General features: G+C 51.0%; 27 protein-coding genes. 5 read left to right on the top strand and 22 right to left on the bottom strand.

What is annotated here, in order from left to right:
- Positions 1-71: 71 nt before the first annotated feature.
- From DW819_RS13095 to DW819_RS13050, 10 genes are all read right to left on the bottom strand, one after another.
- The gene (locus tag DW819_RS13095) at positions 72-1,841 is read right to left on the bottom strand and encodes a trypsin-like peptidase domain-containing protein (protein ID WP_243025853.1); all 1,770 of its coding nucleotides are present in this window, start codon (positions 1,839-1,841) and stop codon (positions 72-74) included.
- Between the two features lie 205 nt (positions 1,842-2,046).
- Positions 2,047-4,236, bottom strand: coding sequence for an LCP family protein (locus DW819_RS13090; protein WP_118733631.1), 2,190 nt, complete (start codon positions 4,234-4,236; stop codon positions 2,047-2,049).
- 43 nt (positions 4,237-4,279) lie between these two features.
- Positions 4,280-5,701, bottom strand: a complete 1,422-nt coding sequence (locus DW819_RS13085) for an undecaprenyl-phosphate glucose phosphotransferase (protein ID WP_118733630.1) — start codon at positions 5,699-5,701, stop codon at positions 4,280-4,282.
- A gap of 152 nt (positions 5,702-5,853) precedes the next feature.
- A complete protein-coding gene (locus DW819_RS13080; protein ID WP_118733629.1) occupies positions 5,854-6,852 on the bottom strand; it encodes a glycosyltransferase family 2 protein in 999 nt (332 codons plus the stop codon).
- Positions 6,853-6,867: 15 nt separating this feature from the next.
- Positions 6,868-9,072 carry a glycosyltransferase family 2 protein gene (locus DW819_RS13075; RefSeq protein ID WP_118733628.1) on the bottom strand — a complete coding sequence of 735 codons (2,205 nt, stop codon included), beginning with the start codon at positions 9,070-9,072 and terminating at the stop codon, positions 6,868-6,870.
- Positions 9,073-9,076: 4 nt separating this feature from the next.
- Positions 9,077-10,018: a glycosyltransferase family 2 protein gene (locus DW819_RS13070; RefSeq protein ID WP_118733627.1), complete on the bottom strand. Its 942-nt coding sequence runs from the start codon at positions 10,016-10,018 to the stop codon at positions 9,077-9,079.
- A gap of 33 nt (positions 10,019-10,051) precedes the next feature.
- Complete coding sequence (locus DW819_RS13065) at positions 10,052-10,984, bottom strand: NAD(P)-dependent oxidoreductase (RefSeq protein ID WP_118733626.1); 933 nt, start codon at positions 10,982-10,984, stop codon at positions 10,052-10,054.
- Positions 10,985-11,046: 62 nt separating this feature from the next.
- Complete coding sequence (locus DW819_RS13060) at positions 11,047-12,294, bottom strand: class I SAM-dependent methyltransferase (protein ID WP_118733625.1); 1,248 nt, start codon at positions 12,292-12,294, stop codon at positions 11,047-11,049.
- The gene (locus tag DW819_RS13055; protein ID WP_118733624.1) at positions 12,242-13,180 is read right to left on the bottom strand and encodes an NAD(P)-dependent oxidoreductase; all 939 of its coding nucleotides are present in this window, start codon (positions 13,178-13,180) and stop codon (positions 12,242-12,244) included. The genes DW819_RS13060 and DW819_RS13055 overlap by 53 nt, the downstream gene beginning before the upstream one ends.
- On the bottom strand, positions 13,180-15,249 hold the full coding sequence (locus DW819_RS13050; protein ID WP_118733623.1) for a thiamine pyrophosphate-binding protein: 2,070 nt from the start codon (positions 15,247-15,249) through the stop codon (positions 13,180-13,182). Before DW819_RS13050 ends, DW819_RS13055 begins: the two co-directional genes overlap by 1 nt.
- Before the next feature lie 249 nt (positions 15,250-15,498).
- Between DW819_RS13050 and DW819_RS13045 the strand changes: the two genes are divergently transcribed.
- Positions 15,499-16,902 (top strand): cell wall-binding protein, encoded by a 1,404-nt coding sequence (locus DW819_RS13045; protein WP_118733622.1) that lies wholly within the window; start codon positions 15,499-15,501, stop codon positions 16,900-16,902.
- A gap of 212 nt (positions 16,903-17,114) precedes the next feature.
- Positions 17,115-17,438 carry a hypothetical protein gene (locus DW819_RS13040; RefSeq protein ID WP_182432651.1) on the top strand — a complete coding sequence of 108 codons (324 nt, stop codon included), beginning with the start codon at positions 17,115-17,117 and terminating at the stop codon, positions 17,436-17,438.
- A gap of 73 nt (positions 17,439-17,511) precedes the next feature.
- On the opposite strand, the gene DW819_RS13035 is transcribed toward DW819_RS13040, so the two are convergent.
- The 12 genes from DW819_RS13035 to DW819_RS12980 all read right to left on the bottom strand — a co-directional run bounded on the left by DW819_RS13035 (position 17,512) and on the right by DW819_RS12980 (position 39,940).
- Positions 17,512-18,030 carry a hypothetical protein gene (locus DW819_RS13035; RefSeq protein ID WP_118733620.1) on the bottom strand — a complete coding sequence of 173 codons (519 nt, stop codon included), beginning with the start codon at positions 18,028-18,030 and terminating at the stop codon, positions 17,512-17,514.
- Between the two features lie 107 nt (positions 18,031-18,137).
- Positions 18,138-18,488, bottom strand: coding sequence for a hypothetical protein (locus DW819_RS13030; protein WP_118733619.1), 351 nt, complete (start codon positions 18,486-18,488; stop codon positions 18,138-18,140).
- Between the two features lie 15 nt (positions 18,489-18,503).
- Positions 18,504-19,052 carry a stage V sporulation protein T gene (spoVT, locus tag DW819_RS13025; RefSeq protein WP_118733618.1) on the bottom strand — a complete coding sequence of 183 codons (549 nt, stop codon included), beginning with the start codon at positions 19,050-19,052 and terminating at the stop codon, positions 18,504-18,506.
- Positions 19,053-19,140: 88 nt separating this feature from the next.
- Positions 19,141-22,671 carry a transcription-repair coupling factor gene (gene mfd, locus DW819_RS13020; RefSeq protein ID WP_118733617.1) on the bottom strand — a complete coding sequence of 1,177 codons (3,531 nt, stop codon included), beginning with the start codon at positions 22,669-22,671 and terminating at the stop codon, positions 19,141-19,143.
- Between the two features lie 5 nt (positions 22,672-22,676).
- Entirely contained in the window at positions 22,677-23,252 is a 576-nt protein-coding gene (gene pth / locus DW819_RS13015; protein ID WP_118733616.1) for an aminoacyl-tRNA hydrolase, read from the bottom strand.
- Positions 23,253-23,256: 4 nt separating this feature from the next.
- On the bottom strand, positions 23,257-24,516 hold the full coding sequence (locus tag DW819_RS13010; protein WP_118733615.1) for an AAA family ATPase: 1,260 nt from the start codon (positions 24,514-24,516) through the stop codon (positions 23,257-23,259).
- 179 nt (positions 24,517-24,695) lie between these two features.
- Positions 24,696-30,236 (bottom strand): doubled motif LPXTG anchor domain-containing protein, encoded by a 5,541-nt coding sequence (locus DW819_RS13005; RefSeq protein ID WP_118733614.1) that lies wholly within the window; start codon positions 30,234-30,236, stop codon positions 24,696-24,698.
- Between the two features lie 43 nt (positions 30,237-30,279).
- Positions 30,280-35,400: an InlB B-repeat-containing protein gene (locus DW819_RS13000; protein WP_118733613.1), complete on the bottom strand. Its 5,121-nt coding sequence runs from the start codon at positions 35,398-35,400 to the stop codon at positions 30,280-30,282.
- 113 nt (positions 35,401-35,513) lie between these two features.
- Complete coding sequence (locus DW819_RS12995; RefSeq protein ID WP_182432650.1) at positions 35,514-36,854, bottom strand: BTAD domain-containing putative transcriptional regulator; 1,341 nt, start codon at positions 36,852-36,854, stop codon at positions 35,514-35,516.
- 287 nt (positions 36,855-37,141) lie between these two features.
- Positions 37,142-37,423, bottom strand: a complete 282-nt coding sequence (spoVG, locus tag DW819_RS12990) for a septation regulator SpoVG (protein ID WP_118733611.1) — start codon at positions 37,421-37,423, stop codon at positions 37,142-37,144.
- A gap of 124 nt (positions 37,424-37,547) precedes the next feature.
- Positions 37,548-38,669: a glucose-1-phosphate adenylyltransferase subunit GlgD gene (gene glgD, locus DW819_RS12985; protein ID WP_118733610.1), complete on the bottom strand. Its 1,122-nt coding sequence runs from the start codon at positions 38,667-38,669 to the stop codon at positions 37,548-37,550.
- Entirely contained in the window at positions 38,666-39,940 is a 1,275-nt protein-coding gene (locus DW819_RS12980; RefSeq protein ID WP_118733609.1) for a glucose-1-phosphate adenylyltransferase, read from the bottom strand. Before DW819_RS12980 ends, glgD begins: the two co-directional genes overlap by 4 nt.
- A 333-nt stretch (positions 39,941-40,273) precedes the next feature.
- On the opposite strand from DW819_RS12980, the gene asnS reads away from it, so the two are divergent.
- From asnS to DW819_RS12965, 3 genes are all read left to right on the top strand, one after another.
- The gene (asnS, locus tag DW819_RS12975; RefSeq protein WP_118733608.1) at positions 40,274-41,665 is read left to right on the top strand and encodes an asparagine--tRNA ligase; all 1,392 of its coding nucleotides are present in this window, start codon (positions 40,274-40,276) and stop codon (positions 41,663-41,665) included.
- Positions 41,666-41,784: 119 nt separating this feature from the next.
- The gene (locus tag DW819_RS12970) at positions 41,785-42,855 is read left to right on the top strand and encodes a metallophosphoesterase (protein WP_118733607.1); all 1,071 of its coding nucleotides are present in this window, start codon (positions 41,785-41,787) and stop codon (positions 42,853-42,855) included.
- 2 nt (positions 42,856-42,857) lie between these two features.
- Positions 42,858-44,756, top strand: coding sequence for an AAA family ATPase (locus DW819_RS12965; protein WP_118733606.1), 1,899 nt, complete (start codon positions 42,858-42,860; stop codon positions 44,754-44,756).
- Positions 44,757-44,989 lie beyond the last annotated feature (233 nt).

Below are 44,989 nucleotides of genomic sequence, written 5' to 3'. Positions count from 1 at the left end.
AACGATATGTGAAAATCCCGGAAAGCGGTCTCATTCACTTCCGGACCTTTATTCGTTCCATGCTATAATTGCTAGTTTGTTTCACCTGCCGGCTTGGTCCCCAGTGTGATCTGGACGGTACGTTCTACATACTGTCCGTTCTCCAGGGACTGGACGGTTAAGTTCACGGTGTCGCCGCCTTTGTAGTAGGTCAGCATATCTTTTAGATCTGCCATGGTGCGGACGGTCTGGCCGTCAAACTTGGTGATGATATCCTTTTCTCTTAAATCAGACTTGGAAGCAGCACTGTCTTCTACGATCTTGTATACATAGATACCTCTCGGCATGCCATACATGCTTGCTGCGGTCTCATCAATATTCTGACCCTGGATTCCCAGATAGCCCTGGTCTGCCTCATCGACTGCGACACGGGTCTTCTTGTTCATCAGCTCATTGATGATATCCTGTGCCTGTGAGATTGGGATCGCGTAGCCCATGCCCTCTACCTCAGTAGAAGAATATTTGGCTGCATTGATGCCGATCACCTCGCCCTTCATATTTAACAGAGCACCGCCGCTGTTGCCAGGGTTGATGGCTGCATCGGTCTGGAGCAGGGTGCGGGAAGTCTGGTCCTCAGCCTTCACCTCACGATTTAAAGCGCTGACATAACCAACGGTTACGGACTGTCCGTAGCCAAGGGCATTGCCAATGGCAATAACGCCCTGGCCTACCTTTAACGCATCGGAATCACCGAGGGTTGCAACCTTGATCTGGCTCATGGTGTCAGACGGGATGTCCTTTAACGGGATGGCAATAACAGCCAGGTCGGTCTCGGAGTCCGTGCCCTTAATTGCCGCACTCACCTGGGAATTATCAATGAAGGTAACCGTCAGTTCCTTGGAATCCTCGACCACATGATTGTTGGTCACGATCAGAAGCTCCTCATCGTTCTGGCCCACAATAATACCGGAACCGCTGCTCGGAACCTCTACGGTCTGACTCGGTCCGAACCAGGTCTGCTGCTGCATGACCATAGTGTTGTTGATGGCAACAACAGATGGCATTGCCTTTTCAACGATGGAGGAAACATCGGTCTGGATTGCGGAAGTAACCGGTGCACCGGAGGTCGTGCTGCTACCGTCATCTGACGGTTCTACCTTTACCTGTGCCTGGGTCTCAGTCTGGCCGATGGTCGTATACTGCCCTTTCAGGTACTCACCTGTGGTATTTACCGCAAACATCGTACCTCCGGCAACGGTGCCAAACAGAACGGCTGCTGCGGTAACACCGGCAATTTTTCCTGCCATGCTGCGTCCGCTGCGTTTTGCATGTTCCGGTTTCTGATGGGACTCATGAGAAAATTCCGGCCTGCGCCAAGCCCAGCCTCCGGTTGTATGATGCTGGTCCTGGTTCTGGGAATCTGCCTGCTGGCCGCCTCCCTGAGCGGAAGCCTGTGCATTCCAGGAAGCTGTGCTGCCCTGGCTGCTGTTCTGCGGAGCGGACTGCCATGCATTTGTGCCCTGACTTTCATTCTGTGCAGCAGACTGCCATGTGCTGTTGCTCTGGCTGCCTCCCTGTGATGCGGACTGCCATGTGCTGCCCTGGCTGGTCTGTGCGTTCACACCGGCTGCTTTCTGCCATGCTCCGTTATCGCCACTGCCCTGGCTGCTTTCTCCGGCTGCGCTCCGCCATGTTTCACTGCTACTCTGGCCGCTCTCCGCAGCGAAATGCTGCTCTCTTCTGACCTCCTGGGTTTCTGTGTTCCGGGATTCGTTGCTGCGGTATTCCATATGTTCATCGTTGCGGTCATTGTAACCGGCTTCCGAATTATTTCTGTTTTCTCTGTCTTCTTCGTACATCATGATGATCTCCTTTCTGTACTTCTTTTCCTTAACTCTGTAAAGAACTATAACAGAGAAATGTGTTGCAATTGTGTTCCCTTTGCAATTTAATTGTGAACATCTGCCATAAGTGAAAATAATAGAAAAAGGATCGAAAACCGGCAGCTTCTGAACTGCTGATTTTCGATCCTTGTCTTTCTTTCGCATTTCGCGCTCTATACCGCGCTTACTGTCCCGGTGCTGATACTGGTCCGGATCCGGATGAAGAGCTGCTTCCGTTTCCGCTTCCGGACGGTCCTCCGGATGAAATATTTCCGGAGCCTGCGCCGGTCGGCGTTGTGGAACTGCTTCCCGGATGAGAAGCTGCGCTAGTCGGTGCCGTACTGCTTCCCGGATGAGATGCTGCTGTCGGTACCGTACTGCCGGAACCGGATGTCATACTCTCGCCGGTGCTGCCCGGATGCGCTGCTGGCGTAGTCGGCGTTGTACTGCTTCCCGGATGAGATGCTGCGCTTGTCGGTGTCGTAGTGCCTGTATGGCCTGAGGAGGTGGTCTCCGTACTGCTTCCCGGATGGGATGCAGAGCTGCTTTCCGTGGTACTTCCCGGCCGGTCTGTCACCTTGGTATCCGCGATACCGGATTCACTGGCGGAGGTCTCGTTGTTCTTATGGTTATTGCGGCTTTCCGTTTCTACCGGATTGCCATTTGCATCCGTCTCCACTGCAGTCGTGGAAGCGTGACTGCTGGAAATCGTCTCATCCTTTACCAGGAAGCCGTCTGCATCGGTCTCGTATTTTACATACTTGCCATCCGCATCGGTTTCCAACTTAAGCTTCCTGCTGACCTTCTTGCCGTTTTTGTCGTACTCGTATACCGTCTGATAACCTTCCTCGTCTTTCGACTTTTCAGAAGACTTCTTGGAAGCTGCCGTGGTTTTCTGCGGCTGCACCACACCGTCGCCGGTTCCTACATTACCGACAAACTGGCCTTCCTTATAGATACCAGTGTCGGAAGAAATCTTTGCGCTGATCTTCTTGACGGTCTCAGATGGCGTGTAGCTTTCATCGCCGAACAAAAACTTGTGCAGCTCAATGACGTTGCTCTCCAGCGTTGCCGGAACAACCACGGCACCCTTCTTGCCCATGTTCGCGTCACCGCGGGCCTGCGGGAATCCGGTAGTCTCGCCCAGATGGAACTTGTTGATGTTCTTTGCGTTGCTTACCAGATCATCGACCCAGACACTGGTAGACACCTGCGGGAACACGGTTCCGATCAACGTATATAAGGTCTGGAAGTCAGCCTTTTTCGCTTTTTCAAAGGCCTGGGCAATGATCTTACGCTGACGCTCGGTACGCGCGTAGTCCGTATCCATCAGACGGAGACGTCCGTACGCTACAGCCTGGACACCATCCAGATGGTTCATGCCTGCGTGAGTCAGCTGGTGGGAACCGATACCGGTTGCTTTTACAGTTTCCGTAATAAAGGAGTTAATATAGTAGAACTCCGCCTTGCTCAGCTCAATGTCAACACCGCCCAGAACATCAATGGCATTGGCTACTGCCTTCCAGTTAAAGGTCATGTAATCCTGGATCTGCAGATCCAGGTTGCGGTTCAGGGCTTCGACGGCCTGCTTCGGTCCTCCTACAAAGTAAGCCTGGTTGATCTTGGTATAGGATCCCTTATCGTTGATATTTAAGTAAGAATCACGGTATACCGATACCAGCTTGATCTCGCCGGTATCCCGGTTGATGTTGCAGAGGATGATAACATCTGAGTTTGTAGATTTCTCGATTGCGTTGTCACGGGCATCCACACCGAAGATGGCAATGGTCCAGTAGCCCTTCATGTTCTCTTCCGCATCCATCGCAATGTCGTTTGTCTTGATCTCGCTGATCTTAAACTCCTCCGAGCGTTGGATCTGTGACATCATACGGGCCATGAACGCATAGCTGAAAATAGCCACCAGCGCGATACACTCTGCCACGATCATGGCAATGATACGGCGTCTGCGCTTTTTCTTTCCCTCGCTCTGTCCGAAATCAGAACGGCTGCTGCGCCGACCGTTTCCGCCGGTCGTCCTTCCGGCTGCTGCTTCCCGTACCGCACGGCTGCCTGCGGTTTCCCGCGCTGCACTGCTGCGCACATCCGGTCCCTTGCTCCGGCCGGATGTCTCCCGGGGCTCCTCCTGCTTTGGCTGCTTCGGGATCGCATGGATACGAGAATCTCCCATCACATCCAGCTCCCGCTCTGCTGCCTCCTGGCGTTTTCTCTGGCGGCTCTCCCAACGCTCCCGCTCGGACGCGTATCCGCCCTCCTGCCCGGACGAAGCACCGGCTGCCGTATCCCGCATGCGTGGGTTGCGTCTGCTTCTCCGCTCTGTACTGCGCTCTAACTCATCGTCAAAATCGTGACTCATGTTTTGTACCTCATTCTTATTCCTGCCTGCTCCGGCGACCGGGTCAATAGGCGTTCTTATTAATAAAGCCTTTGAAAAATGTCAGAAACAATATCTTAAAATCAAATCCCAAAGTCCAGTTTTCAATGTAATAAAGATCGTGCTCGATCCGCTTGGTGATGGATGTATCGCCACGGTAGCCATTCACCTGCGCCCACCCGGTCATACCCGGACGTACCTGATGCTTGATCATGTAACGCGGAATCTCTTCCTTGAAGCGTTCTACAAAATATGGACGCTCCGGCCTTGGTCCCACCAGGCTCATGCTGCCAAACAGCACGTTGAACAGCTGGGGCATCTCGTCGATGCTGGTCTTGCGGATCACCCGGCCGATGGGGGTCACCCTTGGGTCGCGCTTCGTGGTCCATTCACTCTTTTCTTTTTCCGGTGCCTGCACCTCCATGGAACGGAACTTGTACATCTTAAACGGACGGTTATGCAGTCCCACCCGCTCCTGGCAGTAGATCAGCGGCCCCGGGGAGGTCAGCTTGATCAGGATAGCCGTAAGAAGCATGATCGGCGAAAACAGGATCAGGGCCACAATGGCACCAAAAATGTCGATTGCCCGTTTCATGGCCGCATTCAGCGGATCATTCAGCGGGACACGACGGATGTTGATGACCGGAAGCCCCTGCAGATCCTCTGTATAAGGCTTTGTCGGGATCACCTTGTTGTAGTCCGGAATAAATTTGGTATGCACACCGGACTTTTCACAGACCGCTACGATCTGCTCCAGACCGCCGTACTCCTTCAGGCTTAAGGTAATGGCAATTTCATCCAGACGGTTCATGTCCAGGATCGGCTTTAAATCCTTCATGGTTCCGATCACCTTGATGCCGCGGTAGTCATAGCCCCACGGCTTGTGGTCATCCAGAATGCCCCGCACCCGGTAGCCCCACTCCGGATTGGCCAGCACGCGGTCAATATAGCCCTCCGCCGCGCGGCTGTAGCCTACCAAGATAATATGCTTCTGATTGTATCCCTTTGCGCGCATGGAGCGCAGCACGGTACGGATCAGATTTCGTTCCAGCGTCTCCGCTGTAATATTGGTCAGGAAGAAGCCGGCCATTAGTCTGGCTGAGAATTCCCTCAGGTATGGATTTTTTCTTCCTAAATAGAGGATTGTTCCAAAGAGGAACAATCCGATGATATTGGCCTTGCAGATGTTGGCAAATTCCTGTCGTCTGCCCTGCACCCGCTTTGGCGTAAACAGATGAAAGACGGTATACAAAAGCAGATAGACCGGTATGATCACCACCAGGACCCGCATGTAAAACCAGGTCGGCAGGATACCAGCCTCAGGATCTGCTCCGAACAATCCGCTCTTCAGTGTAATAAACCAGCTGAATACATAGGCGGCTGCGATCACCAGTGCATCCAGAAGCACATGCAGCCGGTTCAGTCTGGTCTGATTATCTTTTATCATATGGTCCACCTTTATCTCTGAAATACTGTTTTCAAAATTACCAAAACAGCAACGGATCTTGCCGGCTTCCCATTTCAGGATAGTCCCCCGGCAGTATAATGGAATCGTAACGATTATACACGAATTTTCTGGATCGAAATATTAAATTTCTCTTAACTTTTCGCCGGTCCGGCCATTTTTTTCCGGATCTGGCGTCTGGAAAACTCATAAATATAGAGCGCTGCTCCGTAGATCAGCTCCCATTCGATGGCAAGATAGTTGTGAAAATCCTCTTTCCGGTACGGAACCTTCCGGGTCTTTTTTACGGTTTTGATGCCCTCTAAAACTCCAGCCACGTAATCCTTCTCAAAGCCCAGCTTCTTAAAGAAGCAGTATTTCCCGGCAATCCCCGCGGCGATCGGGATGCTGTTGATCAGAAGCTGCGGTGCCGGCATGTTCTTGTAATTTAAGTACACGTTGTTGCGGGCAGCCAGCTTCACCTTAAAGGAATTGTACTTAGAGCCGCTGGTGCCGCTTCCCACATGGAACACCTTCGCAGACGGGCAGTATAAATTATAGTATCCCGCAATCTTGGCCCGGTATCCCACATCGATATCTTCCAGATACGCAAAATGCATCTCATCGAAATAACCGATTTTCTCAAAGACCTCCCGGCGGTAAATCGCTGCTCCGGCACAGGCAGAAAAGATGTGGCACGGACGGTCATAGCGTTCGATTTCCTGTCCCACGCCCCTCTGGTAAGCCCAACCCATGATGCTGTACATATCGCCGCCATCATCCATCAGCTCCTTATGGTAAAGCTGGATCATCTTCGGACTGACGGAAAAGATCTTCGGAGAAGCTTCTATGGCCTTTAACAGCTCGCCCACATACTCCGGCTCTGTCTCGGTATCGTTATTTAAGAGGATCACATAGGGTGTTTTTGCTGCCTTGATCCCCACATTCACCGCGCCGGAAAAGCCGGTATTGGTCTCCAGGAATATGGACGGAAGCCCGTGCTCCTTCAGCCATTCTACACTGCCGTCGGTGGAGCCATTGTCCACCACCAGCAGCTCAAAGTCACGGCAAAGCTGCTTATCCAGGGCAGCCATGCACGGCTCCATGAACTTTAAGCCGTTGTAATTCGGAATCACGATCGTTACTTTTTTCATGCGTCTTCCTCCAGCTTACTGCTCTTTGATCTCAGGCAGCTTGTACGGCTCGCCGATCTTCTCTTTTAAGAGATCCCGCAGGGAGAAATCGGACTTGCGCAGTGTCAGGTTCGGGTTGTAATACGGATCGCCGTTCTGTAAAATATCCGGCCAGCGCTTTGCCACCAGGGCCCACTCGCGGTTGAAGCGTGCCACCTTCTCCGGTGTATCCTCCAGTCCGCGGGACTTGGACTCGTAGTGATGCATCACCGCGTACGGCGCGTAAACCACCAGATAACCGGCCGCGCGCACCTTTAAGCAGAAATCCACATCATTGAAAGCCACGGCCAGCTCTTCGGTCAGACCGCCTACCTCTTCAAACACGGATTTTTTCACCATCAGGCAGGCTGCTGTCACGGCACTGTAATCCTGGGCGCACATAGCGCGGTGGAAATAGCTGTTCTCCGCCTCATGCAGACCGATAAAGGTATGGCCTGCCACGCCGCCAAAGCCGATCACCACACCGGCATGCTGGATGGTGTCGTCCTCGTAAAGCAGGCGCGCGCCCACAATACCGACCTCTTTTCGCTGGCAGAAGCCCAGCATTTCCTCAAACAGGCGCGGGGCAATAATCTCGGTATCGTTGTTTAACAGCATCAGGTATTCGCCCTTCGCAAAGGTCGCGCCAAAGTTGTTGATGGCGGAATAGTTGAACTCCCGCTCCCAGCGCACCACCCTCACCTGCGGAAACTCCTTCTGGATCTTCTCGTAATAGGCAAAGGTCTCCTGCTCGGTGCTGTTGTTCTCCACCACAATAAACTCCAGGTTTTTATAGGTAGCCCGCTCGATGATGGAACGGATGCACAGGTCCAGATCCACGCTGTGGTCCTTGTTCGGGATGATCACGGACACCAGCGGGTCGCCCTGGATTTTAAAGGTGGTATGGTAAATGCCGTAGTCCACACCCTTCTCCACCTTCTCTGCCGGAATGCCGCAGCGCTCATAATGGGCCATGATGGCTCTTGCACCTGCCTCAAAGGCGTACAGCTTGCTCTCCGGGTTGCTGGCCGTGGATTCCTGGTGACAGCGCCAGTGATACAGCACCTTCGGGATATGACAGATTTCCTTCGCGTTCTCGGTACAGCGGAAGATAAAGTCATAATCCTGCGCGCCGTCAAACTCATGGCGAAAGCCGCCCACCCGGTCTAACAGGGCTCGTTTTACCACAAATAAGTGACAGATATAGTTGACGCTGGTTAAGAGATCCGGGTTAAAATCCGGCTTAAAATGCGGGTCGAACAGCGCGCCTCCGTCCATATCCAGCTTATCCTCATCGGAATAGATCACATCGCAGTCCGGATGCCCGTTGATGGTCTTTGCCACCTCATAGAGCGCATGCTCCGGGATGGTGTCGTCATGGTCGGCCAGAATGATGAAATCTCCCTTCGCCATCCGGAGGGCCGCGTTGGTGTTGCCGGAAATACCAAGGTTATCTCCCAGCTCCGACACATGGAAGCGGCTGTCCTTTCTGGTGTACTCTGCCATGACGCGGCTCACAATAGCGCCCTCACCCTTCGGGCTTCCGTTGGCCACGCATACCTCCCAGTTTCTGTAGGTCTGGGCCAGAATGGAGTCCAGCATCTCCCGCAGATATTTCTCCGGTGTCCTGTAGGCCGGAATGACGATGGATAACAGCGGCTCATACGCGAATCTTGTCTCCCGCTGGGCGGCCAGCTCCTCCTCCTTCGGACGGGTCAGCTCATACCACTCGCCATAATCATAGTCGTTGTCCAGCCCCTGCAGCTTGTGACGGGATTTTAAGAGCAGAGCCTTTAAGCCGTGCTTCTTTCCAAACTCCAGTGCCACATGCACCGTCTCCATATTCATGAGATCTCTGATCTTTTCCATGCGCTTGTGCGCCACGCTGGCGCGCTTTGCGATCAGCTCCTCATTGTATTTCACCCGGGCGGTCCTGCCGTCGCAGCGGATGACCAGCCAGTAATCCGCGCCGCGCTCATATGGGAACTGAATGTCAAAGCCATAATCACGGTCATAGACCTGCTTGTAATAGATCTGGCTCACATCGTCCCGACGAGTTGCCACGCATTTGATCTCCAGCGGCTTTTTGTTCTGGTCCAGGACCTCAAATTCCGCTTTGGACTCCGGTGTTTTTCCGATGACCCATCCGTTTAGCTGAATGGAATTTTCCCGGATCCTTACCACATCAATCTTGTATTTCATGAAATTATTTCTCCTCGAAGTTCAGACGTTCTTCTTCCACAACAAGCGGACGGTGCATCACACGCTGGTTGATGGAAAGGACATACTCGCCCACCATACCGATAAAAAAGATCTGCACCGATCCCAGAAACAGCATTCCGATGAGCATCGGCGCCATGCCTGCCGGAAAACGGTCCCACCAGATCAGCTTCATGACCAGGTAAACGATGGCTACCACCATGCTTAAGAAGGCGCTGATGGCCCCCACAAAGGTTGCCAGGCGCAGACCTGCCTTCGTATAGGAGGTCACACTGAGCATGGCCGCATCGTACAGACGGTAGAAATTGTTGTGGGTCTTTCCTGCCCGGCGTTTCGGCTGCTCGTAAGGGATTTCCTTGCGCTTATAGCCAAGCTCTGCCACGATGCCCCGCAGAAACGGAGTCGGGTCATCCAGGTTCCGTAAAACCTCAATAAAGTCTCGGTCATAAAGCCCGGAGCCGGTAAAATGCTCGATCTGCTCCACGTCAGACAGCCGCTTGATGGTCTTATAATAAAAGCTTCTGAGGGCATACATGATCTTGTTTTCCTTGCTGCTGGTCTTAATGCCGATGACGATCTTGTAGCCCTCCTCCCAAGCCTTCACATATTTCGGGATCATATCCACCGGATCCTGGAAATCTGCCACCATCTCAATGACGCAGTCTCCGGTCACCTGCAGCATGCCGTAATACGGAGAATTGAACTGTCCGAAATTGCGGGCGTTGAAAATTGCCTTGATCTTCGGGTTCTCTGCGCAGAGCCTGCGCAGGATCGGGCGGGTTTCATCGGTTGAATCATTGTCGATGAACACCAACTCGTAGTCATACTGAGGCAGATCCCGTGTCAGGGTCTCCAGCACTGCCTTGCTGATGGCCTCTACATTTTCCTGTTCATTGTAGCAGGGGATCAGCACACTGATCTTTTTCATAATCATTTCCTTCCAAAGTTGTATATTGTTTTCTTATCCAAGCATCCGCCGGATCCCCTCCGCAAAGGAGATCTGCTCCTTCCAGGTTCCACCGGTCAGCCTCCTGAGGTTTTCATTGACCGGACAGATGGAGAGTGCCCCCTCCTTCGCCTGGACAAAGCTTCCGTATTCCAGATTTCCATTTCCACCGCAGAGACTGTGGATCTCCTCCACAAAATCCCGCAGCACCCGGGTATCCTCCGAAGCCACGTTCACCGCATGGCACTCGCCCCGGTGGCTGTCGCTGTAACGGTACAGCTCCACCACAGCGCGGGAGGCATCCTCAATGTCCATAAAATTCCAGCGGTGGCGGCAGGCGCTTAAGGAGACGGTCTTTCCCTCCGGCAGCTCCCGGGTCAGCGTGGAAATGATGGACCACGGATGATCTCCTTTTCCGTAAACACTGAAAAACCGCAGATGATAGTAAGTCAGCTGCAGCTCCCGGCATAACTGCTTCGCCTGTTCAAAGAAAGCCAGCTTTGCCTTTCCGTATTCATTGACCGGATGGCAGTCCATGGACTCCTCCATGGTGCCGTCGGCCGTGATCCCGTACTCCACACGGGAGCCGGCATCCATAAACACCTGACATCCCAGAAGTCCTGCCGCCTCCATGCAGCGCAGGGAGCCGTCAATGTTTAACTTCTGTACCGCGGGAGAATCGATCTCCTGGCGGTTCACGCCGCGCCACGCAAAATGTAAAAACGCGTCGGCATGGCCGATCTGCGGCACACACTCCACCGCCTGATCCATCTGTGCCGGGATCCGATGCAAATGCTCATGAACCGGAAGACAGTCTGTTTTCTGAGACTCCGGGCGCACCAGGCAGTATACCTCTGCGCCTGCCTCCAGAAAACGCTTCGCCACATGGCTTCCGATAAAACCGGTGGCTCCGGTCATCACGATCCGTTTCCCTGAAAGCTCTGTCATAGTTCCTCCATCCCTGCGTCCTCTCCGCGGCCTGGATCTGCCGCAGAGCTCCGCCTGTGCTTCTATAAGTGTTCGATCCGGTTGGTGCGGAGTGTCATAATCTCCACCTTTCCACCGAACCTTGTCTTTATGATTCCCGCAATCTCATCGGTATAACCCGGTGCCACAATGAGCACCGCATCCACCGGTTCCTCAAAATAATGATCCGGCGGCACGATCGGCACATGGGAGGCCGGCGCAAACCGCCCCTGCTTAAATGGGGCAGAATCAATGATATAGGCCAGATGCTTTCCAAGCTCCGAAGTCGATGCCAGGGTAAAGCCCTGATGGCTGGCACCCCACATGGCAAGACGTTTGCCTTCCCGGGCCAGACGCCCGGTCAGAGCGCGCACCTCGGCAGTTACAATCTCATGGCCTTCCATCAGAGGGGCGATGATGCCGGCATCTGCTCTGGCACAATCTGCCACAACTTTCCGGTCATCCGCACTTTCGGCAGATGCCTCTGGCATTGCCGTCTTGCGCACGATCATGGACAGGGTATCGCGGTTGATCATTTCCTCCTCGAGCACCGCAAAGCCGCAGTGGTTCAGCAGCGCCCGCAGCGTATCGAAGGTGTAATAGGCAATGTGGTCCCGGATCAGCTCGTAATAGCTGCCCTTCTCCAGGATATATTCCAGGCTCGGCACCGTCACAAGTCCCATGCCGTCCTCTGCCAGATTGTTCCAGATGGCCTTCAGCATGATATCCGGTCTTGGCTGATGCTCTAAAAAGTTAAAGGATAAAAATACATCAAAGGGCTTCTCCGGCACACTCCAGCCGCTCTCCGGCAGCATGGAGGCCTCCGGGGAATGACCGAAATGCTGATCCTCCCGCTCCGGAAATTCTCTCCAGACATGAAGTCCCTCCTTCTGCGCAGTCTCCACCAGATCTGCTCTGTACTCCATTCCGTAGATTTCCACCGGAAACTCCTGCAAGAATTTCAGGAACTCTCCCCGTCCGCAGCCGGCCTCAAAAAACGTTTTCCCCTCCAGATGGTAGGTCTCGATCAGGTGGCGGTACTGGGTGGTACGCAGCTCCCGCATGGTAGAAGACCCGCCGCCTGCCCGGATCACATCCCGGTAATAGGGCACCGGATCACAGTCAAACTGGACCAGACCGCAGCCGCTGCACTGGCGCAGCTGAAGGGTCACTCCCTTATCCTGCTGAACGGAAGCAGCATCCGGAATATCCTGGGCAGAAGCCGGGGCAGATGTCAGCTCAAAGAGGCTTGCTTCCGGCAGAAGCTTCCCGCAGGCTATGCAATGTTTCATAAATTCCCTCCGCAAATGTTCTGGCAGGCCGCCAGGAGGTTTCCTGCAGGATCCGGCTGATATCCGGCATCAGGTCTGCCGGTCCCTCCGCGTTCTGCGGACGCTCTCCATAGCTGTAGCTTCCACGATATCCGCACAGGGCATACATTTCTTCAATGTAGCTCCGAAGCGGCCGCGTATCGCTGCTGCCAATATTGTAGACACCGGCCGGGGCTTCCGTAAGCAGGGAAACCAGGGCCGCTGCCGCGTCATCGATATAAAGAAAATTCCAGTTCTGTGTACACTCCCCAAGCTTCATGCTGCCGCCCTCCTGCCAGGTGCGCAGGCAGGACTGCACCAGAGACCAGGGATGGTCCCCCGGACCGTACACACTGTATATCCTCGTATGAATATACTCCATATTCTTCTGTTTGCAAAGTATTTTTGCTTTTTCGCAAAAATCCACCTTTGCCTTGCCATATTCAGACACCGGATGACAGGGCGTATCCTCCGCCACTGTCCGGTGCCAGACTCCGTACTCTGCCTGAGAACCGGTAAATAAAAAGCGGTGGCAGCCAAGCGCTGCCGCTGCCTCCACCGCATCCAGGGCATAGGTAACATTGCGCTGCTGCACATCCCGCTTTGTGCGGTTGTCGCTGCCCGCGCCATCCCAGCCAATATGGACCCAGGCATCCGCCAAAAAGCCGTGAAGCGTCCGGATCTCTGCCAAATCCAGCGGGCAGATGCTAAGACTTCCCAGAGTATTTCCGGCTTCTATCGTTTCCAGATGCTTCATGTTAGACGAAGCGGGGCGGACCACCGCAAAAACCCGGTGCCCCGCCTCCATTAATTTTTCCACTGTTGCCGCGCCGATAAAGCTTGTTGCGCCTGTTACTACGACCTGCATTATTTCATCCTCGGAATGATCATCAGTTTGTCCATCTCCTCATCCGGAAGGAATGGGGAAAGATCCTCAAGCGGCGGAGATACTAACGTACCGTCCGGCAGACGCTTTGCGGAGGACTTCGGTTCAAAATTCTGGTCCATGGTAACAAAGAATTCGCAGATGACCGGCCCGTCCACAGCCAGGGTCTTTTCCACAGCCTCTGCCAGCTCCTCATTGTGATGTGCCGCAATATATGGATAGCCGTAAGCCCAGGCCAGCTTTTCCATATCCGGGAAGCTTAAGTCATGGCTGTCGGTACCGATTCCTACTAACGGCTCGCCAAAGAAGTTCTTCTGGGTCTGGCGGATGGAATGGTAGCCGCCGTTATTGATCAGGAAGATCTTGATCGGCATCCTGTGATGGATGATGGTCTGCAGCTCCTGCAGGTTCATCTGAATGCTTCCGTCACCGGTTACAAGAATAATATCATGGCGGCTGTAGCCGTCTCCCTCATGCTCCGGGTCGTGAGCTGCCATGCAGGCGCCGATCGCCGCAGGCAGGTCGTAGCCCATAGATGCGATCGCGGAATTGGATAAGAAGCGCTGTCCCTTTTTCATAATATAGCCATGTCCGCCGACCACACAGGCAGAACCATTGCCGACTACGGTGATCTGGTCCTCACTTAAGCGGCTGCTGATCGCCTCGATCACCGCGTAAACGTTCGCTTCATGATCCGGATCCGGCTTCAGCTGCTCCTTACGGATGGTAGGATATTTCTCCCGGTACATACGGCAGGTCTCACTCCAGGTCATGCCCGGCAGGCCCTCTCCGCCGTCAAATACCGGCTTTTTATCGTATTCCTCCCGAAGAACCGCTGCCATGGTTTCCATCAGATCCTTTGCGTCCGCATGGACCGGCATATCCACATGTACACTCGGCTTCTTTAATTCCTCCGGGTCTACATCATTCATGATCACATATGCCTCGCGGGCCCAGGTCTTGTAATTGTAGCCCACCTGGCGGATGCTTAAACGGCTTCCGACAGAAAATACCAGGTCACTGTTCTGGACCGCCAAATTGCCCGGCCGGTCACCCAGATTGCCCGGTCTGCCCACGTACCACGGACAGTCATCATACATACAGTCATTGGCATTCCAGCCTACTACTGCCGGGATCCCCAGTCCGTCTGCCACTTCCATAAACGCGTCAAACGCTCCTGCAATACGGATTCCGTTTCCGGCGTACAGAACCGGACGTTTTGCGTTTCGGATCTTCTCGATGATCTCTTTTGCCAGTTCTCTGGAAACCGGAGCCGGAAGTACCTGACGGTGCTCGCCCTTTCCGGCATAATCCTCCGCAATGGCGTGAGGCGGCTCTACCACACTGGTTCCCTCTGTTCCATGCACGCCTGCAAGGACCGCTTTCTTTTCTTTCTCCTCGGTTGCTCCCGCAAATACGGCTGCGCCAGAGGTATGATCCAGCCCTACGGTATGCAGGGCCCATCCGGTGCCGCCCGCCTCATAATCTGCGGCGTCAAAGCCGACCAGCTGTTCTGTGTCTACATATGCGCCCTGCACATCCAGCGGGATATCCAGCCAGGCCGGACCCGGACGTCCGGAGTAGGCCAGATAAATAGCCTTTTCCAGACAGTAGCGAATGCGCAGCGGGTCAATGACCATCTCGCTGTACTTTGTCATGCAGTCAATGGATTTCACAATATCAAATTCCTGGTCACCCATAGCGCGGATGCCCACGCCGGACCAGCGGGCCGTGGTGTCGTAACGGACCTGACCGGATAAGATCAGCATAGGAATGGAATCCAGCCAGCCGCCCACCACTCCGGTGATGGCATTGGTACCGCCGGGGCCTGTGGTCACACACAGCGCTCCGATCTTGTTGTGGATTCTGGCATATGCCTCTGCCGCAATGGCGCAGGCCTGCTCATGATGCTGATACAGGCAGTGCAGCCCTTCCTGATGCCCCAGTGCATCGTTTAAATGCATGGCACCTCCCCCCGTAACCGTAAAGACCTGATTGATGCCTGCCTCTACCAGTTTCCCGGCAATGTAGTTGGATACTTTGATCTTCATTGGGAATCTCCTCCTGTTGTGTTTTGTATGAATCCTATACGGCTCATATGCCGTTTTCTTTCTCTCCAATGCTACTAGTATACCATACATTCCCTTATCCTGCATCCCAAAATCTCGACTGGCAGAGCGTGGCTGGATTTCCAGTAACCCTCACTTTTCAAGCTGCATCAAATCCGCTATAATCACCACCGTAATGCAACTGCGGATCTTCGGCCAACGTTCCACAAGCAAAAAGGAGAAATAAAAATCATGAACAAACATTACAAATTACTGGCTGTATTATCCACCGCTGCGGCAATGTCAGCGGCAACCCCTGCACTCGCTCTTTCCATTCCGGGAAGCGTTTCCACCGTGCTGGCAGCAACCGCCGGCTGGCTGACCGAGGACGGCGAGCTCCGCTACAGAGACAGCGAGGGCTACTACCTGACCGATTCCTGGAAAAAGAAGGATGGCGAATGGTATTACTTAAACGAGGACGGCTACATTTCCCGTTCCTGCATGATCGATGAGTATTATGTAAATGAGGAAGGCCGCCGCGTGATCAACCAGTGGATCAGCGAAGCGAATGAGGACGAATGGGACTCTGAAGCTCCGGACACCTACTGGTACTACTACGGAAAAGACGGAAAAAGCGTTGTCTCCAAATGGCAGGAGATTGACGGAAAAAACTACTACTTTAATGAAGAGGGCCACATGCAGACCGGCATGCTGGAGTTAGACGGCGCCACCTACTACCTTGGTGAGGAAGGCGACGGCGCCATGAAAACCGGCTGGATCGAGCTGGAAAATGAGAACGAGGAGCTGGATCAGGATACCGTATGGCATTTCTTTGACAGCAACGGACGCATGGTCATGAACCAGATTGACCGTAAGATCAACGGTTCCTGCTACACCTTCCAGAACGGTATCCTGCAGACTGGATGGTTCCGCCTGCCGGAGACTGCCCAGGCATCTGCAGACGCGCAATCCGGTCCTGACGCTGAGACTGCAACCGGTTCCGACGCACAATCCGCTGAAATAAACAGCGCACTCCCGGCTATCGCCTCCTACCAGTTCTATGAGGAGGACGGCAAGCGCGGCAACGGCTGGTACCAGATGGAGGGAGCTCCGGAGATCAGCGAAGAGGGCGAAGCCTTCATCTTCTATATCAAGAAAGGACGCCCGTACTATGCGGCAGCCGGCGTACAGGTATTTACCGTAGACGGCAGACGCTTTGGCTTCAATGAGCGCGGAGAGCTGCAGACCGGCCTTCAGAGCGTGATCACCGAGGACGGACAGACCGCAAACTACTACTTTGGCGATGACGGTGTCATGAAGACCGGCAAGCAGACCATTTACGATGAGGATCTCGGTGAAAACCAGACCTGGTTCTTCTACACCGACGGCGGCAATAAGGGCCGTGGCTTCCACGGTGTCCGCGACAACAATGTCTATGTACAGGGACTTCGCCTGGATGCAGACCGGGACCTGCGCTATGCACCGGCACAGCTGGATGGCGTATCCTACCTGGTAGGCACCAACGGCGCCATCCAGAAAGCATCCTCCTCTTCCAAATCCGCCGCAAGACCGGAACTTGGAAACGGCTTCAAGGATGTGAAGGATTCCAACGATAAAATCTGGACCGTTGACGTAAACGGAATCATCCAGCAGTAACCCGCAAACATCATTTCATCCGTTCAAACCGGCACCGGAGCCGCTTCCCATCTGCTTTGGGCTGCGGTCCCGGTGCTTTCTTTCTATAAAAAACGCCGTTCATAACATTTTTCTTACGATTTCTCCGATTTCCTTACAATGCCTCCATGCCTCTTGTCAGCCTATACTTCGGCTGTTATAATAAATTTGCAGAGAGAGAAAGGATGATCACTATGAAGAAAAAAGCAGGACTCACCCTCATCTTAACCATCCTGTGTTTTCTGATGAGCGCATTCCCTGCCATGGCAGGTGAGTGGCACAAAACCGCAGAAGATCAATATCAATATATTAAGGACGACGGCACCAAGGCCACCGGGCTCCTGGAACTAAAGGACGGTACCTACTATCTCGACGATAAAGGCAACCGCAAAACCTCTTACTGGCTCCGCTATAAGGGCGACTGGTATTTCTTCGGTGAAGACGGACAGATGGTCACCGATTCCTGGGTTGACAATTATCATGTCAGTGAAGACGGACAGATGGATAAGATGCGTTAAGAGCAGACAAAAAACAAAACAAAAACAGCGGGTGCGCCCAGTGGCGTGCATCCGCTGTTTTTGTTTTCCCTGTTTATTTCTGAATATCAAAGGTCATGTAGGTATCTGCCGGAATATCGGTCTCGTACATCGGCTCACCCTTAGCTTCATAAGCACTCTTCTCATAAATCTTTAAGTGCGTCTCACGGTCCTGGAAAAATCCGCCGAAGGTGTCCGCACCGGACTCTCCGTAATTGTAATCCTGAACCGCTGCCTCATCGTTGATGCTCTTAAGCACAGCATCTGCATACTCTGCGGCGTCTTCCCCGCTGGTACCGTCCTTCACCACAATGGTCACATCGATCAGGGACTTGTCCTCATCGATCGTAAAGTCAATAGAATCTGCCATCGGGTAATCATTTTCATCCAGACAGATCTCATCCACCTCATCGCGGAACTGGTCCATATCCAGCTCGATGTTGTTATAAATGTTAAAATCCGGTGATTCCGCTTCACTGGCATCCGGCTGAACGATGTTGCTCTTGGTGCATCCGCATAAAAGCACCATGCAGCCTGCTGCTACAAGCAGTGCTCTTTTTCCCATTTTTATCATGATTGATTTCCTCCTGTAAAACATAAAGCAGGTATCATTATATACGAAAGCCGCCGGTTTGAACAGCAGCTTTCGAAAAATGTAATAAAAATGTGATAAAAAATTTCCTATCCAAGAACAATCAGACGTGCTACCGCCAGTGGATCATCCTCCGGGAAGGACTGCATGCACACTAGGATATCCCTGATCTGCTGTCCGTCCATACCAAGCATGGCAGCAATCTGATCGGCCGGGTGCCCGCCCGCCGAAAGCTCCCTGATCTGCTTCACCCGGTCTGCCATGCTCTCCAGCTGCTCCTTAAGTCCGTCTGCGCCAGCCAGTCCCTCCCGGTCTGCCTCTGCCGGTTCCTCCTCCAGGAAGTCTTCCAGCCGAAGCTCCTTTTTCCCGGTATCTTCTCTATAGTACTCCTCTGACAGTTCCCAGTCTTCTGCCTGGCCTGCTTTTTTCTGATTCTGCATTGTTTTTCCTCCTTACTATCCTTCCATCTGCCGCCCCAGAAATCCGGCCGCAGTGGAAACCAGCCGAAGCTCCGCTTCGCCCAGTCTGGCTTTCGGGTCCCGGCTTAAGAGCGCCACCGCCCCAATGGGATCTCCCTCGCAGATGATCGGCACGATCACCTCTGCCACCACGCCGTCCATCTCCTCACCTGCGACCGGAATAAATTCTCTTGTATCCTTCTCAGCCACCACAGCTTCCCGCTCATGGATCACCTGCTCCAGCTGCCTGCTGATCATCTTCTGCAGCATGTCCCGCTTCGGTCCGCCGGAAACAGCTATCACCTGGTCACGGTCCGTGATGCAGACCAGCATGCCGGTAGACTGCGCCATGGACTCCGCATACTGAGTGGCAAATGCCGCCAGCTCAACCATGGGAGAATATTTTTTCAGGATGATCTCTCCCTCCCGGTCTGTAAAAATTTCCAGCGGAGTACCCTCCCGCAGTCTCAGCGTTCTTCGTATCTCCTTCGGAATCACGACACGTCCAAGATCATCGATCCTTCTCACAATTCCTGTAGCTTTCATAATGCTCCTCCTGCATAATTTCCATATCGTGTGTCTTATGGATAGTATGCGGAGGGCTTCAAAATTTATGCACCGGAGCTGTCCCGAACTATTCACCGAGCTGAATGATCTGTCCCAGGATCGTCCGGGCAAGCTCCATCATGGCCTGGCAGTCCTTCTGTCTGTTTCTGCGGTCCACATACAGAAAATACGGCTGCTCTGCCATCACAAACCGGAGTTCATCTCCGTAGGAAGCAACCAGCTCCGGAATGCCGGCTGTGTTCAGCTTTGCATTCGGATACATGGTCAGGCGAATCTCCTGACGGTTGATGCGCACCTCCGTCACATAGGCTCTGTGAGCCATGGCCTTTAAAAGCGCTACCTGCAAAAGATTCGCCACTGCTTTCGGAATATCGCCAAAGCGGTCCATCAGCTCATCCTGCATATCCAGGTATTCTTCCTCATTCTCAATGCCGGAAATGCGCTTATATACATCCAGCTTCTGATACTCATTCTTAATGTAGGAAACCGGGATATAGGCATCCACATCGCACTCCACGGTGGACGCAAAATCCTCCGTCTCATCCCGGCGGCCCTGGATAGCCTGCACCGCCTGATTTAACAGCTTACAGTAAAGATCATAGCCGACCGCTTCCATATGCCCGTGCTGCTCTGCACCCAGTACGTTTCCCGCACCGCGGATCTCCAGATCCCGCATGGCAATCTTGACGCCAGAGCCCAGCTCCGTAAACTCACGGATGGCCTGCAGACGCTTCTCTGCCTCTTCCTTTAAAAGCTTGTCGCGCTTATACATCAGAAACGCATACGAGGTACGGCTGGAACGGCCCACACGGCCCCGCAGCTGATACAGCTGGGAAAGTCCCATGCGGTCCGCATCCTGAATGATCATGGTATTGGCATTGGGGATATCCAGCCCCGTCTCAATGATGGTGGTGGATACCAGCACATCAATGTCACCATTCACAAAATCCAGCAGAATCTGCTCCAGCCTGTGCTCCGGCATCTGCCCGTGGGCGTACACCACCGTAGCATCCGGTACCAGCTCCTGCACATGGTGCGCAACCTCCTCAATATCCTTCACGCGGTTGTATACATAGTAAACCTGACCGCCCCGGGCCAGCTCGCGGTTCACCGCCTCACGGACCATCTCATCGTTGTGCTCCATGACATAGGTCTGGATCGGGACACGGTCCACCGGCGGCTCCTCCAGCACGCTCATATCGCGGATGCCTACCAGACTCATATGAAGGGTCCGCGGGATCGGTGTTGCCGTCAGAGTCAGCACATCCACGTTTTCCTTCATCTGCTTGATCTTTTCCTTGTGGGCCACACCGAAGCGCTGCTCCTCATCAATGATCAGGAGCCCCAGATCTTTGAATTTCACATCCTTCGAAAGAACCCGGTGCGTACCGATGACAATATCCACCTGACCCTTCTTCAGATCTTCGATCGTCTTTTTGATCTGCCCCGGTGTGCGGAACCTTGACATCAGCTCAATCCGCACCGGAAAGTCCTTCATGCGCTGTACAAAGGTATTGTAATGCTGCTGCGCCAGAATGGTGGTCGGCACCAGGTAGACCACCTGCTTACTCTCCTGCACCGCCTTAAACGCTGCCCTCAGCGCAATCTCTGTCTTGCCGTAGCCCACGTCACCGCAGATCAGCCGGTCCATGATCCGGCGGCTTTCCATGTCCCGCTTGGTATCCTCAATCGCGGTGATCTGATCCTCCGTTTCATCGTAGGGGAACAATTCTTCAAACTCCTGCTGCCATACGGTATCTTCCCCGTACTGGTAGCCGCCCAGCTCCCGGCGCGCCGCATAGAGCCGCACCAGATCCTTCGCGATCTCTTTCACCGCAGTCTTCACCTTCGCCTTGGTCCGGTTCCACTGCTCACCGCCCAGCCTGTTCAGCTTCGGTGCCTTCGCGTCAGAGCCCGCATACTTCTGAATGCCGTCCAGACGAGTGGCCGGAAGGTAAAGACTTCCGTTGTCCGCGTACTCCACCTTCAGGTAATCCTTGATAACGCCGTCCCGCTCAATCTTCTCAATCCCACGGTAAATGCCAAGTCCGTGGTCCTCATGCACCACGTAGTCCCCCACCGACAGCTCGGAAAAGCTCTGAATCTTCCTTCCCTCATAGGAAGTCTTCTTACGCCTGCGCTTTTTCTTCTCTTTGCCGAACATATCACCTTCCGTGATGACCGCAAATTTGATCTGCGGATAGGCAAAGCCCCGGTGCAGATTACCGAAGGCAACCAGGATCTCTCCCGGCTGCACCTCCCGGCTCTCATCGTCCGTACAAAAGGCGCTCAGACCGTACTCCCGCAGATCTTCCGCCAGGCGGCTGGCACGGGTGCGGGAACCAGATAAGAGGATCACCCGGTATCCGTCCTTCTTCCAGCCTGTCAGGTCTTTGATCAGCATCTCAAAGCTGTTCTGATAAGAATTCATGTTCCTGACATCAAAGAAAAAACGCTTCTCCGTCGTCATGCCCGGAAGCTTCTGCTCCAGGCCGGTCAGATACACCGTATCCTTCCGCTGTGCCCTGGCCAGGATCTCCCGCACCGGGTACAGCAGTCCGGTCTGTCCGGGAAGCAGATAGCCCTTCTCAAGCCGGTGCTCCATACTCTCCCGAAACTCCAGCTCCACCGCCTCGCCCTGTTCCTTCAGGCGCAGCGGCTCATCCAGAAAAATCATGCTCCGCTCCGGATCAAAGTAATCCAGAAACGAAACAGTTTCTTTATTAAAATACGAAATCCAGGCATCCAGTCCAGTCTGTTTCCAGCCCTCCTCGATGCCCTCCGTCAGTTCCTTTACAATCCCGCTGATGCGGTATGCTTCCTCGGTATTCTGCTGTGCTCTCAGCTTCTCCGCAAAGGCCTTTGCCTCACCGCGGATCCGCTCAATGCCTTCCCTGGCCTGCTTCTTTGTCAGCACGATTTCGGTGGCCGGATAAATGTCAATCTCATCCAGCTGCTCAATGGAGCGCTGGCTCTCCAGGTCAAAGGTACGGATGGAATCCACCTCGGTGTCCCAAAGCTCAATACGCACCGGAAGCTCCTCTGTCAACGGATAGATGTCCAGAATACCACCCCGCACGGAGAACTGCCCCATACCGTCCACCTGCGGCATACGCTCATAGCCAAGCTCAGCCAGACGAAGCTTCCAGGCTTCCAGGTCCAGCTCCTGTCCCGTTTCCAGATGAAGCACCTGCTCCTGCATGCAGCGCAGCGGAAGCAGATGGTCCATCAGGCCGTCCATGGTGGTCACCACGACACCGTTTTGATCCTCCATCAGATGGCGCAGAACCTGCAGTCGCTCCCTGGTGAGCAGATTGCCGTGAATATCCGCACTGTAAAACAGCAGATCCTTCGCCGGATACAGCCAGACATTGTCCCGGAAGCAGCCGAAATCATCGTAAATCTCCCGTGCCCTGGCATCATCATATGTTACCACAAGCTTCCACGGCCGGTCTGCCACGGTTTCCTGCATCAGATGTACCTTCTGGGAATCCAGACAGCCGCTGACCTGCACCGGCCCTTTCTTCTTTTTCAGACACTCCAGAAGTTGTTCAAACTCCGCCAGCTCCGTAAGTGGATTTGCAAATACTCTGCTCATGATACCTACTCCGCTTTCTTTTTGGCATTATAATGATTCATGGCACGCTCCGCTCCGGTTGTCATCATCATGACCGCAGCCTCAGCCGCCTCGCCAAACGCCTCATCCATGATCTTCTGCTCCTCTGCTCCGAAACGGCTCAGCACATAATCTGCCAGATCCATCTTCGGCGGCTTCGCGCCCACGCCCACCTTGATGCGCGGAAACTCCTGGGTGCCCAGGTGCGCAATGATGTTCTTGATTCCATTATGCCCGCCGGCGCTTCCCTTTAACCGGATGCGCAGCTGTCCCGGCTCCAGACTGATATCATCGTAAATGACAATGATATCCTCCGGATCGATCTTATAATAATCTACCGCCTCGCGGATGCTCTCGCCGCTTAAGTTCATGAAGGTCTGAGGCTTTAAGAGAAGCACCTTCTCCCCCTCGATCACGCCCCTGCCGCACAGCGCCTTGTGCTTGCGGTCACTCACATCAATATTATATTTGTCCGCCAGCACATCGATCACCGAAAAGCCAACGTTATGTCTCGTTTTCTCATATTCCCGTGTGGGATTCCCAAGTCCTGCAATTAAATACATCTTTTTATCCTTCCTTTTCCTTAGACCACTCCTGTATCCGGGTGATATAAATCTCCCGCACCGCCCTATTCGGAATGGCCAGCCGGTAAACACTATTCACTGGTTTTCCGACCCATGTCAGATAACCGATTAGAAACAGCACACTCCATAAATTGTCAATGCTCTGATCAATCTCGTCATACGTTAATTCCAGACGTATTTCTTTTTCCACGGATTCCCCGGCAATCAGTCGTTCCATTTCATCACGCGTTGTCTTATCTGCCCTGTTCACAAACCGCTTCACCAGATCATTCCCGCTGGTATTGATCCCGTAGGATTGCGGCTGCGCCCCCGGTTCTCCGCGAAGCCTGTCCACATGATTGATCACATCCCATGGGCAATAAACATCTGCACCGCCAATATGATATCCATCGTACCATTCTTTTGTTTCCGCCTGATGTTCTTCCAGGTGATACGTCTCCAACAATTCTGACACTTCCTGTTCCGTAAAGCCAAATTGTTCATCAAAACGGGCATCCGTAATAGCGAGTACTTTAAAATTATTCAGTCCTGTAAAAATACTTTCCTTCGATACCCGCAGACATCCCGTCAATACCGCAAACTGCAGCGCATCATTGGTTTTTAAAGCCTGTCCGAATACTCCACGGATCAGGGAAACCATTTCCTTATAATAACCATGCTGGAATGCTTTGTCCAGTGGAACATCGTATTCATCTATCAATATTATGGTTTTCTGTCCGTAATGTCTGTATAAAAGCTGTGACAGTAGCTGCAGACTGGACACAAGAATTGTCTCATCCATAGTATAACGCCCATGGTCAAGCGAAATCAGGGCCTGATACCTGTTTTTTTCATTTTCAGAAAGCTTTTTGCTATCTGACAAAAATAAAAAGCGCTCCGCTTCCGCAGCAACCAGTTCTGTCAAGCGATACTTTGCATCTGCAAAAGTAAGACCATCCACATTCTTCAAAGAAAGAAACACCACCGGAAACCTTCCCATATAGGTATTGCAAAGTTCCTGATTCTTTGAAATGTCCAACCCGTCAAACAAAGAATGATCTGCTCCTATTTCAAAAAAGCAGCGAAGCATACTCATATTCAAAGTCTTTCCAAAACGGCGCGGCCTGGTAAACAGATTCACCTCTCCCCACTGTTCCAGAAGCTGCTCGATCAATGTGGTTTTATCCACATAATAAAATCCATCTTTCCGGATTTTCTCGAAGCTGTCTACCCCCACCGGCAATTTTAATAATGACGATTTCATGGCTCACATTCCCTTCTATGCTGCTTTCTGTAAACATGGTTTTTATGAATATAGAATAGCAAAATTCGGAATGTATTGCAATGAGAACGGCTCGACAAACTTTAGGATACCAGAAAAGCGCCGGGAGCATTTCGCTCCCGGCGCTTTCTCTGTAATTCTTATGGTTGAAAACGATTCCATTACTTATCGTCTTCGCGTTTCTTGGTCACTGCCACAAATGCTGCAAGCATCATGCTGGACAGGAAGAATACCAGTCCGTTTGTTCCGCTCTGGCCGGTCTTCGGAAGTGCTGCTAACGGCACATCCTCATCGTCGATCATAAGCAGATTGTCTGCTCCGTCTTCGTTCGGCAGGTTTGCTAACGGAACTGCATCCGGGTCAATGGTTACGGTTGTTGTTCCCGGGCCGCCGGAGGAAGATCCACCGTTGTCACGCGGGCCGGAAGAGCTTCCGCCGCCACCGCCACCGCTGTTGCCGCCACCCGTGGTTCTGGAATCAATGGCGATCGGATCGGTCTCATCTTCTCCAGTTACCTTGCCCTCCGGCTTTTTCGGGTTCTCGGTCTTTGCTGTTGCGGTTGCTTTGTTTGTAAAGCTTGTGTTGCCAAGATCTGCTGCTTTTACTGTGTAGGTTGCTTTCACATCAACCGAAGCACCTGCTGTTAATACAGCGATGGTTGCGGTTCCGTCTGCATTCACAGTATACTCACCTGTATTGGCAACAATGGTTGCACCGTTTAACTCGTCTTTTACAATTACGTCTTTCAGATCCGTATTACCAGTGTTGGTTACCTTAATGTTAAATTCCATCACATCGCCAAGCTCAAATACAGTCTTCGGTGCTGTCGGAGCCTTGACAGTCTTTTCAACTTCCAGTCCATCTTCATAGATGTGGAAGTCTGCCGGGATCCAGGTAATCTTATAGTTTGCATTTGCTGCTGCGTCAGTCTCCGTAACGGTAACTGCATCTTTGTAAGTACCTCTTGCCTCATCAGTGCCAGCACCCGGTCTGGTTACCTTGAAAGCAAGCTTATCACCCGCTACTACTTCACCGCTTGTTACGGTTGCGCCAAAAACAGTTTCCGGACGGATCCATCTCATAATTCTCGTCACAACACCAGGAGTAGAGATATAGTCTTCCGGATCAGCCTCACCAACATACTTGGATGCTTCATCTGCAGTAATGGTGATTTCTCTCGGATCTACCGTTAAGGTTCCCTCAACTGTGTCAATCTCGTAGTTCTTTTCCTTGATGCCATCATTCAGCGTGTAAGTAAAGGTGTTCTTACTATTTCCAGCATTGGTCTGGCTTCCGGTCACCTTGTAGGTTGCACCTTCGCCATCCGCAAATCCATCTCCGGATACTGCTACGGAATCGTTGGTTAATGCATTTCCGTCATAGGTCTTCTGATCGGTTGCACTGGTCAAGGTTACCTGTCTCTTTGCAATCTCCAGAGAACCATCGGTTACGTTGAAGATTACATTGCTGTAGTTTCCGTTGGTATTCGCAAAATCACTTGCCTTCAGCCCCATTGAGTAGGTTCCGGCATCAGTCTTAGACAGTGTGTCATTTCCCTTGAAGCTGAAATCGCCTTCTGTATAGGCTGGGTTGCTGATTGAAACATCATAACCGCTTACCGCCATTTCTGCTCCATCGTAGGTCTTGCTACCTGTATGACCGGTAATGGTTACAATAATTTCGCTTGCACTCGGAGATACGGTCAGCTTACCCTCTGTCTTGGTGATATTGTAGTTATCTTTGTTTGTGCCTTCATTCAGTGTGTACGTGAAAGTATTATCACTGCTTCCAGCTTCAGTCTGGCTTCCGGTTATATTGTAGCTTGCGCCTTCGCCATCTGCAAACTTATCACCGCCTACTGTTACAGTATCATTGGTTAATGCAGTTCCATCATAGGTCTTACTGTCGGTTCCACTGGTTAATGTCACATCTCGTTTCGCGATTTCTAACTTGCCATCCTTGATTGAGAAGCGAACATTGGTAAAGTTACCGTTGTTGTTGGTAAAATCACCTGCCAGCAATCCCATATCGTAAGAACCTGCATTGGTTGCAGCAACTGTCTTATGGGACGCATCTCCGCTGAAGCTGAAGTCACTTTCATGATACAGGTCATTGCTGATTTCGGTGACATCATAACCCTCCGCTTTGTGTTCCTTGCCGTCATACTTGGCAGAATTGCTATGCTCTGTGATAGTCACAACTACTTCATCAGTGATCGGTTTTATCTCTAAGCTACCTTTCTTCAGTGTGATGTTGTAGTTGTCTGCCTTTGTTCCCTCATTCAGTGTGTAGGTAAAGGTATTCGGTTCCGTACCAACATTGGTAATGGTTCCGGTTACATCGTAAGTTGCGCCGTCATTCTTTACGAATCCATCGCCACTTACCGTTACAGTGTCATTGGTCAATGCGGTTCCATCATAAACCTTTTCAGCATCTGCACTGGTCAGGGTAACATCACGTTTTGTGATCGTCAGCTTACCGTCTTCTTTCACTACAAACTCTACATTTGCAAAGTTGCCATTGCTGTTTGCGAAGTTTTCAGCTTTCAGACCCATATTGTAAGTGTCGGCATCCGTTCCCTTCGCCTCTGCATTGCCGCTGAAAGTAATATCCTTTTCCTTATACAGGCTGCCTGCCGGAATCGTTACATCATAACCAGTTACGCTGTGCTCATCTCCGTTGTACTTAACGGTGTCAGAGTGACCCTTGATAGTAACGGTAATCTTTTCAGTTACCGGAGTAACTTTCAGTTTGCCATAAACTGGTTCGATGTCGTAGTTTTTAAGCTTGGTATTTTCATTCAGATTGTAGGTGAATGTATTTTCACTCGTACCAACCTTTGTCTGGCTTCCGGTTACTTTGTAGGTTGCACCTTCGCCTTCTGCAAAGCCATCTCCGGCAGTTACGGTTACGGTCTGCGCTGTTAATGCTTCACCGTCATACACCTTGCTTGCATTTGCACTGGCCAGCGTCACTTTACGCTTTTCAATGGTCAAGTTACCATCCACAATCACGAATTTTACTTTTTCAAAGCTTGCATTTCTGTTATGGAAATCAGCTTCTTTCAATTCCATATCGTAAGTGCCAGCATCGGTTGCCTTCACCTCTGCATTGCCTGTAAACGTAAAATCTGCTTCGTGATAGAGAGGATTACTGATATTTGTTACTGTGTAACCAGCTACTGTATGCTCCGTACCATCGTACAAGAAGCTTCCGTTCTGTTCTGTGATAGTTACGACTACTTCATCTTCCGTAGCAGTTACAGTTAACTTACCTTCATGCTTACTGATCTCATAGTTATCTGCATTGGTTCCTGCGTTTAAAGTGTAATTAAAGGTATTATCACTGGTTCCGGCAGTTGTCTGTGTACCAGTTACCTCGTACGTTGCGCCCTCACCGTTTGCAAATCCATCTCCACCAACGGTTATCTCGCTGTTGGTCAGCGGCGTTCCATCATATACCTTGCTGTCAGTTGCACTGGTCAGAGTCACTGCACGTTTCTGAACTGTCAGCACAATATCATTCTGGATTACAAAGGTTACGTTTGCAAAGTTTTCGTTGGTATTCACAAAATCTGCTGCGTTTAATTTTGTTGTATAAGGACCAGCATCTTTACCGGTTGCAGAATCTTTCGCTCCATTAAACTGAACATTGGAAGTTTCATAAAGCTGGTTATCGGCAGCTATATCATAACCGCTTACGGTAAACTCGCTGCCATTATATTTCTCTAGGCCAACATGTCCTGTAATGGTTACGGTAACTGTCTCCGTTACCGCAGTAACAGTCAGATTTCCATAAACTTTGGTGATCGCATAGTTGGTGCTCTTTGTGCCCTCGTTCAGCTGATAGGTGAACGCGTTCTTACTTGTACCTTTGTTCAGCTGGCTGCCAGTAACATTGTAAGTTGCTCCATCGTTTCCTACAAATGCTCCCGCCGTTACGGTCACTTTGTTGTTGGTTAACTCAGTTCCATCGTAAACCTTTTCAGCATCTGCACTGGTCAGAGTAATCTCAACCGGTTTAATTACCAGTTCACCAGGATCTACCACATTAAAGGTTACATTGGTAAAGTTCTTGTTGATATTTTCAAACTGAGCCGCTTCAAGTTTACCTTTATATGTAGCTGCATCAGTTCCTTTGATCGTTGCATTGCCGGTAAACTTGATGGAAGAATCATTCAGCGGATAATTTGCATTATCAGCTGTTGCGGTATAACCCGTCACAGATTTTTCCGTTGCGTCGTAAGTTGCCTCAGCACGATTACCACGAATGGTTACAACTACCGGAGTCTCAATCGCACGAACGGTCAGGTCTCCAAGTGCTTCTTCAAATTCATAGTTATCTGCGTTGGTTCCCTGAGTCAGGCTGTAACGGAAATGGTTTTTACTGCTTCCGCTTTCAGTCTGAGAACCATATACATCGTAGGTTGCGCCTTCGCCATTTGCAAAACCATCACCACTTACGGTCACATTTTTTGCTGTCAGCGGAGTACCGTCATAATCCTTGCTTGCAGAATCACTGGTCAGAGTTACTTTACGTTTTTCAATGGTAAGCTTGCCATCTACAATCTTAAACGTTACTTTCGTGAAGTTCTTATTCGTATTCCAGAAATCAGCAGGGGTCAGTTCCATGTCATAGCTTCCGGCATTGGTTCCCTTAACCTCTGCGTTTCCGCTAAAAGTGAAGTCTTTTTCCGTATACAGCTTACTGCTGATAGACTGAACAGTATAACCGGTTACGGTTTTCTCCGTTCCATCGTAGGTTTTTGTACCACTGTTTTCCTTAATGGTTACTACAACTTCATCTGCAGTTGCTGTAATTGTCAGCTTGCCTTCCACTACGCTGATCTCATAGTTGTCCTTGCTGGTATTGCTCTTCAGCGTATAGGTAAAGGTATTATCCGTTTCACCAACCTCAGTCCGGCTCGCAAAATTACTGTAGTCTGCACCCTCGTTTTCTGCGAATCCATCACCCGTTACCTCAACGGTTTCTTTCTTTAATGCTGTTCCATCGTAAGCTTTGGAATCACTTCCACTTGTCAGGGTTACGCTGCGTTTCTGAATTACTAACTGTCCATCCTCTACAACGAATGTTACATTCGGGAAGTTAGAGGTATTCGTATTTGTAAAGTCAAATGGACTCAGATTCATATTGTATGTTCCGGCATTCGTGCCCTTAACCTCTGCGCTTCCACTAAAGGTGAAATCGTTGACCGTATACAGCGGATTGCTGATGTTCTCTACGGTATAACCCGTTACGGTTTTCTCTGTACCATCGTATTTTTCAGTGCCACTGTTTTCTTTGATGGTAACGGTCACAGTTTCAGTAACCGGAGTCACCTTCAGTTTGCCATAGACTGTTGTAATCTCGTAGTTACCTGCATTTACTCCGTTTGCAAATCCGTAGGTAAATGTATTGTCTACTTCACCAACATTCGTTATGGTTCCGGTTACATCGTAGCTCGGTGCTTCATTCTTTACAAAGCCATCACCGCTTACGGTCACATTATGATTGGTTAATGCTGTTCCATCATAAACCTTTTCATCATCTGCACTGGTCAGGGTAACGTTTCTCTTTGTAATCGTTAACTTACCGTCAGAAACAAGTACAAATCTTACATTCGGGAAGGTGTTATTATCCTTGTTTGTAAACTGGCTTGCATCCAGTCCCATCGGATATTCACCGGCATTGTTCTCCGTCACCTTATCATTTCCGTTGAATGTAAAGTCTGCATCAGAATACAGGCTACCTGCATCTGCACCTGCACATTCTACAACGTAAGTATAGCCCCGTTTTCACAGTACCGTCATATTTCTCGCTGGTCTTATTACCAGTGATCTTTACAACAATTTCATTGGTAACCGGAGTAACTTCCAGTTCTCCCATTTGGGTCTGTACGTCGTAGTTGTTTTTTACAGAAGGATCCAGTGTGAAATTAAATGTGTTGTTAGACTTACCAACTGCTGTCTGAGTACCAGTTACCTTATAAGTAAGCTTGCCAGCATCTGCCGCTACCAGACCATCAATCGTCAGATTGGTTGCTGTCAATGCGTTACCGTCATAAATCTTATTAGCGGATGGGCTGGTCAGTTTCAGAAGCTTCTTGTCAATTTTCAGGGTATTGTCCTGAATTACGAAGGTAACCCTACTAAAGTTCGCATTGTCATTTCTAAAATCACTCGCTGACAATGCCATATCATACGTTCCGGCATTGGTTCCAGATACTGTCTGATGCGCAGTATCACCAACAAAGGTGAAATCATTTTCATGATACAGTTCGTTGCTGATAGATACTACATCATATCCGCTCACCGTATGCGCTGTTCCATCGTATGTTACTATGTCACCGTGTTTCTTAATGGTAACGACTACTTCGTTGTCATTCGCAGTAACGGTTAATGTTCCTTCCTGAGTAGTAATGTTGTAGTTCTTTGCTTTGGTGTTATCATGAAGAGTGTATGCCGGCTCAGCAAAAGTATTGTCGCTAGATCCAACTACTGTCTGACTTCCGGTTACATGATAGTCTGCACCTTCTCCGTCTACGAACCCATCACCGGTTACCGTAACCTCTGAATTCGTCAGCGGTATTCCGTTATAAGGCTTGGAAGCTGTAGCACTTGTCAAAACTACATTACGTTTCGTGATGGTCAGTTCACCATCGGTTACACTAAACTGTACATTACTAAAGTTGTTATTCAGATTCCGGAAGGATTCTGTAGTAAGTCCCATCGGATAAGGAATTGCCCTTGCATCAGTGCCTGTCGCGGTATCGCTGCCAGGTGTTACAAGTGCCACATTCGCAGCAGTGTACTTTCCGTTTCCGCCCTCAATGTTTGTTACATTATATCCGGTCGTGGTCTGCTCACTTCCGTTATACATCTTAGACTCTTTCTTACCAACAATCGTTACCGTTACCAAGTCATCAATTGGCTTGATGATTAATTTTCCCGGAAGTGCTGCAGTAACAATATGCTGTGCATCAATCAGTCTGCCTACTGGATCAACAGCAAACTCTGCAGTATACTCGCCGGCATTTGTGCCAGAAGCACCAGCTGTCACTCCAGTAATGGTAAGACTATCATTGGTATCGGTTCTGATATAACCAGATACGCTCTTTTCTGTACCATCATAAGTGTATGTCTCACTGTCTGCCTGCAGCGTCACATTCTTATAATAATAGAAATTAATCTCATCCGTACCGGTACCGACGATATGCGTCTTGGTTGCATCGTCTGTAGCCACATGCGTATATCCGGAAATTTCCGGTGCATTTTCTGTAACCTCGGTTCCCCAGGTGCCTGTCTTTGTCTCCGAATTCTGCACCTTCTCAGATGTGCCATTCAGAAGGTAATTGACAGTGTAGGACTTCTGCTGCGGTATCCAGTTTGCCGTAAGCTTTACATTCTTTTCCGGCATTACAAAACTATCGTCTGCATGATATGTCTTGCTTCCATCTTCGGAATAAGTCCAACCTGCAAAGTCATAACCTGTCTTTGTCGGTTCTGTGGCTACAACGACTACCGTAGAACCCACATTCTTAAACCATTTGGTCTGAGCGCTTCCCCAGGTACCACCATTCAAATCATAATCCACATAATATCCAGCTACATACTTTGCATAGAAATTTACATTATGATCTGTAATGGTATACGGGAATGTAACAGCCTCACCTGATAACGCTTCATTATCATACCATCCCAGGAAGGTATACGTTACTCCATTTACGGTCTTTGTAGTCGGGTACCTGCCTGCGGTCGGGCTCGTCTGCTCATTTTTATAATAAGAACCAGCCTCTGCGTATTCATATCCGGTCTGTCCGGCATTCCAAAGCCAGTAATTCGCTGTATAAACGTCTTTTACTTTGATTTCAACCGTACAGTCTACATGCTTATCCGGATTCGTGCCATTGTTCCTGGAAATTTTATAAGGCTTAAGCTTGATAGATTCGATATCTGATTTTGCGATTGTTTTTCCATGCTTTTGTTCTATTTCTGCCTTATATGCCTCAAAAATCGTATTCCAGTCACGTGCATAGTCTCCTGTCTGCGTAATTTCCAGGCTGCTGCCGGTTGTTCCATTCGGCCATTTCACTACACGACTGGAAACGCTATCCAGCATATTTTTATTATCTTCCCAGGTACCATTGGTAACCACAATCTTACCTGTACCAATGTTGCGTCCCCATACCGACGAATCATTTGATTTGGGGTCAGCTGTCGGAGTAGTTAAATAATAAAACTGTGCATTTTCTGTTGTAGTTGCCTGGATTACTGTAATCTCTTTCGCTGCACTAAATCGATTTCCTGCATGATCTACGGCCCATACCGTGATTGTTGCAGTTCCAAGCTTTCGTCCGGTTACCATACCTGTTTCATCTACAGTCAGAACACTTTCGTCCGAAGACTCCCAGGTAAGTGTTGCGGAACCGGTGGTCGGCTGAAGATTTGCGTTTAATTGAACCTGTCCAAATAATTTTACTTCGTTTTCACCGGTCAAGGTCACACCAGTAATTGGATCTGCGGTAACGGTAATGGTCGCCGTGTCTTTTTTCCAACCCCAGTCATAATACTCATAAGTGATCGTTGCCGTTCCGACTCCAACCGCTGTTACCGTAGCAGCCTGTCCGTTTCCGGTCACCGTCAAAGCGTTCGTATTCGAAGATGACCAGCTTTGATAATACCCGCTCTTGTCACTTCTAAGCGTCTGTGTCTGACCAATCTTCATAGTATCATTATAGTTTTTCATAGAAGCTGCCATAACACCACTCGACGCTGCTACCGCATAAATCGTAAAGTGCTCTGCCTTGAATCCGACTTCCTCTACAGCCGCATCCTCTACGTTCTGCTCACTGACGGTCTCCAGCTTCAGCTCGCCTGCCTCAGCCTCTGCTGCATTCTCTGCGCTCAGCTGGGTCTTGCTGGTATCGTCTACTGCTACGATCTCGACCTTATCGGAAGCCTCGGTCATTTCCTGGATCGGAGCACCGGTGAAGGTTACGTCTACATAGCCGCTCTCGGACCAGCTGTTGCTGAGTTTCTTCCCATTATAAAGGAGATTGATATCGTATGCTAATACGCTGTGAACGGTTGTGCCCTCGGCCTCGCTGTCCATCTTCTCTTTGATGGTATCGCCCAGAGCGTCGGTCACTTCGGTTACGGAAAGCTCGGTGCCTTCCGGAAGAATGCCTTCCTCTGCGTGCAGGCTGATGGTCACGCCTTCGCTGCTCACATAGGATGCGCTGAATTCCGGATGTGCCACGCCCACGGTTTCTTCCAGGCTTGCCACGATCTCCAGATCTTCGGTAACGGCTTCTACTGCATAGACATGCTCATGCTGCTCCAGATCGGATGCGCTTGCCACATCTGCTGCGTCTGCCTCTTCCAGAGGTTCGCCGTTGGCGGTTACTTCGGTGATCTCGTAGCCTACCTGCGGGTCTACTGCAAAGTACAGGGTCTCGCCTTCGTTTACGGTGTGTGCGCCTTTGATCGTTGCTGCACCTACCGGATCTACGGAGTAATCTACGCTGTACTGGCCCTCTACTGCTGCCTCACCGGTCAGGTCCTCGGCCTTTACCACATACGCTCTTGCGTTTGCGCTGCCCCAGATGGTTACGGTATTGTATGCCTTACCATTCAGCTCGCCTGCCAGTTCAATGGAGTCATCCTCCAGGAACTGCTCGTCGCTGTCAAAACCAATATTCTCGCTGCCGTCGTTGTCTGCCGGCTCTTCTCCGTTTGTTTCATCCGGAGTGGTAACGTCTTCAGTCGGAGCCTCAGTCTCTTCGGTGAGCTCGCCGTCTGTCTCATCGGCTGCGGTGGTCTCGTCTGCCTGAGTCTCGTCTGCAATGGTTTCCTCCGTGCTGTCATCAGCAACGGTTTCTTCTGCAGTAGTCTCTACAGGAGCCTCTGTTTCTTTTTCCGGCTCCTCTGCTTCGGTCTCTTCCTCAGCGTCTGCTACCGGTGCTTCCACTGCTGCTTCTGCGCTGGTGCTTACACGGAATACCTTCTTTGCGGAGATGGATGCGCTTGCGCTTCCCTCTTCCGGAGTAAGCTCAATTTCTTCCTCAGCCTCTTCTGCTGCCGGTGCCTCTGTCTCGGTTTCCGGCTCAGTCTCTGCTTCGGTCTCTTCTGCTTCGGAGGTTTCTGTCTCAGCAGCTTCCTCTGCGCCGGTGGTCTCCTCTGCCTCGCCGTTCTCGGAAGCGTTCTCGCTCTCGGTTACGTCTGCTTCGGTTTCGTCAGAAGCGCTCTCGGATTCAGAGGTTTCGCCTTCCGGTTTTACAACCTCTGCCTGCGGCTTCTTTTCATCGTCCACCATGGTGGTGCCGCTGTAGTCTTCCGCGTTCTCCACGCCCTCTGCATCTTCGATGTTGGTAGTGTTCGGATTTACGGTAACACGTGCAGTTTCATATCCGCTTACGTTTGCGCGGAAGGTTACTGCCATGTCGCTCTCGTTGATGAACAGGAATACCACATCGTCGGTACCTGCGTTGTAGAATACCTGCAGATCTGTATGCTCTGTCGCATAACTGCTGTCGATATCTACATCGAGCTGATACACCTTTCCGGCCTTGCTTCCTATCAGCTTTTCATAGGAAGTCTTAAGGCTCTTTTGTTTTGCTTTCAGCTCCAGGGATGAAAAATCGAACACATCTCCACTTTCCAGAGCTGCGCTGATCGCATCCTCAAGTTCGCTGCTGTTAAGCAGGAACAGAGAGCTTTCTTCTTCGCCTGCCGCGAACGCCACGGTCAGGTTGGTGCCAAAGTTGGTCACAACCATGGCTACCGTCAGCATAAACGCCACGATGCGTTTATACTCGTGCCTGATGACTTTTCTCAGGCCCAGTGTTTTCGCTTCGAGTCCCTTCATACTTCTCTCTCCTTTTCCCTTTATTTTTTGCTATCTAAATGTAAGGATAACGTTTTTCAGACAACTGTTTCATTGTCATCTTCAGTATACTCTTTTAAGCGTTACAAGAACTGTTATTTTCCATATTTTTCCTTAATTTTTTCTGATCCTTCCGCAATTTCCAGCTCCTTGACATTCTTTCCCATGTTTCTTTTCAGGCTGTCTCCACTCACTGCCAGTGCCGGTCTGCATGCGTAATATACATCAATTTTCCGGCGCCGGTTCACCGCTCGGAAGTTCCTGCATACATGCTCTGCCGCAATCTTGCAGCCGTCCTGGTCTGTGCTGGTGACCAGCACCAGGAACTGATTTTTGCCGTAGCGGGTGTACAGATCTGATCTGCGCACCGAACGGATAATGGAGCGTTCCAGTCTCTGCCGTACCTCCTCCAACTGCTCGGAGGATTCCAGAGGCTCGCCGTCCCGGTCAAGCAGGGTAAAGAGCACCAGATGTGCCCTGGTATCTTCCCGTCCCAGCACCCAGACGATATACCGGTAAATATCAATGAAGGTCAGGTAATCGCACCGGGTTGCGCCGAACACATTGGGATCCGGTCTCAGGTGCTGCTGGATTTCTTCTATATTATTCATCTCGTACTGGATCATATTGCGGATTGCCCGGTAATGCTCCATCATCTCCTCCGACATGCGGATGCCGTATTCCTGCTGGGATTCCCTGGCGATCTGCTCATAATACTCCACAGCCAGCTTATATTCCTTCATGGCCGTCAGACACTCCAGCTTGACCAGCTGCCATTCCTCGTAGGGATAGCGGCTGAGTGCCTGCTCACAATACGGAAGCAGCTCTGCATAACGGTTCTGCTTTTTCAAAAGCCTGCTCAGTTCTCTCAGCACCTTAAAGTAAAGCTCCTGATACTTCCAGTTCGCAGCTGCCACCCAGTCATCCGCGATCATCAACGGAAGAAATTCGCCTTTATAGATCCTGCATGCCTCCTCCAGGAGCTCTACCTCTTTCAAAGGTTCTTTTTCTTCCAGTGCTGCCATGACCTGCTTCTGGAACACCTCTACATCAAGCTCCACATCTACATGCTCCGCTGCCCACATGTATATGCCGCCCTTGGTGGAAATATACTCGCCATCGGGAAGACCGGCTGCCACCAAGCTTTTTCTCAGCCGGAAGATCATGGCACGCAGGGAATTGGCTGCCTGCTCTATGTCGCTGTCCCCATAGAGCTGCTCCAGCAACCGGGTTCTCCGGATGCCTTCCCCGCGGCTGTAGATGAGAAGCATCAAAAGATGCAGCATCTTACTGCTGAGACTCTTTCCCAGAAGAAGCGGCTGTCCCTGATAGGTCATGCTGAATCCTCCAAGCATCTGTATGTAAATGACATTCGGATCATTCTGAAAGTTCTTTCCGGATACTTCTTCCCGTTTTGCTTCTGTTATTTCCCCCATTTTTAAAGCTCCTGTTTCCGTTATATTTTTTATTGCATTATCATGCACTTTTTCCTTTTTCATAACGCACGCCTCCCTTTCTACTCACTATAGCAAGTAAAAGTACCGGATGCAAGTACTTCGCCCCAATCGGTCAAACTTCGGCAAAATTGGTATTTTTTCGGGTGAAAAAGAATGTGACTTGGGGACGTAATTTCCTATCATACAAAAAAAGCACCCGCAGAGACGATATCCCGCGAGTGCCTTTCTGACTTTTTATATATTTGTGCGTTATTTGCAGACGTTATTTATGCCAGCTCTTCCTGCTGCTCCTCCAGTGCCGCTGTCGCGTACTTTTCAAGGATCACAGACTGGATCATATCGCGGGTTCCCGAATTGATCGGATGTGCGATATCACGGTACTCGCCATCTGCTGCCTTGCGGCTCGGCATAGCGATGAACAATCCCTTCTCACCTTCAATGACTTTGATATCATGGACAACAAATTCGTTATCTATGGTAATGGAAACGATTGCTTTCATTTTCCCTTCTTTTTCGATTTTCCTCACTCTCACATCTGTTATCTGCATGTGGAACCCCTCCCCCGTTTTGATGAAGCTGTCCGGAAAAAGCCCGAAGGCCTGTCCCGGTCAGCTCTGTCTGTTTTCATGATGTCGAAACGATGCCGCCCTGCCGGCTGTCCTGCCGGGCCCATTACAGGGTATAGCGCTCGTTTTTCTCGATAACGATCTTAATATCATCCGGCGTACCGATATAGGTCGTGTTGGCACGGATGGTATCGCGGCTCTCTACGATGCAGTTCTCGATAACAGTGTTGTCGCCAATATAAACATCGTTCAGGATGATGGAATTCTTGATCACGCAGTTGTTTCCAACATATGCTTTCTTGAAGAGAATGGAGTTTTCTACGGTTCCGTTGATGATAGATCCGCTGGAAATCAGGCTGTTCTTCACCAGTGCGCCCGGATTGTATTTTGCCGGCGGAAGGTCATCCACCTTGGAGTATACATCCGGATATTCCTTGAAGAAATAGTTGCGTACCTCCGGCTTTAAGAAGTCCATATTGGTCTTGTAGTAGGACTCTACAGAAGCGATATTGCTCCAGTAGGAATTCAGCTTGTATGCATAGATACGTTTTAAGTTTTTGTAACGCACCAGGATATCGCGGACAAAGTCTACGCGGTCTTCTGCCGCGCAGCGCTCAATGAGCTCGATCAGCTGGCGTCTGCGGATCACATAAATACCGCAGGAAATGGTGCTGGAGGTGGAAACCATAGGCTTCTCGTCGAAGTCGATGATGCGGCCGTCATCGTTTAACTTCACCTGGCCAAAGCGGGTGATATCCTCTGTCTCCGGCATATCCTTGCAGACTACGGTAATGTCTGCCTTCTTTTCAATGTGATATTCCAGAACCTTGTTGTAGTCCAGCTTGTAGATACCGTCGCCGGCAGCAATGACCACATAAGGCTCATGGCTGTTCTTTAAAAAGGTGAGATTCTGATAAAGGGCATCTGCGGTGCCGCGGTACCAGTCACTGTTCTCTGCGGTGATGGTTGGAGTGAATACATAAAGTCCGCCCTGTTTTCTTCCGAAATCCCACCACTTGGAGGAGCTTAAATGCTCGTTTAAGGAACGGGAGTTGTACTGGGTAAACACCGCCACGTTCTGGATATGGGAGTTGCTCATGTTGCTGAGCGCAAAGTCAATGCTGCGGTAGCTGCCTGCAACCGGCATTGCGGAAATCGCGCGCTTGTTGGATAATTCCCGCATTCTCTTACTGTTTCCGCCTGCTAATACAATACCAATCGCTTTCATCGTACGCCACCTGCCTTTATAATGTAGTCTCCGCTTGCCAGTGCTCCGTCGGTATAGTCCTCCGGAGTGGTGACGCCGGAAATTGCGGTATTCTTACCAATTTTTACATGATCCGGGATCACGCTGTGCTCACCAATGGTAACCAGGTCGAACTGGTAAACCTTCGGGTCGTATTTGCTCGGTGCGTACTCGCCCACACCAAGCTCGGAGCCCTCGCCCACTGTGGTATCTTCTGCCACGATCGCTTTGTTTACTTTTGCGCCTGCTTTGATATGGCAGTCGCGCATGATGATGGAATCGTGTACCTCTGCTCCCGGCTCAATGGTAACGCCCGCGCCAATGACCGAATTGGTAATGGTTCCATGCACCTCGGTACCCTCACCGATGATGCTCCGGTCGATGACTGCATCTGCTGCCACATACTGTGGCGGGATGATATCGCTCTTGGTATAAATCTTCCAGTATTCCTCGTAAAGGTTGAACTCCGGAATGATATCGATGAGCTCCATGTTTGCCTCCCAGTAGGAGCCGAGGGTTCCGACATCCTTCCAGTAGCCGTTGTACTCGTAGGCAAAGATACGTTCCTGCTTCTCATGGCAGTACGGAATGACATGCTTACCAAAGTCACAGCCAGGCTCTTCCGACATGGCAATGAGCGCTTCCTTCAGCGCCTTCCAGCTGAATATGTAGATTCCCATGGAAGCCAGGTTGCTGCGCGGATTTGCCGGCTTCTCCTCAAACTCGGTGATACGGTTATTCTCATCGGTGATCACGATACCGAAGCGGCTTGCCTCTTCGATCGGAACCGGCATACATGCGATGGTGACATCTGCGTTGTTTGCTTTGTGATATTCCAGCATAACCTCATAATCCATCTTATAGATGTGGTCGCCGGAAAGGATCAGAACGTAGTCCGGATTGTAGCTTTCCATGTACTCCAGGTTCTGATAAATGGCGTTCGCGGTACCGGTATACCAGTCACTGCCCTTGCTCCGCTCGTACGGCGGAAGAATGGTAACTCCTCCGACATTACGGTCCAAATCCCACGGAATGCCAATTCCTATGTGACTGTTCAGACGTAATGGCTGATACTGTGTTAAAACGCCAACTGTGTCAACGCCAGAATTGATACAGTTGCTGAGCGGAAAATCGATAATTCTGTATTTGCCGCCAAACGATACTGCCGGTTTTGCGACTTTTTGTGTTAATACTCCAAGGCGGCTGCCCTGTCCCCCTGCCAAAAGCATGGCAATCATTTCCTTTTTAATCACGTTATCACCTCGCTGTAGTTTTCTTGTGCCTATTATTATACCACGCATTTCAGAGAAAGTGAACAAATAATTGTATTATTTTCAATAATTTTTGTACATTTTCCGACACTTTTTGCGTATTTTTTGCATTTGTCAATATATGGTATATTGAGAATTGGGTAACACAATTTATCCGATTTTGTACTGCCGTTTCCGGATAGAGCCGAAAATACGCGTATTTCGATATTTTTCTTGAATCACCTTATAAAATGAAGTATAATCTTGTTTAAGTATGCAAATAATAATATATTCTGTTAAAAGATTGAAAAGAATGCAGATCAAAGGAGAAGTATTATGGATTTAGTTACTGTAAGAGAACTGTATAAAAACCGGGAAGCTTACCTGGATAAAGAGGTTTCTGTCGGCGGCTGGGTGCGCAGCGTGCGTGCTTCCAAGGCCTTTGGCTTTATCGTAGTCAGCGACGGAACCTATTTTGAGACCCTTCAGGTCGTTTATCATGACAACATGGCAAACTTTGCCGAGATCAGCAAATTAAACGTAGGCGCTGCCATCATCGTAAAGGGTACCCTGGTTGCTACCCCGGATGCAAAACAGCCGTTTGAGATCCAGGCTGTAGAGGTTGCTGTAGAGGGTCCGTCTGCTCCGGATTACCCGCTGCAGAAAAAGCGCCACACCCTGGAATATCTGCGTACCATCACACATCTGCGTCCGCGCACCAACACCTTCCAGGCTGTATTCCGCGTACGTTCCCTGATCGCATACGCAATCCATCAGTATTTCCAGGAGCGTGATTTCGTTTATGTTCACACTCCGCTCATCACCGGAAGTGACTGCGAGGGTGCCGGTGAGATGTTCCAGGTAACCACCATGGATTTAAACAACATCCCGAAGACTGAGGACGGTGCTGTTGATTTCACCAAAGATTTCTTTGCAAAACCGACCAACTTAACCGTAAGCGGTCAGTTAAACGGCGAAACCTACGCCATGGCATTCCGCAACATCTACACCTTCGGACCAACCTTCCGCGCTGAGAATTCCAACACGACCCGCCACGCTGCCGAATTCTGGATGATCGAGCCGGAGATGGCCTTCGCTGATCTGGACGACAACATGGAGGTTGCCGAGGGCATGTTAAAATATGTCATCCGCTACGTTTTAGAGCATGCTCCGGAGGAGATGGCTTTCTTCAACAGCTTCATCGACAAGGGACTGTTAGACCGCCTCAACAATGTTGTGAACTCCGAGTTCGGCCGCGTTACCTACACCGAGGCCGTTAAGATCCTGGAGGAGCACAACGACCAGTTCGACTACAAGGTATCCTGGGGCTGCGACCTTCAGACTGAGCATGAGCGCTTCCTGACCGAGCAGATCTTTAAAAAGCCGGTATTCGTTACCGATTACCCGAAGGAGATCAAGGCCTTCTACATGAAGATGAACCCGGACGGAAAGACCGTTGCCGCAGTCGACTGTCTGGTACCAGGCATTGGTGAGATCATCGGCGGAAGCCAGCGTGAGGATAACCTGGAGAAGCTTACCGCACGCATGGACGAGCTCGGCTTAAAGAAGGAGGATTACCAGTTCTATCTGGATCTTCGCAAATACGGTTCTGCGCGCCACTCCGGCTTCGGTCTGGGCTTTGAGCGCTGCGTCATGTATTTAACCGGCATGGGCAACATCCGCGACGTGATCCCGTTCCCGAGAACCGTAGGCAACTGCGAGCTGTAAATCAAATAATCCGATCCGTACCGTGCCTCTGACACGTTCCGGATTCGCAAAAACCTATGCGGGTATACTGTGCAGAACGAACTGCCGGCATACCCGCATCGCATTTTAAGGAGTGCCTTATGAAATTTATCCACATTGCCGATGTCCACTGGGGCATGAATCCGGACAGTGACCGGCCCTGGAGCCGTGAGCGCGCCCAGGCCATCCGCGACAGCTTTGCCGAAGTGATCCGCCAGGCCAGACTGCGGGACGCGGACTGTCTCTTCATCTCCGGAGATCTTTTTCACCGCCAGCCGCTCCTGCGGGACTTAAAAGAGGTCAACTACCTGTTCTCTACCATTCCCGGCGTGCAGGTCATGATCATTGCGGGAAACCATGACCGTATCCGGCCCAGCTCTGCGCTCATGAGCTTTACCTGGTGTCCCAATGTCACCTTCCTCATGTCGGAGGAATTAAGCTCCGTTTATTTCAGGGACTTAAACCTGGAGGTACACGGTTTCTCCTATCACACCGCAGAGATCAATGAGGCTCGCTTAAACGGCATTAAGGCTCCGGACGATGGTCACATCCATGTACTGCTGGCCCACGGCGGAGATGCTTCTCATCTTCCGCTGGACAAAGGAAGCCTGGCACGCACCGGTTTTTCCTATACGGCACTTGGCCATATCCACAAGCCTGAGCTGGCACCGGACTTTTCTTACGCTTATCCGGGTTCCTTAGAGCCGCTTGATAAAACAGAAACCGGTCCCCACGGCATGGTCGTGGGTGAGATCCAGCCTGCCTCCGGCCAGGTCATCTCCCTGGAGTTTGTTCCGGTAGCGCGGACCCAGTACATTCCTCTGGTGGTCCACGTCACACCGGCCACCACCAACGGGGAGCTCTGCGACCGCATCACCGATGCCGTGAAGCAGCGCGGACCGGAGCACATTTACCGCTTCCGCATCCGAGGAATGCGTGACCCGGACATTACCTTTGACTTAGAGCCGCTGGAGCGTCGCCTGCAGATCGTAGAGGCAGTAGATGAATCCGAGCCGCAGTACGATTTCTGCCGGCTGTTTGCGGAGCACCCCAGCGATATGATCGGTTTTTACATTCAGGCGTTCCAGAAGGATGATCCAAGCCCGGTTGAGAAAAAGGCGCTGTATTACGGGATCGACGCTCTGCTGCGAACGACAGATGAGAGGAGCTAAGCATGCGGATACTGGATTTACATATTGACGGATTCGGCAAATTCCATGACCTTTCCGTCTCTTTTGACAAGGACCTCAATGTGGTTTACGGCAGAAACGAAGCCGGAAAATCCACGCTGCACACCTTCATCCGCTGCATGCTGTTCGGCCTGGAGCGTGGACGCGGCCGGGCGGCCCGCACGGATCTTTACAGCAAATATGAGCCGTGGCAGAACAAGGCTGTATACGGTGGGCAGATGCGGGTGGAAAAGGATGGGGTCATTTACCGCCTGGAGCGGAACTTTCAGAAGGATCAGAAGTCTTTCGTGATTGTGAATGAAACCGCAGGCAAGGAGGTAGAGCCTACCAAGGGTTTTCTGGACTTTCTGCTGGGCGGCCTCACCGAGACCGCTTACAACAACACCATCAGCATCGGCCAGCTCAAATGCGTGACGGAGGGCGGCATGGTCACCGAACTGCGCAATTATATTGCCAACATGAACACCACCGGCAACCTTTCTTTGAACATCACCAGGGCAACCACCCATTTGAAGAACCGGAGAAAGGAATTTGAGCGCCAGCTCACCCCGGAAGCAGCCCGCACATATACCGCACTGCTGACCGAAATCAAAAATATCGAAAAAGAGATTTCCGCTCCGGAATACGAGAATCAGCTTCAGACCTACCAGAATCTGCGTTCCCAGGTAAAGAACCAGCTTTCCGAAAAGCAGGCCGAGCGTGAAACTCTGCTGCAGAAGATCGCAAAGGGCAGACAGGCCCTGGATGGCGCACAGTTTACCGATGAGGCCTCCATCCATGCATATCAGGAAAATGCCCGGAATGCTTATGCACATTATAAAGATGTGGCTGCCGCCACAGCCCGCAGGGGACGCGTGGTGCTTCCTGTGATCATGATGGTGCTTGCAGTGCTTTCCGCCATCGGTGCCGCAGGACTTGGAGTGTTAAGCTCCCAGGCCTTTGAGCCGGTCTTCTTTGTAACCGGCGCCCTGGTCTCTGTGTCCACCGGCGTGGCCCGCTACACAGTATGGCTGATCTGCATCTTAAGCGCTGCCACGGTCCTCTTCTTTGCAGTCAGTCTTATCCTCTTTATGAAGAATCGCAGCTTAAAGCAGGAGCTCTCCATGACAGAAAAGCTTCTGCAGGAAATCTTCTCCCGCCATCTGGGTGATTCCTCCATTTCCGAGGAAGCCATGGCTGCGTTTGAGAGCCGCATGGAGGAATTCATCCGCTTAAGCCAGGTTTTAGAGCGTTCCGAGCAGTCTGTAAACGAACAGGCTTCTGAGATCTCTGTCCTCCAGGAAAAGGAAACCAGCTGCGATGACGCGATCTCCCGCCAGCAGAAAGCTCAGTGGGAGCTGGAGAAAAAGCTGGATCACCTGGCCCACTGTAAAGACCAGACTGAGTCCTTAAAGCAGGTACTGGCGGAAAACGACCGGATCCGGGAGGAGATCACCGCCATTGACCTGGCGCTGGAAACCATGACCGGCCTTTCCGCTACCATCCGGGATTCCTTCGGACTCTATCTGAACAAAACTGCCTCTGAGCTGATCTCCGGCATCACCGGCGGCATCTACGACAGCATGAGCGTGGATGAAAGCCTGAATGTGTTCATGAATACCCGCACCCGCCTGGTTCCGGTCGAGCAGGTATCCAGCGGCACCATGGACCAGATCTACCTGGCCCTGCGCCTTGCTGCCGCCAGGATCATCCAGCCGGAGGGCGATTATATGCCGCTGATCTTCGATGACAGCTTCGTATTATACGATGAAGACCGGCTTCGTACAGCCTTAAAATGGCTGAAAAAGGCCTACCCTGGGCAGATCATCATCTTTACGTGCCACCAGAGAGAGGCACAGATGATGACCGCCGAGCAGATCGCGTACCGGCTGGTGACGATGTAAAATTTAAAGAATAACCAATAAGGTCCGAAGGTTCGGTCAGACCATACAGAATAAGCAGATGCTGTGAAATTTTGTACTTCATTCGCTCCGCCGCCGATCATATTACGGTTAGTAGATGCTCCAACTCTGATGACATGAAATTTGCACTTATCTTCGGTTTTCCTGATGATGAACGATAGATCCTGAATCAGATCCTGATAAGTATGATTAGATATTCCTTGCATATAGTAGGC

The sequence above is a fragment of the Clostridium sp. AM33-3 genome, assembly GCF_003480315.1.
Taxonomy (GTDB): domain Bacteria; phylum Bacillota; class Clostridia; order Lachnospirales; family Lachnospiraceae; genus Brotaphodocola.
This window is presented reverse-complemented; position numbering and strand designations above follow the sequence as displayed.

Excerpts from the sequence above, each read along its gene's own strand:
- DW819_RS13095 (WP_243025853.1), bottom strand. The coding sequence starts at position 1,841 with ATGATGTACGAAGAAGACAGAGAAAACAGAAATAATTCGGAAGCCGGT.
- DW819_RS13090 (WP_118733631.1), bottom strand. The coding sequence starts at position 4,236 with ATGAGTCACGATTTTGACGATGAGTTAGAGCGCAGTACAGAGCGGAGA.
- DW819_RS13085 (WP_118733630.1), bottom strand. The coding sequence starts at position 5,701 with ATGATAAAAGATAATCAGACCAGACTGAACCGGCTGCATGTGCTTCTG.
- DW819_RS13080 (WP_118733629.1), bottom strand. The coding sequence starts at position 6,852 with ATGAAAAAAGTAACGATCGTGATTCCGAATTACAACGGCTTAAAGTTC.
- DW819_RS13075 (WP_118733628.1), bottom strand. The coding sequence starts at position 9,072 with ATGAAATACAAGATTGATGTGGTAAGGATCCGGGAAAATTCCATTCAG.
- DW819_RS13070 (WP_118733627.1), bottom strand. The coding sequence starts at position 10,018 with ATGAAAAAGATCAGTGTGCTGATCCCCTGCTACAATGAACAGGAAAAT.
- DW819_RS13065 (WP_118733626.1), bottom strand. The coding sequence starts at position 10,984 with ATGACAGAGCTTTCAGGGAAACGGATCGTGATGACCGGAGCCACCGGT.
- DW819_RS13060 (WP_118733625.1), bottom strand. The coding sequence starts at position 12,294 with ATGAAACATTGCATAGCCTGCGGGAAGCTTCTGCCGGAAGCAAGCCTC.
- DW819_RS13055 (WP_118733624.1), bottom strand. The coding sequence starts at position 13,180 with ATGCAGGTCGTAGTAACAGGCGCAACAAGCTTTATCGGCGCGGCAACA.
- DW819_RS13050 (WP_118733623.1), bottom strand. The coding sequence starts at position 15,249 with ATGAAGATCAAAGTATCCAACTACATTGCCGGGAAACTGGTAGAGGCA.
- DW819_RS13045 (WP_118733622.1), top strand. The coding sequence starts at position 15,499 with ATGAACAAACATTACAAATTACTGGCTGTATTATCCACCGCTGCGGCA.
- DW819_RS13040 (WP_182432651.1), top strand. The coding sequence starts at position 17,115 with ATGAAGAAAAAAGCAGGACTCACCCTCATCTTAACCATCCTGTGTTTT.
- DW819_RS13035 (WP_118733620.1), bottom strand. The coding sequence starts at position 18,030 with ATGATAAAAATGGGAAAAAGAGCACTGCTTGTAGCAGCAGGCTGCATG.
- DW819_RS13030 (WP_118733619.1), bottom strand. The coding sequence starts at position 18,488 with ATGCAGAATCAGAAAAAAGCAGGCCAGGCAGAAGACTGGGAACTGTCA.
- spoVT (WP_118733618.1), bottom strand. The coding sequence starts at position 19,052 with ATGAAAGCTACAGGAATTGTGAGAAGGATCGATGATCTTGGACGTGTC.
- mfd (WP_118733617.1), bottom strand. The coding sequence starts at position 22,671 with ATGAGCAGAGTATTTGCAAATCCACTTACGGAGCTGGCGGAGTTTGAA.
- pth (WP_118733616.1), bottom strand. The coding sequence starts at position 23,252 with ATGTATTTAATTGCAGGACTTGGGAATCCCACACGGGAATATGAGAAA.
- DW819_RS13010 (WP_118733615.1), bottom strand. The coding sequence starts at position 24,516 with ATGAAATCGTCATTATTAAAATTGCCGGTGGGGGTAGACAGCTTCGAG.
- DW819_RS13000 (WP_118733613.1), bottom strand. The coding sequence starts at position 35,400 with ATGAAGGGACTCGAAGCGAAAACACTGGGCCTGAGAAAAGTCATCAGG.
- DW819_RS12995 (WP_182432650.1), bottom strand. The coding sequence starts at position 36,854 with ATGGGGGAAATAACAGAAGCAAAACGGGAAGAAGTATCCGGAAAGAAC.
- spoVG (WP_118733611.1), bottom strand. The coding sequence starts at position 37,423 with ATGCAGATAACAGATGTGAGAGTGAGGAAAATCGAAAAAGAAGGGAAA.
- glgD (WP_118733610.1), bottom strand. The coding sequence starts at position 38,669 with ATGAAAGCGATTGGTATTGTATTAGCAGGCGGAAACAGTAAGAGAATG.
- asnS (WP_118733608.1), top strand. The coding sequence starts at position 40,274 with ATGGATTTAGTTACTGTAAGAGAACTGTATAAAAACCGGGAAGCTTAC.
- DW819_RS12970 (WP_118733607.1), top strand. The coding sequence starts at position 41,785 with ATGAAATTTATCCACATTGCCGATGTCCACTGGGGCATGAATCCGGAC.
- DW819_RS12965 (WP_118733606.1), top strand. The coding sequence starts at position 42,858 with ATGCGGATACTGGATTTACATATTGACGGATTCGGCAAATTCCATGAC.